The organism is Burkholderia sp. AU15512 (assembly GCF_002223325.1).
Lineage (GTDB): Bacteria > Pseudomonadota > Gammaproteobacteria > Burkholderiales > Burkholderiaceae > Burkholderia.
Window position 1 is genome coordinate 2,804,879 of the sequence record NZ_NKEX01000006.1, and the last position, 55,551, is coordinate 2,860,429.

The following is a 55,551-nucleotide window of genomic DNA, read 5'->3' on the forward strand; positions in this document are numbered from 1 at the left end:
GCTGAACCAGTAGCCGACGAACAGATGGTTGCCCACCGCGTCGATCGATTTCGCGCCGCTGTGCGGCAGCGTGATCACCGGGTCGGGCTTCGTCGTGTTGCCCGCGCTCCAGCCGTGATACACCTCGATGCGCGTGCCGATCGACGTCCAGTCGTTGCTCCCGATGGCGCCCTGCGCGAGCACCATCGTGTCGCTGTCCGCGAGATAGACGATGCGCGTGAGCGGCTGGATGCTGTCGGGCACGCGGGTCGCGACGCCCGGCCCCCACGACGGCTTGCCGCTCGCGTCGAAACCGGTCAGCGGGTAGTGGGTAATCGCGCCGGTCTTGTCGAGGCCGGCCCACACGCCGCCCTTGCTGTCGATGCTGAAGCCGCTCGTCACGCGCCGCGTCGTGTTGAACGCGGGGCCCGGGATCGAGCCGTCCGGGATCGCGATATAGCCGTTCGCCGCGTTGAAGTGGAAAAAGTAGAAGACCGGCGGGTTCTGGCCGGCCGCGACGAGAATCCGGTTCGCGCCCACCGACGTGAGCAGCCCGAAATGCTCGTCGCGCTGCGTGTCGCTCATGTTGATGCGCGGATCGGCCGGATACGTGAACGGATCGACCGTGTTCGCGACGAACGTGCCGCCCGCGCTGCCGCTGTATACATGTGTGCTGCCGTAGAACAGCGCGCCGTCCGTGACCGGGTCCGGCGCGGCGATCCCTTCGAAGTTCAGCGACTGCAGCGTCCACCGCAGGCTGCCGGTGCTGCTGTACGCGTGAATGTCGGTCGCGCCGTTGCGGCCGAGATCCCAGCTGCCGCCCCACGGATTGTTGAGCACATAGAGATTGCCGCCGGTGTCCTTGCCGAGCCCGGCGATGCGCGTGAAGCGCTGCGCGCCGACCTGCCCCTTGATGCCCGTCGTCGTGTCGAGATAGCCGCCGCGCACGCCGAACGTGCCGGCCAGCGCGGGCCGTCCCGACACCGTATAGCGCTTGATGTTCTGGTCGGGGCCTTCGTCGCCCACCAGCAACTGGCCGGCCGCCGCATCGAAAACCAGCGCCGACGGCTGCGACCCGGCCGGCATCCGGATCGTGTTCAGCAGCGCACCGACCGGGCTGAAGCCGGCGATCGCGCCCGCGCTCTTCTGCGCGACCCACACGTTGCCCGCGCCATCCACCGCGAGCGCGCCCGGCGCCGATACGCTGATGTCCCGCTGCCACACGCCGTCGGTGGTGAATACACGCACGCGATTGCCGTAGAAATCGCTTGCATAGAGCAGCGAGCCGGCCGTCGCGAGCCCGGTGACGACGTCGATGCGCGGCTGGTTGGTCGCCGCGCTGACCTGGATGACAAGGTCGCGATACTTCGTCGCGCGGTTGTAGCGCCCCACCGCGCCGCTGCCGTATGTCTTGCCGGGCTGCAGCGCGACGAACAGCGACGTCGCGTTACCGGTGATCGCGCTGCCCTGGAACTCCGAGTGCGTGCCGATCGAGCCGATGCTCTTGCCGTTCTGGTAGATCGCGACACCGCCCTCGTCCTCGTCCCACATCGACGCCGTATAGATCACGCCTTCGGGCGCGACCCACATCGCGCGCGCGACGTTGCCGACGTGGGCCGCGAGCGTGCCGTACGTATTCGCCAGCCAGTCGGTGGTGTTGCCTGCGTGAACGGCGGGGGTCATCGCGGCGATCGCTGCGCCGAGAAGCGCAGCCTTAAAGCGTCGTCTGGCGACCATGACGGATGCTCTCCTGAATGGTGCGAACATTCACATGAAGGGCCGGCCGGATGGCTCGAAAACCGTAACGCGTAAATACTTCCCCTGAATCATCCGGCGCAGTCGGTATTACGTGCAGCATGCGTTCGATAATGCGCAGCGCGAGAATAGCGTTATATAAATCGAAAAAAATTGCGAATCGCTCGCGTCGCGCGCTTTTCAAGGAATCGGCTTTGACGGCATTGCCGCTGTCACCCAAGCGCGCTGAAGGCGCGCACGACAGCGCGACAGTGAATGATCACTTACACGTCGAATCGGGGATCGGGAAAATCAGGCTTGCGCGTGCCTGCGGGAATATCGCCGTGTGTTCAACGACGACGGATTGAAACGTCGAGCGCCAGGTATCAATCGGGTAATCCGGGAATCAGGGAAAACGACCGCATTCAAGACGGAATCATCTCCCCAAAAACAAATCGCCGGCCTGGATCCATTTCGAATCCAGGCCGGCGATTATCCACTACCGGAAAGCAGGCAGCGCACCCCTATCGCTGCGCTGCCGCACTGCTGCACATCATGCCGATGCCGAGGTCTCCGGCACCTTCACCTTCATCGCACGGCCGTTGCCCGGATCGTTGTCGTCGCGCGGGTCGTCGAGCTGCCCTTCCCACTTCGCGACCACGGCCGCCGCGATCGAGTTGCCGACCGCGTTGGTGGCCGAGCGCCCCATGTCGAGGAACATGTCGACGCCCATGATCAGCAGCAACCCGGCTTCGGGCATGTTGAACTGGTTGAGCGTCGCCGCGATCACGACCAGCGACGCGCGCGGCACGCCCGCCATCCCCTTCGACGTGACCATCAGCATCAGCAGCATCGTGATCTGCGTGCCCAGCGGCAGATGAATGCCGTACACCTGCGCGATGAACAACACCGCGAACGTGCAGTACATCATCGAGCCGTCGAGGTTGAACGAATAGCCGATCGGCAGCACGAAGCTCGAGATCTTGCGGTTCACGCCGAAGCGGTCGAGCGCGTCCAGCAGCTTCGGATACGCGGCTTCGGAGCTCGCCGTCGCGAACGACAGCAGGAACGGCTCGCGGATCAGCCGGATCAGCGTGAACGCACGCTTGCCGAGGAACGTCACGCCGGCGAGCGTCAGCACGCCCCACAGCAGCGCCAGGGCCAGATAGAAGCTCGCCATGAACTTCGCGAACGTGAGCAGGATGCCGAGCCCCTGGGTGGTGATCGTCGACGCCAGCGCCGCGAACACCGCGACCGGCGCGAACCACATCACCGCGCCCGTCACCTTCAGCATCACCTGCGCGAGATCGTCGATCACGCCGGTCAGGCGCTTGCCCGACTCGCCGAGCGCCGACAGCGCGGTGCCGAAGAAGATCGAGAACACGACGATCTGCAGGATTTCGTTGTTCGCCATCGCTTCCGCGATCGACTTCGGCACCAGGTGGACCACGAAGTCCTTCAGCGTGAAGGCGCCCGTCTTCAGCCCGAGGGACGCATCGGACGCCGGCAGCGGCAGGCTCAGATGGCTGCCCGGTTGCAGGATCGTTGCGGTCAGCAGGCCGAGCAGCAACGACGTGAACGACGCGATGAAAAACCAGCCGAACGCCTTGACGCCGACGCGGCCCACGGCACTGCCGTCGCCCATCTGCGCAATGCCGACGGTCAGCGTCGCGAATACCAGCGGCGCGATGATCATCTTGATCAGGCGCAGGAATATGTCGGACAGCAACGATACGTAGCCGGCGACCTCCTTCGCCATGTTCGGGTCGGGAAACGCGCTATGACAGGCGTAACCCACTGCGATTCCAAGAATCATCGCGACAACGATGTACTTGGTGATGTTGTGCTTCTTCTTCATTAGTAATCCAAATCACAAAGCGTATGTTGCTAACGGCTGGCACATCTTCCGCGCCCGGCTACGAATCGAAACCCACGTCTCTCTGGGTGCGACGAGTCCGCCTTTGGCAGTCGCCATGGCGGACAAGGGGGGGCATTCTAACGCAAATGGCCGTCCGGCTTTCGAATCTGAAAGTCGAGGGGGTTGATCTGCGTCCGGATGCCGTCGAAAAGTCGGGTTTTGTCGCGATCCAGCCCGCTTCCTGCCCCGCCAACGAGGGTAATCGGGCCGCTTCACCGGTCGCACCGGGCTCGCCACGCTCCACGCACCGGCGACAGGAACCCTATCGCCGGACTCCCCGCCTCCCCGGCGGCATCGCACCGCGTGACGACACGGTGAACGATCGCGACACATGTTCACAAAGATGCGCAGACCTTGACACTACGGTACGTAATGCTTCTGTAATATTTGGAAACGATTCGCGGTGACGCCCCGCCCGGGCGTCGATGCGCGATCCCGCATCGACCACGCGGGACCAGGTTCGAGTCATTGCTCTCAACAAGCGGACACGCTCATTTTCTCAGCAGTCCTGCCCAATGAATGATCGGGGAAAGGCGGCATCGTGATGAACATTCTGTATACCAACTTCCACGGCGACTACGGCGGCGGCCAGGACACCTACGTCCGTGATCTCGCCGCCGCGATGAGCCGGCATCATCGCGTGACCGTCGCGTCACCGGAGGGCAGCCGCCTGTCGCGACTGTTGAAGGACAGTCCCGACGTGGCCATCTTCGACATGGAATTCAAACCGCGCTGGAACCGGCTGTGCCAGGAAATCCTCCGGCTGCGCCAGCGGATCGCAGCCGAGCGCTTCGACGTCATCCATGTGAACGGCTCCGCCGATCACCGGCAGGTGATGCTCGCGCTGCTCGGCTGCCGGTATCGGCCCGCAGTCGTGCTCACCAAGCACAACACCTACCGCGCCGACAGCTTCGGCAACGTGCTGCGCGCACGCCTCGCCACCGACCACACCATCGCGGTCAGCGACTATGTCGCGGGCATGCTCGCGCTCCGGTCGCCGTACGGGAACGTCACCGTCGTCAAGCACGGCGTGCGCCGGCAGGCCGCCGAACGACTGGCCAGCGACGAAATCCGTCGCCGCAAGATCGCGCTGTTCGGGCCGTCCGCCGCGGACGCGATCGTGCTGGGCAGCAGCGCCGGCACCGCGCCGGAGAAAGGCTGGATGGACCTGATCGCGGCACTGGGCCGCCTGCCCGAACACGAGCGCGAGCGGTTTCGCGTGCTGCTGGTCGGCGCGGAGCCGACCGCCGAGCAACGCGAACAGATCGCACACCACCGCATGGCCGCGCGCACCGTTTTCACCGGCCGGCTCGACGACGTGCGGACACCGTTCTCGATCATCGACGTGTCGTTCGTGCTGTCGTACCACGAGAGCCTGTCGTATGCGTGCCGCGAAGCGATGACGCTCGGCTGCCCCGCGATCGTGACCCGCGTGGGCGGGCTGCCCGAGAACGTCGAGCCGGGCGTGGACGGCTGGGTCGTCCCGCCGCGCGAGCCCGAAGCGATCGGGGAAATCCTGCGCTCGATCGTGCGCGAGCCCGGCTGCGTGCGCGCGATGGGGCGCAGTGCGCGGCTGAAGGGCAAGCGTGAATTCTCGTTCGAACGATTCATCGACGCGACGTTGTCCGTCTATCAGAAATCGATTCGCCACAACCCGTATCGTCGGGTGACATCCATGAGGTCCGTTTAATGGCAATGAATATCTGGAAGAAGTACTGGGACCTGCGCACGCAGGAGTGCCCGTGTGACGTGCACTTCGTCGAATGGCTGGAAACCGCGCGCCTCAACGGCATCCGCATCTATCACTTCGGCACCGGCGGCCATCATCATGTCGGCGTAGAATGCGCGCGGCCGCACCTGAACAACACCGTCTTCGGCGTGACGGCGTCGCCGAAGGAATACAAGTCGTACGTCGATCTCGTCACGCGGCAACCGGAGGTGAGCAAGACCTATCTGGCCTATTTCGGCGACATCTATACGAGCAATTCGGACCTGCTGCCGGCCTTCGACGTCGTCACGCTGTTCCATCTGTGCGAATTCCGCGACGAGTCGAACAGCCGCTACGGCGCGAAGACCGACGCCGAAGTGCTCGACCTGTTCGCACGACACACCGCGCGCGACGGCCACCTGTTGTTCTACAAGGGCTCGTCGGCGTACCGGAAGGCCGAGCCGATCATCGCGCAATGGGCGGCGAATGCCGATTTCGTCGAAATCGGCGACTTCAAGACCCTGCGGATTTTCCGCAAGGCCGCGTAATTCCCCGTTCCCGCGACCCGCTCATGCTGCTGCCCGCCACGCGCTACCCGATCCTGATGTATCACCAGGTCCGCACGCCGCCGCCACCGCCCGACCGGCTGCGCAGCCTGAGCGTCGCGCCCGATGCGTTCCGCCGTCAGATGACGCTGTTCAGGCGGCTCGGCTACCGTGGCCTGAGCGTGCGCGAACTGCAGCCGTACCTGCGCGGCGAGCGCAGCGGGAAGGTATTCGGCATTACGTTCGACGACGGCTTTCTCAACGTGCGGACGCATGCGATGCCCGTGCTCGACGCGCTCGGCTTCACTGCGACCTGCTACTTCGTCGCCGGCCGGTTCGGCGGCGAGAACGACTGGGATGCGGCCGCCGATACCGCACGCTCGCCGCTGATGACGCACGCGGACATGCTCGCTTGGCGCGATCACGGCCATGAAATCGGCTCGCATACGCTCGATCACGTCGCGCTGTCGCACGTGCCGGCGCATGTGTCGGAGGTTCAGATCGTCGAATCGAAGCAGCGGCTCGAGGCGTTGAGCGGCCAGACGGTCGAGTCGTTCTGCTACCCGTACGGCGACCTGGACCCGCGCGTGCGCGATCAGGTCGCCGCCGCGGGTTACCGCAACGCGACGACGACCCGGCGCGGCTGCGCCGATGTGAACGACGATCGGTTCCTGTTGCCGCGGATGACGGTCGCGGGTGGGGTCGGCGCGATGCGGCTGTGGTTCAAGTGTGCGAAGGCGCGGGTTCAGCGGCGCGGGTAGTTCACGCTATTTCGGCCGCTGCCGGCAGAATGTCAGCAGACCCATCAGCGCGATTCCCATAAACAGGAACCATCCCGGCGCGAGCGTCTTCCAGCCTGCGGCGACGCTGCCGATGAAGTTGCCGAGCATCCCGCCGATCGCCCACGAAATCGCCGACGCGCCGAAATAGCTGCCGGCATTGCCGTGCGTCGTCAGGTTGGCGAGTGCGATGTTCGACGCGGGAAGAATCAGGCTTTCGCCGAACGTGAAGACGATCGCGATCACGACCAGGATCACGAGCGACGAATCCGCGCCCCGATCGCGGACGAACAGCAGCGCCGCCATCGCAAAACAGCCGCACAACGCGACATGCCCGATCACCATCATCGATCGCCAGTGCGTGCGCTGAAACCAGCCCATGCCGAGCCACGCAGTGGCGATTCCGATCAGCGCGTTCGTGATGTAGAACGGTCGCACGCCGTTGTAGCCGTGCGCGCCATGCGAAAAGGTCAACGGGATGAATACGTAGATCTGCGTGTACACGATCCAGAACGGAACAAGCGCCCAGCAGAGCCGGCGAAACCGCCGGTCGCCGAACGCGACCAGCACGCCGCGCAGCGGGTGCGCAGCGCCTGCGTCGTGCGTGCTTCGCCCCGCGATCCACGGCGCAATCAGCGCGAGCGCCGCGAACACCGCGCCACTCACCAGAAACGGCAGCGCCCCGTTCGTGTTCGGCACGACGAACAGCAGCGCCGGACCCATCAACGCGCCGAGATTGAGCGCCAGATTGTTCAACGCGAACACCTTGGGACGCACGGCGCCGTCGAGCGAGCCGAAGATCGAATATGCGGTCGTTTCGTAAAGCGCGGCGCCCAGCCCTGACACGCACGCCCACGTCAACAGGCCCGGCAGCGACCGCGCATACGCAAACCCGACGAACCCCGCCGCACGGCAAAGCAGGCCGAGTGTCGTCAGCACGCGACTGCTGAAGCGATCCGTCGACGCCCCGAGCACCAGCGGCAGCAGCCGGCTCGCCAGCAGGTTCATCGTCAGCACGCTGGCGACGCTGCTCGCATCCAGATGGCGCTCCATGTCGAGGAACGCGGCAAGCAGCGGCAGCGATCCGAACACCGACAGGTTCACCAGGAACTGGAAGATCAGCAGCAGCCGCGTCGACGTCGGCACGCCCTCCGCGATTCCGGTGAGCCAGGCGGCCGGTTTGTTGTGCTTCTGGCGAAACGGGTCGACTCTGTCGCCGGGCACCCGGCGATCGCAATCATCCATCACGTTCTCCGCTGACGTTTAATGCCGGCCAGACGGAGCATGAAAAAAGCCCCGTCCGTTTCCGGCGGGGCTTGGGGTAGGGTCGACGCCCTGACCTACGACGCGCAACCGCCTCCCGGCCCGCCATTGGCGGTCGTGGTGGTAGTCGTGGTCGTGACGAAAAGTGCGTTCATGTGAGGAATCTAGTCAACCTGCTGTCGGGCGTCAATACGTCGACTGCGTGGCAGGCCCGACGGGAAGTCGGCCGACATCACGGAAAATGCGCCCGCTCACGCGAGCCGGTCAGCCGTTGCTGGCTGTGCGCGATCGCCGGGAACGGCCGCGTCTCGAGCCCTCGTCGCACGACTTTCGGGTCGCAGGTTCGAGGCAACCGTTGTTGAGGTTGCTGTTTCGGGAGCCGATGGACAACACGACAAGTCGCATACCGGCATAAAAAATGGTCGTCCAATTTTCGGTTGTGACGTGGTCGACGGGAAACCCATACTCTCGCCACACCCAACCGAGAAACGCACCATGAAATTTTTCCACCTCCATCAACAGGCCGAACCACTGTTGCTCGCCAACGTCTGGGATGCCGCCAGCGCCCGTGCGGCGGAAGCAGCCGGCTACGCGGCGATCGGAACGTCCAGCGCCGCCATTGCCGACTCACTGGGCTACACCGATGGCGAGGGGGTCGGCTTTGGCGAACTGACGGATTTGGTTGCCCGCGTGCGGTCTGTGTCCGGCCTGCCGCTGACCGTCGACATCGAAGCCGGCTATGGTGCGACGTCCGACGCTATCGTCGCCAACCTGCGTGATCTGGCTGCCCTGGGCGTCGTCGGCGTCAACCTGGAGGACAGCGTGGTGCGCGGGGGCCAGCGTATGCTGGTGGACGTCGAACCCTTCGCGCAGCGCCTGCGCGATATTCGTGCGGGCTTGCAGGCTGCCGGCATCGAACTGTTCCTCAACGTGCGCACCGACACTTTCCTCCTGGGTGTCGACCATGCGCGGGGGGAAACCATTGCCCGCGGCCAACGCTATGCCGACAGTGGGGCAGACGGCCTCTTCGTGCCCTGCTTGATTGACGAAGAGGATATCGCCGCAATCGTGGCCGGCGTCCCACTCCCGCTGAATGTCATGTGCATGCCGACTCTGCCGTCGTTCGGGCGCCTGGCCACACTGGGCGTCAAGCGCATCAGCATGGGCAATTTCCTGCACCAGCGCGCGCACCAGGTGTTGCAGCAGCTTTTCGGCGATGTGCGCGCCGAGCAATCCTTTGCTCCGGTGTTCCGCCATGCTGGTCACTGATGTCCGCCAAATCGACGCTTACTATCGCGCGTTGGTCGAGCGCGCGGCGGATCATGTCGGCATCTTCTATGTCGGAGTGAAAACGACGGGCGTGTTCTGCATCGCGACCTGCCGGGCGCGCAAACCCAAACGCGAGAACGTCGTGTTCTACACCGACCTCTGGGAGACGCTCAACGCGGGCTTTCGTCCCTGCAAAGTCTGCCGGCCGACCGAGAACGCGCATGCGGCGCCATCGGAAGTGGCCGAGGCCATCGACTGGGTGCGTGCCCATCCGAAGGAACGCCTGAGCGACGCGCGCCTGAGGCAGCGCGGGCTCAGCCCGGAGCGCATCCGCCGGTGGTTCCAGCAACACTACGGGATAAGCTTTCAGGCGTTCCAGCGTTCATTGCGGATCAATACAGCGTTAGAAGAGCTGAAGGCTGGCCGTCGCGCCACCGACGTCGCACTCGACAGCGGCTACGATTCGCTCAGCGGCTTCGGCTACACCTGCAGGAAACTGACGGGGCGTGCGCCGACCGAGACTGCGAACGTCATCCTCATCCATCGCTTCACCACGCCCCTGGGGCCGATGTTCGTGTGTGCCACCGAACAAGGCATATGTCTGCTCGAATTCGTCGATCGTCGGATGCTGGAAACCGAATTCGAGGATCTTCAACGACTTTTGCGGGCACGCATCCTGACGGGAGAAAACGCACACACACGCCAGACCGAGCACGAGATCGGCGAGTACTTCGCCGGCACTCGCAAGCAGTTCGATCTGACGCTGGACACGCCCGGCAGCCCATTCCAGCAGTCGGTATGGCAGGCATTGCAGGGCGTTCCGTACGGCAGCACGGCCAGTTATGGCGAGCAGGCGGAGAGGCTGGGTCATCCCCAGTCGGTCCGTGCAGTGGCCCGCGCTAATGGCGCCAATCGAGTGGCGATCGTCGTCCCTTGCCATCGCGTGATGGGGAAGGACGGGGCACTCACCGGTTATGGCGGCGGGCTGGCGCGGAAGCAGTGGCTTCTGGAGCACGAGAAGCGTCATGCATAGCGGACACCGCTGAATGTCCTCTCGATCAACGGCACGTCTCACGGTCTATCGATACCGCTGGAATTGCGCACGGCATAGCGAAGCAACGATTCCCGTGAGTGGACGGCCGGCGACAGACGGCTCAAGTCCTGAAACGCGAGAGGATTCTAATGACACGCAAGCCCCCACAAGCCCGCAACCCCATTCACCCCCTCCCCCGTACCGGCATTCGTCAACCCAACTGTACCGGTACTGTACAGAAAACCGTCGCTAAACTGACCTCTATCCCAGTCCAGAACGAACGGAGAATCCGCGATGGAATTCCTCACCCTCAGCGCGTTGCCCGCCGGCATGCTGTTCGCGCTCGTCACTTCGATCACGCCCGGCCCGAACAACACGATGCTGCTCGCATCCGGCGTCAATTTCGGTTTCCGCCGCACCATGCCGCACCTGTTCGGCATCAGCATCGGCGTCGCGATCCTGATGCTCTGCGTCGGCTTCGGCCTCGGCGAAGCGTTCAAGCGCCTGCCGCTGCTGTACACGATCCTCGAAGTCGCGAGCGTCACGTACCTGCTCTACCTCGCGTGGCGCATCGGCACGTCGGGCGAAGTGAAGGCGCACGGCGGCAAGCCGCGTCCGATGACGTTCATCGAAGCCGCCGCGTTCCAGTGGATCAACCCGAAGGCCTGGATGATGGTGCTGACCGCCGCGACGACGGTCCGCCTGTCCGCCGACTACGGGATGAACGCCGCCTGGATGGCCGTCGTGTTCATCCTGATCGGCTTCCCTTGCATCTGCCTGTGGGCCGCTTTCGGCCTCGGCCTGCGCCGCTTCCTGTCGAACCCCCGCGCGCTGCGCATGTTCAACATGACGATGGCCGTGCTGCTGATCCTGTCGCTGTATCCGCTGGTCGCGCACCTGCTGGCGTAGTGAGTGCTCACCGCGCACCCGTTGAGATTCGCCCGATGCAGGCGTACCCTTTTGTTACGGGCGCGCGCAGCCGTTTCGCCGGTTGCGCCGCTGCTGCCGGGAGAGTGCCGATGAAGCCATTGCTGAGGGCGGGCGAACACATCGAGGGGATGCACTGGATCGCCGAGTATCACCCGCTCACGCACGAGATTCGCGTGCTGCGCGAGGACATCGAGATCGGTATCTACAGCGCGCCGCCGACGATGTTCGGTGAAGAGGAAGACATGGGCGCCGCGAACCTCGCCGATCATCGCGGCCGGGAGGCCGCGCTGCGCGCATATCTGCGCAACTTCGTGAGGGAACACGACACGGAGGAATAGCCGGCGGCCCGACGGCCGCCGAAGCGGCGGGCCGGCGCATCGCACCGGCCCGCGCTTCGCTCAATGCCCGAGCGATTCGATCTTGCCTGCCGGCTGCGTCACGCCATGCGGCCGCGCCATCTGCTTGATCAGCAGCGCGACGCACGCGAGCAAGCCCGCGACGGCGATCGTCGCGAACACGCCCGCGAACGAGAAATGCCGGCGCGTCAGCTCGGCGACGAGGAACGATCCTGCAATCCCGCCGAAGCGGCCGACGCCGAGCATCCACGCGACACCCGTGCCGCGCCCCTCGGTCGGATAGAACGCGGCGGCGAGCGCCGGCATCGACGATTGCGCGGTATTCATCAGCACACCGGCCACGAACACGACCAGCACGAGCAGCCCGACGTTGCCGGCCGCCTGCCCGATCGCATAAACGCTCACCGCCGTCAGCGCGTAGCACACGGCAATCACGCGGTTCGCGTTGAAGCGGTCCATCAGCACGCCGCACAGCACCGCGCCGACGCCGCCGAGCGGGAACAGCGCGGAGATCAGCGTCGCGCTCTTCGGCGTCAGGCCGGCATCCTTCAGCAGGATCGGCATCCAGTTGATCGACGCGTAGAAGATCACGAGCCCCATGAAGTACGCGAGCCACAGCATCACCGAGCCGACGATGTACGAGCGCGACAGCACGACGCCGAGGCCCTTGCTGCCCGTCTGCGGCGCGGCTTCGGTCAGCGCGAACGAGCCGGCGTTCTGCGCATCGCGCGAGATGCGCGCGAGCGTCGCGCGAACCTTGTCGACGGCGTGGTGGTTGGCGACCATGAAGCGCACCGACTCCGGCATCTTCAGCAGCAACAGCACGCCAAGCAGCAGCGGCGTCACGCCGCCGAGGATCAGCACGCTGCGCCAGCCGAAATGCGGAATCATCCATGCGGCGAGGAAACCGCCGAACGCGGCGCCGAGCGGGAAGCCGCAGAACATCAGGTTGATCACGGTCGCACGGCGCTTGTCCGGGCAGAACTCGCCCATCATCGTGACCGCGTTCGGCATCGCCGCGCCGAGCCCGACGCCGGTGATGAAACGCAGGATCGTCAGGTGTCCGATCGTCGTCGAGAAGGCGGACATCAGGCATGCGACGCCGAACAGGAATACCGAGCCGAGCAGCAGCGAACGGCGCCCGAGCTTGTCGGACAGCGGGCCCGACACGAGCGCGCCGCACGCGAGGCCGAACAGCGCGGCGCTCAGCACCGGTGCGAGATCAGGTTTGGTGAGGTTCCATTCGCCGAGCAGCGACGGCGCGATGAAGCCGATCGCAGCCGTATCGAAGCCGTCGAGCAGCACGATCACGAAACACATGAGGAATACGAGCCACTGAAAACCGCCGAACGGCTGCTCGTTGATGAAGGTCTGGACATCGACCACGGGTGCGCGATTCATCGCGAGTCTCCTGATATATATAAGCGACGCGGCCTCGGAACCACGTCTTGCCTTTGTTCGCGCACCGGCCATCCGGTGCGCCGCGCGCCGATGCTCTGCCGGCGCGTTCATTCATCGCCGAAGCCTGCGAACCATCCGCAGGCCTCGGATCAACATCGGACTACACCCGGTACTTAACCGGCCACATCCTGCTCCTTGAAGATCTTGTCCGCGAGATGAAACGCGGAATTCGCCGCCGGCACCCCGCAATAGATCGCGGTCTGCAGCAGCACTTCCTTGATCTCGTCGCGCGTCACGCCGTTGTTGCGCGCAGCGCGCAGGTGCAGCGCCAGTTCCTCGCCGCGGTTCAGCGCCACCATCATCGCGATGGTCAGCAGGCTGCGCGTATGGCGCGGCAGGCCGTCGCGCGTCCAGATCTCGCCCCACGCATAGCGCGTGATCAGGTTCTGGAACTCGTCGGTCACCTCGGTGCGGTTCTCGAGCGAACGGTCGACGTGCGGGTCGCCAAGCACCGCGCGGCGCACCTTCATCCCTGCTTCATAACGTTCCTGGTCATCCATCGCCGGTGCCTCACGCGGTCAGGAAATCGAGCAGCGCACGGTTGAAGCCGTCGGTGCACTCGATGTTCGAAATATGCGCGGCGTCGAATTCAACGTGCTGCGCACCCGGAATCGCGGCGGCCAGCGCGCGGCCCTGGTCGGGCGGCGTCGACATGTCCTTCGCGCCGGTCACGACGAGCACCGGCAGCGCGATGCCCTTCACCTCTTCGCGCAGGTCGGCTGCGTTCAGCGCGTCGCAGTTCGCTGCATAGCCGTCCTTGTCGGTATGCACGAAGGTGTCGCGGATCGCGTCGAACAGGCGCGGCTCGCGTTCGACGAACGCGTCGGTGAACCAGCGCGGCAGCACGGCATCTGCGAGCGCGGCCATCCCTTCGGTACGCGCCTTCTGCGCCCGCGGTGCCCACACTTCCGGCGAGCCGATCTTCGCGGCGGTGTTCGACAGCACCGCGCGAACGATGCGCGACGGGAAGCGTGCGGCCAGCGCTGCCCCCGTCAGCCCGCCCATCGAGATCCCGCAGAAATGCGCGCGGGCGATGCCGACGTGGTCGAGCAGGCCGATCACGTCGCCGGCGAGCTGCTCGATCGTGTACGAACCGGCCGGCGCGTCGGAATGGCCGTGGCCGCGCGTGTCGTAGCGCAGGATGTTGAAGTGCTGCGTGAGCGGGCGGATCTGCGGCGCCCACATCTGCAGGTCGGCGCCGAGCGAGTTCGAGAAGACGAGCCACGGCGCGTCGTCGCGCGCCGCACGGTCGATCCGGTAATGCAGTTTCACGCCGTTGACAGTGGCGAAAGGCATCAATGTTCTCCTGGTGATTGCGCGCCCGCATGCAGCGCGAGCACGGCGTCGACGTAGGCCTGCGCCTCGCCGACGTAATGAGCGGGATCGAGCAGCCGCGCGAGCGCGTTGCGCGACAGGTGGGCCGACACGGTCGCATCGGCGGCGAGCACGTCGAACAGCGTCGCGCCCGTGCGCACGGCTTCCTTCGACGCGTGTTCGACGACGTGATGCGCGTCGAGCCGGCCGATCTTGTCGCCGAGCGCGAGCATCACCGCTTCGCCGAGGATCAGCCCGCGCGTCAGGTCGAGGTTCGCGGCCAGGCGTTCGGTGTTCACGTCGAGGCCCGCGACGATCTGCGCGATCTGCGCCAGCGCGCCGCCGGTCAGGCGCGCGAGATCGGGCAAGGCATCCCATTCGGCCTGCCAGCCGCCGAGCGCGCGCTCGTGCTCCTGCACCATCCCCGCGAACACCGTCGCGACGAGGTTCGGCGCACGCACGGCAGCCGTCAGCACCGCTGCGCAGCCGACCGGGTTGCGCTTGTGCGGCATCGTCGACGAACCGCCCTTGCCGGCGGCAACGGGCTCGCCGAGCTCGCCGACTTCGGTCTGCATCTGCAGCGACACGTCGCGCGCGATCTTGCCGAGCGTGCCCGTCAGCATCCCGAAGCAGGACGCGGCTTCCGCGATGCGGTCGCGCTGCGTGTGCCACGGCACGGCCGGCGCCGCGAGCTTCAGGTCGGCCGCCAGCGCGGCCGTGACGCCGGCCGCGTGCTCGCGCAGGCTCGCGAGCGTGCCGGCCGCGCCGCCGAACTGCAGCACCAGCGCACGCTCGCGCAATTCGGCGAAGCGCGCGCGATGGCGCAGCAGCGCATCGAGCCATTGCGCGAATTTCAGGCCGAGCGTGATCGGCAGCGCCTGCTGCAGCCACGTGCGGCCGATCATCGGCGTCGCGCGATGCGTGCGCGCGAGCGCCGCGAGCGATGCGCATGCGTCGTCGAGCATCGGTTCGAGCACGTCGAGCGTGTCGCGCAACTGCAGCACGGTGGCGGTATCGATGATGTCCTGGCTCGTCGCGCCCCAGTGCACGAACTTCGCGGCCTCGGGATCGTCGGCCTTCACCTGCGCGGTGAGCTGCTTGACGAGCGGAATCGCGAGATTGCCGCCGAGCGCCGCACCGTGCGCGAGCGCGTCGGCGTCGAGCCGGCTGGCCTCGCATGCGCGTTCGATCGGCGCGACCGCCGATGCGGGAATCACCTGCTGCGCGGCGAGCGCACGCGCGAGCGCGGCCTCGACGTCGAGCATCCGCTGGATCGTCGCGCGGGGCGACCAGATCCGGTTGAGCGGCTCGGTGCCGCAGATGAGGGAGGTGAGGCGGGCGCTGTCTTCGAGCATGGCATCAGATTGGGGAAACGGCGTGCGCCTATTGTCCACCCAAGCGTGGCGGCCTGCGCGCAAGCGCACGCGCCGGCACGCTCGGGGTTCAGGCAGCGGCCTTTTGCGTCGCGTCGATCAGCGGCACGCCGGTCAGCTTCTGCAGTTCGTCGAACGACAGGTCGGTGAAGATCTCGCTCACCGCGAGGCCGTCGGCCGTCACGTCGAGCACGGCGAGATCCGTATAGATGCGGCTCACGCACTGCACGCCGGTGACCGGATACGAGCATTGCGCGACGATCTTGCTCTCGCCCTGCTTCGTCAGGTGCTCCATCATTACGAACACCTGCTTCGCGCCGATCGCGAGGTCCATCGCGCCACCGACCGCCGGAATCGCATCGGGCGCGCCCGTGTGCCAGTTCGCGAGGTCGCCGGTCGCGGACACCTGGAACGCCCCGAGCACGCAGTAGTCGAGGTGGCCGCCGCGCATCATCGCGAACGAATCCGCGTGGTGGAAATACGCACCGCCGGTGAGCAGCGTCACGTGCTGCTTGCCGGCATTGATCAGTTCGTCGTCTTCCTCGCCGGCCGCGGGCGCGGGGCCCATGCCGAGCAGCCCGTTCTCGCTGTGCAGGAAGATTTCCTTGCTCGGGTCGAGGTGGTTCGCCACCAGCGTCGGCACGCCGATGCCGAGGTTCACGTACGCGCCTTCGGGGATGTCCTGGGCGACGCGCTTGGCCATTTCATCGCGGGTCAGTCGTTTCATGTCGGGTCTCCTCAGGCGGCTTGGGACGTGGCGTGTTCGGCGGCCAGCTCGGCCGCGTGCGCGGCCTGCGGCACCTCGACGATGCGCTGGACGAAAATGCCCGGCGTCACGATGTGTTCCGGGTTCAGCGCGCCGAGCGGCACGACTTCCGACACCTGCACGATCGCCACCTTCGCGGCGCTGGCCATGATCGGCCCGAAGTTGCGTGCCGTCTTGCGATACACGAGATTGCCCCAGCGATCGCCCTTGTACGCCTTCACGAGCGCGAAATCGGCGTGGATCGGCGTCTCGAACACATACGGCTTGCCGTCGATCACGCGCGTTTCCTTGCCTTCCGCGAGCTTGGTGCCGTAGCCGGTCGGCGTGAAGAAGCCGCCGATGCCGGCGCCCGCCGCGCGGATGCGCTCCGCGAGGTTGCCCTGCGGCACGAGCTCCAGCTCGATCTCGCCGGCGCGGTACAGCCCGTCGAATATCTGCGAGTCGCTCTGGCGCGGGAACGAACAGATGATCTTGCGCACCTGCTTCGCCTTCAGCAGCGCCGCGAGGCCCGTCTCGCCGTTACCCGCGTTGTTGTTGACGATCGTCAGGTCGCGCGCGCCCTGTTCGATCAGCGCGTCGATCAGCTCGGACGGCATGCCTGCCGTGCCGAAGCCGCCGATCATGATTGTCGCGCCGTCGTGGATGTCGGCCACCGCCGACTGAAGCGATTCGAAAATCTTGTTGACCATGTCTCTTCCTGATACGAACCCGCGGCTCGATGCGCGGCCTGTCGAGGGGACACGCGCGTGCCGCGTGCCGCGCCGGGGCCGATGTCGATCCCGGTTTTGTTCGCTATTCGAACCGAGATTCGATTAGCGAACGATGGGCCGATCATAGAGTCGTGCACAGCGCATTGTCAAGGCGGGTTGCCTCGGGGGTCGCTGCGTCGTCGAACGGCAAGCCGACGTAGTTTTCGGCGAGCGACTGCGCGGCGGCCCGCGAGCGCGTCACGTATTTCAGCTCGGCAAACTTCAGACGATTGACGAACGGCGAGTCTTCCGGCGACGAATGCAGCATGTTCGTCATGAAGTACGAGAAGTGCTCGGCGCGCCACACGCGCTCGAGGCAGGTCGCGGAATACGTGTCGAGCAGCGTCGCGTCGCCGTTGCGGTAGCGCGCACCGAGCGCGCGGGACAGCGCGCGGACGTCGGCCACCGCCAGGTTCATCCCCTTCGCGCCGGTCGGCGGCACGATGTGCGCGGCGTCACCGGCAAGGAACAGGCGACCGTGCTGCATCGTCTCGGACACGAAGCTGCGCATCGGCGTCACGCTCTTCTGCGTGATCCGGCCCTCGGTCGGCGTCCAGCCCGTGTCGTTCGAGAAGCGCGTGTGCAATTCGTCCCAGATCCGCGTGTCGGACCATTCGGTGAGGTCTTCGTCGGGCTTGCACTGCAGGTACAGGCGCGTGACCGTGGGCGAACGCATCGAGAACAGCGCGAAACCATTGTCGTGATGCGCGTAGACGAGCTCGTCGAGCGACGGCGCCGCGTCGGCGAGGATGCCGAGCCACGCGAACGGATAGACGCGCTCGAACGTGTTCAGCCGCTCGGCCGGAATCGTCTGGCGCGCGATGCCGTGGAAGCCGTCGCAGCCGGCGATGTAGTCGCAGTCGATGCGGTCTTCGCGGCCGTCGGCGTGCTTGAACGTGACGAACGGGTGCTCGCCCTCGACGTCGTGCAGCGCGACGTCGCTTACTTCGAAGTGCATTGCGTGGCCATGCTCGACGCCGGCCGCGATCAGGTCGCGCACCACTTCGTGCTGGCTGTAGACGGTGATCGCGCGCCCGCCGGTCAGCTCGGACAGGTCGATGCGGTGGCGCTGGCCCGAGAACAGCAGTTCGATACCGTGATGTTCGAGCCCTTCGCGGCGCATCCGGTCGCCGAGGCCGGCTTCGTTCAGCGTGTCGACCGTGCCCTGCTCCAGCACGCCGGCGCGGATGCGGTTCTCGCAGTATTCGCGCGAACGCGCTTCGACGAGGATGGAATCGACGCCTTGCAGGCGCAGCAGATGGGACAGCAGAAGGCCGGACGGGCCGGCGCCGATGATCGCGACTTGGGTGCGCATTGTTCGTCTCCTGAACATTAATTCGAATCGTTGAACACATTTGAGCGCTTTCCCGACTATGCGGCAACGCGATTCAGGAGATATGTTGTATACGTTTTGACGATACTGGCCCGGCGATGGATGCGCTCGATCTGAACCTCATTCCCTACCTCGTCGCGCTCGACGACACGCGCAACGTGAGCCGCGCGGGCGATCTGCTCGGTGTCAGCCAGCCGCGCGTGAGCACGGCGCTCGGCCGCCTGCGCGAGTACTTCGGCGATCCGCTGTTCGTGCGCACGTCGCGCGGGATGGAGCCGACGCCGCGCGCGCTAGCGCTGCTGCCGGCCGCCCGCGACGCGCTCGCGCAGATCGAGCGCGGCCTCGTCGCGCCGCACGACTTCGACCCGGCCGCGAGCACGCATACGTTCTCGATCGCGCTGTCGGACGTCGGCGAGATCGTGTTCCTGCCGAAGCTGCTGCAGGCGTTCGCGACGCGCGCGCCGCACGCGAACCTGCGCTCGGTCTCGCTCGCGCACGACGAAGTCGGGCGTGGGCTCGAAGCCGGTTCGATCGATCTGGCGGTGGGCTACTTCCCGGATCTCGACGGCAACAACTTCTTCCAGCAGCGTTTGTTCACGCACCGGTTCGTGTGCCTGATGCGGCGCGGCCATCCGTTCGAGCAGGCGCCGCCGTTCACGGTCGAGCAGTTCCTCACGTGCGGGCACGCGGTGGTGCGCGCCGAAGGCCGCAGCCAGGAAGTGCTCGAGAAATATCTCGCGAAGCAGCGCATGCAGCGCCGTGCGGTACTCGAGACGCCGCACTTCATGAGCCTGCCGTTCATCCTGAGCCGCACCGACCTGATCGCGACGGTGCCGCATGCGATCGGCTATGCGTACGCGGCCGAGCACGCGTTCATCGTGCCCGTCGAGCCGCCGCTCGCGCTGCCGCGCTTCGACCTGAAGCAGCACTGGCATCGCAAGTATCACAACGATCCGCGCACCGCGTGGCTGCGCGGCGTCGTCGCGTCGCTGTTCAACGACGAGCAGGACGAATGGCCGAAGTGAGTGCCCGGCCCCAGGCCGCACACACGCCCCGCGAAAGCATGAAACAATGCCCGGATTCCGCGCCGCCCCGGCGGCGGCATTCGATGGAGCAGATAGATGGCTAAAAAGAAGTCCGCGCGGCCCGAGCCGGCCGCATCCCGACCGAGCCGCGAAGAAGCGGAAGACGCCGTTCGCGTGCTGTTGCGCTGGGCCGGCGACGATCCCGCGCGCGAAGGCCTGATCGACACGCCCGCGCGGGTCGTGCGCGCCTATGAGGAGTTCTTCGCCGGCTATGCGCTGGAGCCGCGCGACATCCTCGCGCGCACGTTCAGCGAAGTCGACGGCTACGACGAAATGATCGTGCTGAAGGACATCCGCTTCGAGAGCTATTGCGAGCACCACATGGTGCCGATCATCGGCCGCGCGCACGTCGCGTATCTGCCGAATCATCGCGTGGTCGGCATCTCGAAGCTCGCGCGCCTCGTCGACGCGTTCGCGAAGCGCCTGCAGATCCAGGAAAAGATGACCGTGCAGATCGCCGACACGCTGTTCGACGTACTGCAGCCGAAGGGCGTCGGCGTGATCCTCGAGGCCGCGCACCAGTGCATTTCCACACGCGGCGTGCACAAGCCGGGCGTCGAGATGGTCACGTCGCGCATGCTCGGTACGTTCCGCACCGATCCGTCGACACGGCGCGAATTCCTGTCGATCGTCGCGAATCCTTCTTCCGTGAATCTGACGAATACGTAATGGAGCAGACGAAGCAAGCGGCGCACGCGCCCGTCGTGCTCGTGACCGGCGCCGCGCGCCGGGCCGGGCGCGCGTTCGCCGAGTATTTCGCCGCGCACGGCTATCGCACCGCGGTGCATTACGACCGTTCGGCCGATGCCGCGCAGGCGGCGGCCCGTGCGATCGCCGAGCGCGGACACGATTCGGTCGCGCTGCAGGCCGACCTGTCGGATGCCGCGCAGATCACCGCGCTGATCGACCAGGTGTATGCGCGCTTCGGGCGCCTCGACGTGCTCGTCAACAACGCGTCGGTGTTCTGGCAGGACCATTTCCCGAGCTTCGACCTCGCGGCGTTCGATCAGGCGTGGGCCGTCAACTGCCGCGCGCCGATCCTGCTCACGCGCGCGTTCTACGAACGGGCCCGCGCGGCCGGCGCGCAGGGTGTCGTCGTGAACGTGGTCGACCAGAAGATCAAGGAAAACTTTCACCGCGACCATTTCAGCTATACGGTCGCGAAGGCCGCGCTCGGCAACCTCACGCAGATGCTTGCGCTGTCGTCCGCGCCGGTGCTGCGCGTGAATGCGGTGTTCCCCGGGCTGATGCTGCCGAGCGACGACCAGACGCAGGCCGACTTCGAACACGCGAGCCGCGCCTCGACGCCGCTCGCGCGCATCGCGGGCCCCGACGACGTCGCGAGCGCGATCCTGATGCTGACGGGCAACGCGTACAACGGCGTGGATTTCGTCGTCGATGCGGGGCAGAACCTGATCCGCGTCGACCAGGACGTGCTGTACAAGCACCGCGCGCCCGACGGCAAGCACTGACCGGTGCGCGCGTCGACGGCCGGCGGCCGTCGGGCGCGCGCCGCGTTACGGCTTGTCGGCGCTCCCGCCTTCTCGCACCTTGCCCTGCGCGACGCTCGTGCCGGGCGGCACGCTGTGCGTGAGCCACACGTTGCCGCCGATCACCGAGCCGCGCCCGATCGTCACGCGGCCGAGAATCGTCGCGCCCGCGTAGATCACCACGTCGTCCTCGACGATCGGGTGCCGCGCATTGCCCTTGACCAGCGCACCTTCACCATCGGCGGGGAAGCTCTTCGCGCCGAGCGTGACGGCCTGGTACACGCGCACACGCTCGCCGATGATCGCCGTCTCGCCGATCACGACGCCCGTGCCGTGGTCGATGAAGAAGCTCGGGCCGATCTGCGCGCCCGGGTGGATGTCGATGCCGGTCGCCGAGTGGGCGATTTCATTGATGAACCGCGCCAGCAGCGGCACGCCCAGCTGGTGCAGCGCATGCGCGAGCCGGTGATGCATCATCGCCAGCACGCCGGGGTAGCACAGCAGGATCTCGGTGATGTGCTGCGCGGCCGGATCGCCTGCATAGGCCGCCTGGATATCGCTGACGAGCAGCGCACGGACCGCCGGCAACTGCCGGCCGAATTCGCGCGCGATTTCGAACGCGCGTTCGTCGAGCTCGGCGAACGGCGTATCGGCATGCTCGGGCAGGAACGGCAACGCACGGCGGATCTGTTCGGACAGAATGCGCAGCGTGCTCTCGAGCGTGTGGCCGACGTAGAAGTCGACGCTTTCGTCGGTCAGATCCGCTGCGCCGTAATGCGTCGGAAACATCGACGCGCGCAGGCCGGTCACAATCTTGCAGATTGCATCGCGCGACGGCAGTTCGCGAATGCCGCGCGGATGGCGCGTGCGATGGAGTTCCTCGCGCGACTCGCGCAAGCCGGCGACGATTTCTTCAAGGCCCCACTGACGGGCGGGTGATGTCGACATATGCCAATGCAGGCGGCCGCGCTCGGTCGCACGGCCGCTAATAAAGTGACGGGTTCCGCAAGATTACCGCGTTTTTTGTCCGGGAGCGGCACGCCGGGGCTCGGCCGGACGGCCGATGGCACGGGATCGCGACGGCGTCAGATCGTGATGCTGCTCGCGTCGATCCATCGCACGGCCCAGTCGCGCGCGTGCGCGATCGCGTCGCCTTCGTCGTTGAACTGGAGTTCGATCGGGAAAAATCGGTTCGCAACGAGTTCCCCGTCGCTCGATCGGGAGATCACGACGTAGGGTTTGAACGACCCGTCGCTGGCGCGCGCGGGCGCGCAGTTCAACAGATAACCGCGGTGCGTGAAGGCAGTAGTCGCTTGCATGAATCCGCCACCTCTAGTCCCTTGCTTTGTTGTTCACTACCCGTCTTTAAGGGTGCTGCGGCCCCCCGGCGCGGGCAGAGGCGGCGCGACTGAATCCCCTGTCGCCGCTTCGCAGGAAAAGAATCATACTCTGTAGAAAACGCGTCTTCTAGCTGAAATAAATCATGACAAATCAATGCGCGTCGCGCGACCGCGGCGATCGCCCGCGCGCCTTTTCCCGTCATGCCCGGAACGGGATTTGCTTCGATCCGGAACGCTTCGCCGCGAGGAGAGCCGCGATGGAATCATCCGGTCAAACCGAGCGTTCGCGTCCGCGCAGCATCGAGCTCGACAACGACGACACGCACGACAGCACGGTCGACACCGATGGCAAGAACCGCGAGGCGGCGCGCCTTGCCGGCGGCGGGCCGATCTCGCCCGACGAAATCACGCGCAGCAACGCGTCGCTCGTCAACGCGATGCCGGAAGCCGGCGACGGCTTCGCCGGTTTCGACAGCCGCCCCGGCGGCAATCATCCGGCGTTCGCGCTGCGTGCCGGCTACATGGTGATCGAGAAGGGCTTCGACGCGCCGCCGCCCCTGAGCGACGCGCTGTTCGGCCCCGTCCACCGGATGTACGGCAGCACGTACTGGCCCGGCCACCAGCGTCGGCCGGAGCGCGTCTTCGAGCTGACGCCCGTGCCGAGATAGCCGGCGCGGCGTTTGAATCGATCGTTCGTTTGCGACCCGGTATCGGCCAACTAGCCGATGGCTGGGGATCGGCGTACGCCACTGCCGTGCGCCGATCGTGCACCGGACATCGCACGATGCACGATGCACGAACGAATGATTCCGCGCAGCGGCGCGGGCGGCGCCATGCACGCCCTGAATTGCACTGACGCACATGCGTTGATCGAGGTCATGTCGAAACCGCGCGGTTGCGATTGAATGGCGATGCGGGCGATACATCCGCGTGACCGTCCTGTTGTGTCGTGTCGTGTTGTGTCGTGTCGTGTCGATGCGTGCGTGCGCCACACGCGACGCCGATGCGCGCGCATGCCTTCCCGCCGACGATGCAGACAACAGCGGCCACCCCGTCGCACGACACGCAACACGTGTCGCAGCATGCGTAGGTGCCTGGCCTGCGCCGCGGAAACGGAAGCGGCGCCGCCGCGCGGCGCGAACGGCACCTCACTGCAAAGTCACGGTCGTTGGTTTACTCTGCCTCGCAGCATTGCGCATTGCCCAGCCCGATAGGCCATCCGGCCGACTTCGTTTCAACCCGCCACTCGGAGACACTATGTACAAGCGTATTCTGGTTGCCGTCGACGGCAGCGACACGTCCCGCCACGCGTTCGATGCCGCGCTGGCGCTCGCGAAATCGCACGGTGCCGAGCTGCAACCGTTCTACGTCGTCGAGAACGCCGCGATCTACTACAACGTGCCCGGCTACGATCCGTCCGTGCTGCGCGATCAGCTCGTCGCGCAGGGCAACGCACTCGCGAAGGATTTCACCGCGCTGATGCAGGCAGCGGGCGTGAAAGGCGAGACGAAGCTGGGCGAAGCAATGTCGCTCAACGACGTGTCGTCGCTGATCCTCGACGGCGCGAAAGCGTTCGATGCCGATCTGCTCGTGCTCGGCACGCACGGCCGCCGCGGGTTCCGCCGTCTCGTGCTCGGCAGCATCGCCGAGCAGTGCGTGCGCCACGCGACGCTGCCCGTGCTGCTGATTCCGGCGGCCGCCAACGCCGACGAAACGGCCGCGTAAGCAGCGTTCGGCATGCGCGGGCAGTCGCGACGTTTTGTCACCCGACAGCGGCAAGTTGCGGTGGGACAATGATTCCGTCGATTCAACGCCGGAGTAAACGATCATGCTGACGCCCGTCGCCACACGTCCCGCCGCCACGCCTCATGCCGGTAGCTGGGCGCCTCGCCAGGCCGCGCACTGCTCGACGTGCGCCATGCGGCACCTGTGCATGCCGCAGGGCCTGGCGCCCGAAGCGCTCAGTCGCCTCGAGTCGGTCATCTGCGCGGCGCGCCCCGTCAAGCGCGGCGAAGCGCTGTTCCGCGAAGGCGACGCATTCGACAACCTGTACGCCGTGCGCTCTGGCTCGTTGAAAACCGTCGCGACGCGCCACGACGGCCGCGAGCAGGTCACCGGCCTGCATCTCGCCGGCGAAGCGCTCGGCCTCGACGGCATCTGCGACGACACGCATCCGCGCACCGCGGTCGCGCTGGAAGACAGCTCCGTCTGCGTGATTCCGTACAGCGCGCTCAAGGCGCTGTGCTCGGAAGCCGGTTCGATGCAGTTGCGCATGCACAAGCTGATGAGCGAACAGATCGTGCGCGAAACGTCGCAAACGATGCTGCTCGGTTCGCTGAATGCCGAAGAACGCGTCGCCGCGTTCCTGCTCGACGTCTCGTCGCGCTACCTGAAGCGCGGGTACTCGCCGTCGGAATTCAACCTGCGGATGACGCGCGAAGACATCGGCAGCTACCTCGGCATGACGCTCGAAACGGTCAGTCGCACGCTGTCGAAATTCCAGAAGCGCGGCCTGATCGAAATGCAGGGCCGCCACGTCCAGATCGTCGATTTCGACGGTTTGCATCACGTCTGATGTGATGCCGCACGGCGCGCACCTCGCGCGCGCCGCCTGCGTCACGCGATCGATCAATCGAGAAACAGCGCGGCGCGCGCCTTCAGCGCCGCGCTGAAATCGTCGAGCCAGCCGATCGACAAACGCCAGCTCTGCCAGTAAAGGTCGATGTCGATCGTTCGCCCGCGCGACATGTCGACCAGTTCACCCGCCGCCAGTTGGCGGTCGACCATCCGGTCCGGACACATCCCCCATCCCAATCCCGTTTCGCACGCACGCAGGTAGCCCGCGACGTGCGGTATCCAGTGCTGCGGCGGATCGAGATCCGCGCGCGTCACGCGCCGGATGAAACGCGCCTGCAGCCCGTCCTTCGGATTGAACATCACGCACGGCGCGCGGCGCAGCGCATCGCGCGTGATGCCCGCGTTGAAGTAGCGTTCGTAAAACGCCGGCGAGCACACCGCGCGGTAGCGGATGCGCCCGAGCCGCTCCGACCGGCACCCCTGGATCGGCTCCGCCTGCGCGGTCACCGCGCCCTGCACGCTGCCGTCGCGGATGCGCGACGCGGTGTAATCCTGGTCGTCGATCACGAGGTCGAGCAACGTTTCGCGCTCCGTGCAGAACGGCCCGACCGCGTCGATGAACCACGTCGCGACGCTGTCGTCGTTGACGGCCACGCGCAACGTCGGCCACGTGCTCGCGATCTGGCCCGGCAGTGCGGGCATCCGGCCGCCCAGCTCGGCCTCGAGCAGTTGCACGCGCTCGGTATGCCGGCACAGCAGCGCACCCGACGTCGTCGCGACGCATGGCTGCCCGCGCTTGACGAGCACGCTGCCGACCCGCTCCTCCAGCAGTTTCACGCGCTGCGACACGGCCGACGCCGTGACGTTCAGCTCCTTGGCCGCCCGCTCGAACGAGCCGTGCCGGATCACGGCCGCGAGGGCATCGAGCAACGCGTAGTCGAGCATTAGATTTCCTTAATCGGCATTAGGTGATTTAGCTTCTCTTATTTTCAGGCTGACCGCAGACTAGCGCTACCCGATTCATCCGTCTACTGCTTCCACTGCTGTCACCCATCATGAACTGGCTCGCTTTTTCCCACGGCGCCGCACTCTGCGGCTCGCTCATCGTCACCATCGGCGCGCAGAACGCATTCGTGCTGCGGCAGGGCATCATGCGCTCGCACGTCGGCAAGATCGTGCTGCTGTGCGCACTGTCCGACATGATCCTGATCGGCGCGGGCGTCGGCGGCGCGTCGGCGCTCGTCGAACGCTATCCGACCTTCGTCCATGCGGTGCTGTACGTCGGCCTCGCGTATCTCGCGTGGTTCGGCATCAATGCGCTGCGCCGCGCGTTCAAGCCCGGCCACGAAACGCTCGACGTGCGCGGCGACGCGATCGCGCCGCCGCCGCAGAGCGGCCTCGCGATCGTGCTGATGACGCTCGCGTTCACGTGGCTCAACCCGCACGTGTATCTCGACACGTTCCTGCTGATCGGCACGGCCGGCGCACGCGAGCCGGAAGGCGCGCGGCTCGCGTTCGCGATCGGCGCGATGTCGGTCAGCGTCGTGTGGTTCCTCGGGCTCGGCTACGGCGCGCGGCTGCTGGCGCCGTGGTTCCGCAAGGCGACGGCGTGGCGCGTGCTGGATGGCGCGATCGGCAGCATGGTGCTGTTTCTCGCGGCGGTGCAGTTGCGGTAAGGAGGGAAGGGTCGCGGCAGATCCGATCCGCCGCGACGTCGGGTTGTCCGCTCGCTGTTGCGAGCGGTGTCGCGTGCGGCGTCAGGCGGTCGACGTCGCATCGGGCAGCGTATTGCCGCCGGCCGTCGCGGGCTGGTTGCTGGCCAGCTGAGGCTCGTTGGCCGCCGTCGGCTCCTGCTGCTTGGCCGGATCGGTCCTGGCCAATTGCGCAGCGGCATGCTCGGCCTTGTCGCCGGCGTAGCGCCAGTAAAGAAACCTGTTGCCACGCTTACCCATGAAGTACTGTCGGTTGACCGTCCAGCGGCTCATCTCGGCAGGGCCAACGTATCCGTCTTCCATCTGCTTCTTGAAACCGGCAATCGAGTCGTGCACGTAGTGATCGAAGAACTTGTCGAAGATCGCGCGCGCTGCCGGATCGATCCCCCCCAGCCAGTTGCCCGTGACCCGAACAGCCGCATCGATGGCTTTTTCCTGCTCCGAAACAGATACGGTCAGATATCCACCGTTCGCATGACGCAGGCAATCCGTATCGTAATCCCACTCGCGATCGGTAATGGCCATATGATCGTCCACGCCACCCGGCGGTTTCAGACGTCCGTCCTTCAACCGTCGGCTTCTGCTGGCCCGCCACTGGTAATAGCGGTTCATGTGCCAGATGATCTGCGCCTCGAGCCTGTCGCTGTTCGGTGCCACGCCCGCGCTTTTGACACCTCCCTGGCCCATATAGACATTCCAAGCAGCCTCAAGGTCCTTGGAAATCTCGAACAGCTGCCCGGCGTCCGCCATCACCTCCTGCGGTGACCGGAACGGGACGCCGGCTTTCCAGGCCTCGATATAGAGATTGTTCAGCGCGACGTTGGCCAGCTCGTTGGTTCGACCTTCCTGGTAATTGCGCTCGTAACCGCCGCCTACGTCCGAGTGCATGCCCGGGTAGTACACTTCGCAGCAGTTCGCCGGAATCTTCTGATCTTCCCGCACCGAGTCACTGGGGAATTTTTCCCGGACCTCCTGCGAAGCCACGTAGTGAACGCACTGTCGGACATAGCCTGGTATGCGGATATCGTTCGCCCACTCAGCGTGACCTCCCTTGTCGATGTAGGCCAGGTAACCGCCGGCGTACGGTCCGAACGGTCCGAGCAAAGGCATGACGAGGATGGGTGCCGCACTCTCGAGGCGGCTGCCGCCAAAGCCCGTCGACGACACCGTATCAAGAATTCCAAGGAAGTAGACAACCAATTCGGGGCGATGCCCCTTCATGTTCTTCTTGTTCCACCAGAGCCGCCCGCCGATATTCTCGGCGAGTTGTTCGGTCAGCATGCGAACGAAGGCGCGTGCTTCCGTCGCGCCGCGAGAGAAGCCGAATACCGCCAGGTTGATCTGACTCACCGCCGGCATGTGGTTGGTCACGTGCTTGTCGAGCTCGTCGAGCATCCATCGGATACGCAACTCGCCTTTTCTCGCGGCAGCCATACCGAGCGCATTGTCGAGACCTTTTCCGCTATCCCCCACTTTGCTGCACGGCGTGCCGACACCTTCGACATAACGCGCGACAGTCCGGGGAAACGCGTTGTCTTTGGCGTGTGCAAACTGCCAGAGCTTCGCGATATTGCTGTATTTGGTCAGTCTGACGTCCTTCAATCCACGGCCGTCCAGGTCGAAGTTGTTGCCCGTTCCGTCGAAGAAGGCCGTGAACCACACGGGTTTCGGGCACTCCTTGCATTGCTCGATCAGCAGCGGATCGAGAATCTCGCGCTGGGCACTTCGGATAGCATCCTCGGCCGGCGTGAGATCCGAGATGCGTCTGATGATGGGGGGATTGCTCATGGCGGTTTCGCTCCTGTTCCGGCAATGCGTCCGACATCAATTCCATTGGGTCGGCTTCTTGCGCCCATAGAACGGATTGGAAATTTCCTTCAGGCAGGCACGGCCGGCCAGCTTGCGCTGCTCGTCGCGCATTGAAAGCGCCACCTTCGGATCCGGGCCATCGACCTGGAAATTCATGTCGCCTTCCACATGGCCATCGGGGAAGAAGTGCAACACGATACCGCCGCTTTTGCCCTTGACAGGAGGACGTGTGATCGTGATCTCGCCTTCACACCATGCCATCCCGGGTCGGGTTTCGCGATGCGTATATTCGTCGTAATCCGGAGACGACGCTTCCAGTGCGCGCTTGTCGACTACCCGCTCCCACCACACCTTGAACTTGCGGGGGGTTGTCCAGCGAAGATCCCATGCGAGGCTCGGTCTTTGCCCGCCGCCGCCTGTCCAGCGTGTCGCGTTCCGTGGCGTGGCACTCGCCCCATCTGCGCTTGCCGCATCGTCGAGGCTGTTCTTGTCGGGCGGCAGGAGGTAGACGCCGTAAATATCGTAGTCCGTATAGTTGAAAGACCCCGCCGTAATGACGTCGTAGTTCGGGTCATTCCACTTGTTCGCGTCGCCGGGTGCCAGGCTTTCCTTTTCGGCATCGCCCGTGGTCTTGCTGCATGCGGCCGTGGAAAAAACCATCACGGACAGCACGGTGATCCAGCAGCGGTTCATGTTGAACATCCTTCTTTCCCAATCGATTTCATTCCGGGGCCGATTACGTCCATCCAACCAACCCGATAAAAGCAACGCACCGCGCCTGCGCCGCTAACCCGCCGCTTCCCGCATCTGCTGCCAGCCCTCGGCCGGAACAAGCCCCAGCGCCTGCGGAAAATCCTGCCCTTGCGCCAACGCGTCGAACACGGCAGCCATCGCCGGATGCTCGTCAAAGCGCGGGCCGTACCGTAGCGCCAGTTCGCAGTAGATCAGCAGCGACACCGCGCTTTCCGTGCCATGCGCCCGGCACCGCGCAAGCTGATCGCGCACGAAACCGTAGTGCTGCGCAGCCGGCAACGACGCCAGCAGCGCGGGCTTCTCGGCGCGCAGCCGCTCGATCATCGTGTACGGATAACAGGCAGCCAGCAAGTCGTCCTCCTGTGCCTGGGACAACTGCAGCGGAAACTCGGCAGCCTGCCTGACGTTGGCAGGAGCGGCGATTTCCGCCGTCCGGATCTGCAGTTCGGTATCCAGATGAATCCAGTGCCGCACGCCTTGCGCCAGATGCGCGCGATGCGCCGCGGGCAGAATCTCGAGCCAGAACGGGAGCACGCGCGGATCGAAGAAGCGCATCAGCATCGCGCTCTCCATCTGCTCGAGCTGAACATCCACCATCGGTGCGAGATGCGCAGCCAGTTGCGCGAGCGTCAGTGGCGAAACCAGCACGCTCGCCGCCTGCCACGGAATGTGACGCGGACCGGTCTCGCCCACCGCATCGGCCCTGTCATCGGCGGGCTGCCATTCGAACAGCAGCGGCCCGACGATCCTCGCTTCGTCGTCGGCATTGTCGAGCAGCGATGCCCCGACAAACGCCGGCCACGACGCCTTTTCTTCATCCGGCAATGCATTCAGCAATGCACCGTCGACCAGGACGTAAGCTCGCAGCCCGTCCTGCGAGGACAATGCGGCCTGAAGCACCTCGACCGCCTGCGCGGCCTTCAACTCGTTCGTCATGCGTTGCCCTGCCTCAAGCCTTGGCCGCGAATGGCGACGCCATCGACGCCGCATTGACCATGCACGGTGCGCATGCCGTTCCCGGGAACGCCTGTGCGGGCACCGGCAGGCTGTCCGGCCCGATGAACGTATGCGACGCGGCATGCGCCGTCCATTCGCCCTTGGTCCCATGGACGATGCCGCTGCCGTTCCAGCGCGTATAGCTGGTCCCGCCATTGATCAGGACTTCTTCCTTTGCGGTGATGGTGATGCGGTTCGCATCCACCTTCACGTCCAGCTTGGCCAGCACGTTGACGCTGTCCTTCAGCGCCTGGATGTCGATGTCCGCGGCGGCGGCCACGAGCCGGATGCCTTTCTCGAATGCGGCGACGCGCACTGCCTCCTGCGCACTGACCAGCATGCTCTTGCCCGCGGCGACGCTCGTATGGGCGCCGCTCGTCAGCGCGACGTGCAGGTCGCTCGCGACATGGGTCGACCCCGTCGTCGTGGCCAGGATGCCGGCCGGGCTGGCAAGCGCCAGGAACGGCTGCGCGAACTCCGGAAACTCGCCCTGCTGCGGATTCCCGCCGCTACCTCTGAGGCCGTCGTTCTGCGTCCTGAGCGCCTGGTGGACGGCATCCTGGTCGCCGGACGCCTGCGCCTTCACGTCATGCGCGGCACCCGACAGCGATTCGTGCAGATCGTGTGCCTTCTCGAGGCGCGCGGCAGTCTCGTCGAGGTCGGTCGCATGGGCCCGCGCGTCGTAACGCGCCTCGCTGGTCACCAGCAGGCCCTTGGCGGCCCGCACCGCGCCATGCGCGTCGGTCCGCAATTCGAAACCACGCGCGCGCTGATCGGTGCGCCCCTGCGTCTTGTCGATGCGGACGTTGTGCCCCAGCGTCAGTTCGCTCGCGTCGGTGTCGCTGCGCAGCTTGAGCTGGAGCTGTTGCGGCGTGTCGTCGAGCAGCACGTGATTCGAACGTCCGCCCGCAGCATTGCCGCTGTCGCCCGACAACTCGCGGCTGCGCAGCCCCGTCAGCACCTGCTGGTCTGGAAGCGCCCACGGCGGCATCCGTTCCGCGTTGTATGTAGTGCCCGCCACGATCGGCCGGTCGGGATTGCCGTCGAGGCACATCACGATCACCTCGCTGCCCACGCGGGGATGCGCGATCATGCCCTTCTCGCCGCCGGCCCAGCCGGCTGCTACGCGAATCCGGGCGCTGGTCTGCGCCGCACGATCCCAGTGGTACACGATGCAGACCCGACCGTACTCGTCGACGTCGACGCTGCCGGCGCCCTTCGCGCCCGCGATGGTCGCGGTTTGCGGTGCCAGCACGCGCACGGGTTCGCTGTTGAAGCCGCGGCCCGGGCGCCACGGCGTGTGCCGCAGGCCTGCGACGAAGCGGTTGCGATACTCCGGCTTGCCGTCGGCCTGCAGGTAATTGTTCGCCGCTTCGTGCCGGGCTTCGAGAATCAGGTAGCGGTGATCCTCCGGGCTGCCCGACGCCACGCTGAAGTGATCGGACAGCTGGAACCAGCGCCCGGGCAGGATGCCGTGATGATTGCCGGCCCCGTCGAAACGCGATGCCGCCGCCTCGATCTCTTCCATGCGCACACGCGCCAGCGCATCGCCGGAGCGCGCGTCCTTCACGAAACCATAGTGCCCGACGTATTCGTGGTGCTCGACCTGCGGCGCGACACCCGGCGGGTGAAGCGTCGGAATCTGCGCATGGGCGGCATGCGGCGCCTTGAAGTCGAACGCCGTCGCGCTGTAACTGCCCGCGGACAGCGACCGTACCGCTGACCATTGCGAAATGGCGTCCGCGGCCATCGGGCCGTCATGCGTCTGGAAGCGGATCTCCGGCGAGCGGCCGTCGATCGCCGGACACTGCAGTGTGCTGTCGTCACCGACGATCAACTTCAGCCCCTTCTCGTCGTGCTCCCACCAGTACAGGTAGCCGACGGCTTCCAGATGACGAACGATGTAGTTCCAGTCGCTTTCGCCGAGGCCGCCACCCTGAACGTTCATCGTGCGAGCCGGATCGTCGCCGCGCACGCGCCATTCCCAGGACGGCGCGAGCCCCTGGTAATCGGCGAGTAGCGCGCCGATCTGCTGCTGAAGCGACTGCCCGAGGAACAGGCGGTTGTTCACGCGCGTCCGCAGGAAGTGGCTCCACGGGCGCAGCACGGCACGATATTGCGCGACCGAATCGTCGTTGCGGACGAGCGAAAACTCCGTGCAATAGCCGGTGAAATGACGCAGGCCGCCATCGGGGCGCACCATCGACACCGCGAGCAGCTTGCCCAGCATGTCGGCAAGCGTGACGCCCGCCTCGCCGGACAACAGCGTCAGTTCGAACGTGAAGTCGATCCCGAGCCCCTCATGCGCGACGAGCCGTTCGACGACCAGCCGCGCCGGACGATGCCTGCCGTACGAGTCGGTGACCGAGGGTGCGTCGTCGTGAGGGAAAGACAGCGTGAGCAGGCGCTTGTCTTGCAGGAAAAACGGAGTTCGAATGAATGCCGCAAGGTCAGCCATGACCGCCTCAGAATGTTTTTTCGTTCGCATGGCAGCGGCCTGCTGCCTCCCATAATTTTGGGATGAAAGGATATCGTAGACACCGACCGGCGACAACGCCGACCCGCCCGGCAATTTATTCTCATCGCACCATAAAATCGGTAATAAATACAATATCTTGCCGCATACCGGGCGGCGTTCGAACGGATGATGTATCCACGATGACGTCGCTTGATCCGGCATCCCGACACACGGCCTTGGGACACGCCGTTTTGCGCACGGTGGGCGGAACCTCATGCTGCGCTCGGCCGTCTCAACGCGACCGGCTTCATCTCCCGCAGTCCAATCCCCTCACCTCGCAACACCCGGAGAGAAACATGGCACTACGCACCCTCGGCACGTCGAACATCCAGGTTTCGCCGCTCGCGTTCGGCGGCAACGTCTTCGGCTGGACCGTCGACGAGAACACGTCGTTTGCGCTGCTCGACGCGCTCGCCGACACCGGCATCAACTTCATCGACACGGCCGATGTCTATTCGGCCTGGGTACCCGGCAACCACGGCGGCGAATCGGAAACGATCATCGGCAAGTGGCTCAAGCGGTCCGGCAAGCGCGAGCAGGTCGTGATCGCGACCAAGGTCGGGCTGCTGGCCGCGCGCGCGGGGCTGACCCGCGACAACATCCTGAAAGCCGCCGACGATTCGCTGCGCCGCCTGCAGACCGACTACATCGACCTGTATTTCTCGCATCGCGACCTCGCCGATACGGCCCCGCTCGAAGAAACGCTCGGCGCCTATCAAACGCTGATCGACGCGGGCAAGGTGCGGATCATCGGCGCATCGAACTACAGCGGCGCACGGCTGCGCGAAGCGGCCGACATCAGCAAGCGCGACGCGCTGCCCGCGTACCAGGTCATCCAGCCCGAGTACAACCTGCTCGACCGCGCCGATTACGAACGCGATCTCGAACCGGTCGTGCGCGACCTGAAGCTCGGTGTCGTCAACTACTACGCGCTCGCGAGCGGGTTCCTGTCGGGGAAGTACCGCAGCGAGGCCGACCTGAAGAAGAGCGTGCGCGGCGATCGCGTCGCCGGGTATCTCAATGAGCGCGGGCTGCGTATTCTTGCGGCACTCGATGCGGTAGCCGAGAAGCACGGCACGCAGCCGGCCGCGATCGCGCTTGCATGGCAGATCGCGCGGCCGACGATCACTGCGCCGATCGCCAGCGCGACGTCGCTGGCGCAGCTGGCATCGCTCGGCGAAGCGATCCGGGTTCAGCTCGATCAGGATGACATTCGCCGGATCGACGAGGCGAGCGCGGGTTGAAGTTGGTGGCAGCGAGCCGGTCGATCGGACCGCGCAGTCTGCGCGGTTCCGCGACCGGCCGGTGCCATGCGCGCGCTCTGGTTACAGCATTCGGCGGGGCGGGTCATTCGTGAGCGGCGGGTGGATACAATGGCGCGGGGCCGGGCGGCCCGCCGCACAATCTGCGATGCGTACGTGATGCCGCGCATCGTGTCCGGCAATACGAACGCGCCGACGATCATGATCACGATCGCTGAGCGCTGTGCCCAGTTCATACTGGCGGAGTAACGCAACACGGCGCGCGGGCGCTTTCGTTCACGACAAAAAAGCGGCGCGTGAGATACGCGCCGCGGCTCCATCTGCATCACCTACCGGAATCAGCCCCGTCCGTCCGCGCCGCCTCGCGCAGCGCCATCGGCGATGCGCCATAGCGCTCGCGAATCGCACGGCTGAAATGAGCCTGGCTCGAAAAGCCCCAGCGGAACGCGATTTCGCCGACACTCGTCTTGCGCAGCAGCGCATCGGTCAGCTCGCGATACGCATGCGACAGCCGCTCCGACCAGATGTGCTGCGTGATCGACTCGCCTTCGGCCGCGAAGAGCCGGCTCAGATGCCGTAGCGACAGCCCGACCGCATCGGCGACGGCCTGCGGCCCAAGTTCCGGGTCGCCGAGATGCGTCGAGATGTACTGCTTCGCGGTCAGCAGATACGACAGCGACGCGCGTGAAGCGCCCGCACCGTTCACCTCCGCATCGATGAGTTCCGCGATCAGCGTGCGCGTGCGTTCGGCGAACTGTACGGCGTCACGCTCGACCGGATCCTTCATGAAGCGCTCGACGCTCGCGCGCAACGTCGCGCCGAGCATCGCGCCCGCGCCCGGCTTCGGCGCGATCCGCAGCGGCAGCGCCGCCAGTTCCGCATCGAGCCGGTCGTCGAACGTCGTGATCGGAATATCGATCAGCAGCTGCCGCATCGGCGTCAGGAATCCGAACAGATAGGGCACGCGCGTGTCGTAGACGACGACATCGCCGGCGTCCGCGAGCAGGCAGCGGTCCCGCTGGATGAAATACGCGCGCCCGCTCAGAATCTGGCACGCGAACAGCGACTCCTTCGGCAACTGGCGCACCAGCGCGGGACTGCGCTCGATCACGTGATCCTGGCCGCTGATGTCCGCGATGCCGAGGCCCGGCAGCGCGATGTCGGTCTTCTCGACCTCGAGCCCGGCCGGCGACAGCGACGAGCAGCGCAGCCCGACCAGCGTCGCCGCATTGAACGCATCCCAGTACGCCATCCTGTCGCGCGCCGGCACGTCGGCCGTCGAGCCTCGCGTGCGGGAAAAAACGGTCGAATTCGTCACGTCGCCTCCTGCGGGCGCCTGTCGTGCGGAGCGGCACGGATTGGGGGATGGTTCGCCTGGATTTTGGTGCGATGCAATGTCCGGCGCGGTCAAGCAATGCGTCCAGCCCAGTCAAGAGCGGCGCGCACCGGCTGGCTAAAGTCGAGCCCACGACAACCGATACCCAAGGAGACAAACCGTGGTCGACAAAGCCGTAGCCGAATTCTGGCAAAACATCCCGCCGATTGCCAATCCGTTCAAGCCCGATGCGCTGCCCGAAGCGTACATCGCGAACGCGGCCACCGACGACGAGCGCTATTACGTTCCGTTCACCGAAACGGTTTCGTCGCGGCCGCTGTGGATCTCGCCGTCGCAAAACAAATGGTGCGATATCCTGATGGCGAAGGAAGCCGGGCTCGTGAACCGGCACTATCACCCGCACGAGGTGTTCGCTTACACGCTGTCGGGAAAGTGGGGTTATCTGGAGCACGAATGGACCGCGACGCACGGCGATTTCGTGTACGAGACGCCGGGCGAGGGCCACACGCTCGTCGCGTTCGATCACCCCGAGCCGATGCGCGCGTTCTTCATCGTCAAGGGGCCGCTGATCTGGCTCGACGAAGCAGGCAACCCCGACGGCTACTTCGACGTGCATTCGTACATCGCGATGTGCAAGGCGCATTACGAGCAGGTCGGCCTCGGCGCGCAAGCGATCGAGAAGCTGTTCCGCTGACGCGCGGCGAGGCTCACCATGACATCCCCGTCCGCCTCCCGATCCGCCTGGACGTACGAGAACCGGTTGCTGCTGATCCTGTTCATGACGTTCGGCTTCGTGTTCTTCGACCGCCTCGCGCTGTCGTTCCTGTTCCCGTTCATGTCGGCCGAGCTGCACCTGACGAACACGCAGCTCGGCATGGTGTCGTCCGCGCTCGCGCTCACGTGGGCATTGTCCGGCGCCGCGACGGGCGCGTGGTCCGACGCGCGCGGCACGCGCAAGCCGCTGCTGGTCGCGGCCGTGCTCGGCTTTTCCGTGTGCTCGGCGCTGTCGGGGCTCGTCGGCGGCTTCGCGAGCCTGATCGCGTTCCGCGCGCTGATGGGCATCGCCGAAGGCCCCGTGCTGCCGCTGTCGCAATCGCTGATGGTCGAAAGCTCGACGCCGAGCCGCCGCGGGCTGAACATGGGCCTGCTGCAAGGCTCCGCCGCCGGCCTGCTCGGCGCGATGATCGGCCCGCCGGTGGTCATCGGCATCGCGACCACGTACGGCTGGCGCGAGGCGTTCTACGTGTCGTGCATTCCGGGCTTCCTGATCGCGTTCTGTATCTGGCGCTGGGTGCGCGAAGCGCCCCCCGGCGGCGTGCGGCACGCGCAGGCCGAACCCGCCGGCGCACCGGTCGCGAGCGGCGCGGCAGTCAGCCGATGGGCGCTGCTGAAGGAGCGCAACATCCTGCTCTGCGTGCTGATCAGCGGCTTCTTTCTCACGTGGTTCGTCGTGATCATCTCGTTCGCGCCGGTGTTCCTCGTGGAAAGCCGCCATCTGTCGCCGTCCGACATGGGCGTCGTGATGACCTGCCTCGGCGCCGCGTGGGTGTTCTGGGGCTTCGCGGTGCCGGCGATCTCCGACCGGATCGGCCGCAAGCCGACGATGATCGCGTTCGCGCTGATCGCGGCCGCGTGCCCGGTCGTGATGATCCATGCCGGCTCGCTCTGGGCGCTCGGCGTGCTCGTGTTCGCCACGTACACCGGCCTCGGCTGCTTCACGCTGTTCATGGCGACGATCCCGGCCGAAACGGTGCCGCCGCGCGCGATCGCCAGCGCGCTCGGCCTGATCATGGGCGCGGGCGAGCTGATCGGCGGCTTCCTTGCACCGACCGTCGCCGGCTTCGCGGCGGACCAGTACGGCCTGCAGTTCGCGATGTGGACCTCGGCTGCCGGCGCGATCCTCGCGTGCGTGCTGTCGTTTGGCCTCGTCGAGACCGCGCCCGCCGTGCTGCGCAAGCGCGCACTCGCCGGCTCGGCCGCGAGCCATCTCGATCCACAAAACCTCGGAGGTCGCTGACATGCGGGCACTTCAATGGCATGGCCCGCGCGACGTCCGTCTCGTGGAAATCGACACGCCGCGCGTCGGCCCCGGTGACGTGCGCATCGCGGTCGCGTACTGCGGGATCTGCGGCAGCGACCTGCACGAATATGCGGACGGCCCGCACGCGATTCCGGTCGACACGCCGCATCCGCTGTCGCGCCGCACCGCGCCGTTGACGCTCGGCCACGAGTTCTGCGGCACCGTCGTCGAGGTCGGCGACGGCGTGACGGCGCTGCGCGCGGGCGATCGCGTCGCGGTCGAGCCCGAGTATCGCTGCAGCCAGTGCGCGTATTGCCGCGCGGGGTCGTACAACCTGTGCGTGTCGATGGGCTTCGCCGGGTTGATGGGCGACGGCGGCATGGCCGACTTCGCGGTCGTGCCGGCATACATGCTGCATCGCCTGCCTGACGGCGTGAGTCTCGAACAGGCCGCGGTGATGGAGCCGGCGGCCGTCGCGCTGCACGCATTGCGGCGTGGCGAACTGCGGCTCGGCGAGACCTGTGCGGTGTTCGGCCTCGGCCCGATCGGCCTGCTGCTGATCATGCTCGCGAAACTGCAGGGGGCGACCACGATCGTGGCCGTCGACGTCTCGCCCGAACGGCTCGCGGCGGCCGCGCGCTTCGGCGCGACGCATACGTTCGACGCACGCGCACTCGGTGCATCCGCGCTGCAGGAGGCGATCCGCGCGACCACGGGCGGGCTCGGCGTCGATGCGAGTTTCGAAGCGGCCGGGCTGCCGGCCACGTTCGAATCGGCGATGCAGGCACTGCGCAAGGGCGGCCGCGTCGTGATGGTCGGCCTGATGCCGCATGCGGGCTTCGACGCGTTTCGCGCGGTCAACGACGAGCTGACCTTCACGGCGAGCGTCGGCTACCGGCATGCGTACGAAGACCTGCTGCGCATCGTCGCGTCGGGCTCGCTCGACCTCACGTCGATCGTCACGCGCACCGTGTCGCTCGAAGACGCCGTCGTCGACGGCTTCGATGCGTTGCTCGCCGACCGCGCGCAAATCAAGATCCTCGTTTCACCCGCGCAACGGCCGGCCGGCCGCGCACACGCCATCGGGAGCGTCGAGCATGAGTCGTCAGTGGGCGTTTGAGGGCCGGTCCGTCGTCGTGACGGGCGGCACGTCGGGCATCGGTGCGCGCACGGCGATGCGGTTCGCGGAGGCCGGCGCGTCGGTCGTCGCGCTCGGGCTCGATGCGGCCGGCCCGCACGCGCCCATGCATGCGGGTGTTCGCTGCTTGGAACTCGACGTGACCGACAGCGATGCGCTGACGCGCACGATCGCGGCGCTGCCGCGGCTCGACGTGCTCGTCAACGGGGTCGGTATCAGCCGGCACGCGGACGAATACCGGATGGACCAGTTCGAGCTCGTGCTGAACGTGAACCTGACGTCGGTGATGCGTGCCTCCGACGCCGCACGGCCGGCGCTGTCGGCACACGGCGGCAGCATCGTCAATGTGGCGTCGATGTACACGTACTTCGGCAGCAAGGACCGGCCCGCGTACAGCGCAAGCAAGGGCGGCATCGCGCAGCTCACGCGCTCGCTCGCGCAGGCGTGGGCCGATCGCGGCATTCGCGTGAACGCGGTCGCACCCGGCTGGATCGATACGCCGCTCAGCAGCGGCCTGATGGCCGACATGCAGGCGTCGCGGCGCATCCTCGAACGCACGCCGCTCGGGCGCTGGGGCACGGCCGACGAAGTCGCGAGCGTGATCCTGTTCCTGTGCTCGCCCAGCGCGTCGTTCGTGACCGGCGCGGTCGTGCCGGTCGACGGCGGGTATTCGACGGTCTAGCGCGCTACCGAGCGGGCATCGGCACGCCCGCGATTGCCGCCGATGCCCGTCACACGCCGATTTCCTTTAGTTGGTACTGAGCCGGGATTCGTCCGGCTCAACTTTGTTCATATCAATCAGTAATCCCATCAAAAAAATATCCGACTCGATCGGAATATGTGAGGAGCACATTGGAGATGACGAAAAAGACCGTTCTGGCGCTCGCGGCATGCGCCATTCCCACCGTGTCGTTCGCGCAAAGCAGCGTGACGATGTTCGGGCTGATGGATGCCGGCATCAGCTACGTCAGCAATCAAGGCGGCCGCGGCGCCGCGAAGTTCGACGACAACATCTTTTTCCCGAACCTGCTCGGTTTCGAAGGCAAGGAGGATCTCGGCGCGGGCACGCGCGCGATCTTCCGGCTCGTCAACCAGTATTCGCTCGGCAACGGCTCGATCATCGGCGGCGGGCTGTTCGCACGCACGTCCTATGTCGGGCTGCAGAACGACCGGTACGGCACGCTGACGCTCGGCAACCAGTACGAGTTCATGGTCGACGCGCTGGCCGCGAGCGGCAACGAGATCGCGCAGGATCTCGTCGGCCTGTACGGCTTTCGCAACGGCCCGTTCGACAAGCTCGCGTTGCCGAACAACCCGACCGGCGCCTTCGACTGGGATCGCGTCGCGGGCAGCAATCGCGTCGCGAATTCGGTCAAGTACACGAGCCCGTCGTTGTCGGGCCTCACCGTCGGCGCGCTGTACGGCTTCGGGAACGTCGCGGGGTCGGTCGGCGCGAACAACACGGTCAGCGTCGGCGCGAGCTACGACAACGGCCCGTTCGGCGCGGGCGCGGCCTATACGAACCAGAAGTACGGCGCGACGGACGGGCTGCCGCCGACCAGCGTGCGCAACTGGGGCGCGGGCGTGCACTACACGCTCGGCACGATCACGGGGAAAGCGCTCTTCACGACCGTACGCAACGCGCGGAACGGCGCGGGCGCATGGTCGGCGGAAGCCGGCGCCGCGTGGCGGCCGTCGCCGGCATGGGTGATCGGCGCGAGCTACACATACATGAAGGGCAACGACACGCTCGACAACGCGCACGCGCACCAGTTCCTGGCCGCCGTCCAGTACTGGCTGTCGAAACGCACGATGGTGTACGTGGCGGGCGTGCATCAGCGCGCGAACTACGGCAGCAGCGCGCAGATCAACGGCGTGATGGATGCAAACGGCGCGTCGAGCGGCGCGCTGCAGTCGATCGCGAGGATCGGGTTCAGCACGCGGTTCTAGGCTGCAGCCTCGGCGGATTCTGGCGGCGGACCCACGTACGGATCGCCTGACGACGCAGGCGCGGTGCCGGCCCGCGCGGCCGCGTTCGTCGTCACACGCTGCCGGTCATCCTCCGATCGAGTCGGTACGAATCGCAACGAATGCACGCCGCGACTAACCCGACGATCCCGCACCGCCCCCGTCCCGCATCGCCGCATCCCGACACTGCGACGGCGTGACCCCGAAGCGCCGGCGAAACAGGCGCGCGAAATACGCCGGATCGGAAAACCCCGACTGCAGCGCGAGGCGCGTAATGCTCGCCCCGTCGGCACCGGTTTGCGACAGCACTTCGTGGCACTTCTCGAGCCGCAGGCGCTGGATCATCGCCTGCGGCCGCTCGCCGATCGATTCGAATGCCTGGTAAAGCGTGCGGCGGCACACCTTCAATGCCGCGGCAATGCGATCGGGCGACAGTTCGCCGTCGTCCAGATGCCGATGGATGTATTGCTGCGCATCGCGCAGCAACGTCTCGCGGATCTTGCGTCGCGAAGCGGGCGCCGTGCCGTCCATGAAATCGATGGTCTCGGCGAGCAACGTCGCCACCAGTTCCAGCACGCCGAAGCGGCTGCGCGGATTCATGCGCCGGCCCTCGGCGATCATCGCCTGCAGGCTCGCGAGCGCCACGGCCGCGCCGCCCGTCGTCGGCATCGCGCGGCCGATCGCGTGCCGGGCCAACGCCAGCAGCGCGTCGTGGTCGGCCACTTCGCACAGCATCGTGACGAATTCGCCGTGTGCGTCGTTTTGAATCCTGTACGGGCTGCTCGCCTCGTACAGCGTGAAATGCCCGGGCGGCACGATCACTTCGCTGGCACCCTGCTCGAGTCTCGCCACGCCGCTCAGTTGCCAGATCACCTTGACGTAGCGGTGCTTCAGCGTCTTGCAGGCGGTGCGACCGATGGAGGCGCTATGCGCGCTGGCCGCAATGCGCGCCACGCGGCAGCGCGCATGATCGAACACGTCGACGCTCGCGTCGAATTCGCCGGACGCGCCGGCGTTCAGCTCCAGCGGAAAGAACCGATGCCGGATCTGCTCCGACCAGCACGACACGCCGCCCGCCTGCAGCGGCGGATGCGCTTCCGAATCGATCATGACGTTCGCCTCCAGAAAAATCCGGCTTTCAAGTACGTCCGTTGCGTGGCTGCCTGCGTGCGCGTGCAGCGGGCGCGACGATCAACTCGCCCGACTTCCGGTCATGTGCGACGACACACGCCCGGCCAGCATCGATGAGAGGGGATCGGCTCGTAGCGTACGGCGCATCGATGCGAAAGAACATTCGCATAACTCCCATGCGTGGCCGGAGCGCTACCTGACGCTGTAAAGATTTCCCCTAGATGCACCGCACTCCTGACGGCTCTGCACGCAAACACATGCGAGCGAAAAACTGGCGCGGCACTCTGCTGACGGGCGGAAAGACGGCTTCCGGCCGGGCTTCACGTGCGTGGCCCATGCCGTCACGCAAGCCGCCCGAAGACAAACGGCGGCCGCTCGCGCGCCGCAGGAGGAGACAACCGATGAAACGACGATCCCTTTCCGTGATGCTGTCCGCGCTCGTCGTCGCGCACGGCGCTCACGCAACCGAAGGCGGCGGCTCCGTCTACCCGACCGGGGCGGAAGGCTACCTGTGCTGCGCACTGCCGCCGCCGGGGCTCTATGCCCTGATCTACGCGGAGCGCTACCACGCCGGGGAGCTGCACGACAACGACGGCCGCAACGTCGCGCCGCCGGATTTCAGCATCACCGCGTATTCGGTGACGCCGCGGATCGTATGGGTCACGCCTTACACATTTGCAGGCGCATCGTTGGCCGTGCACGCGCTGCTTCCGCTCGTCACGCTCGACGTGCACGCCGGCGGGCAATCGCAGCGGCGGACCGGCACCGGCGACATGACGTTCGGGCCGGCGCTCGGCTGGCACGTCACGCCGACGCTTCACACGCTGCTCGCCGTCGATGTCTTCGCGCCGACTGGCCGGTACGACAAAAGCGACCTGGCCAACATCGGCCGGAACGTCTGGGCGATCCAGCCGATCGCCGGCGTGTCGTACGGCGGCCGCACCGGGCCGGTGTTCGATGCCAAGCTGATGTGGACCTTCAATCAGCGCAACCACGCGACGGACTACCAGTCCGGCCAGGAATTCATCGTCGACTATTCGGCGGGCTGGGGTTTCGGCAACGGCCTGACGATCGGCGCGGGCGGCTACGTCTACCGGCAGATGACGGACGATTCACAGGCCGGGCAAACCATCGTCGGCAATCGCGGCCGTGCGTTCGCGATCGGCCCGTCGATCAAGTACGACAGCGGGAAGGGCTGGTTCGTGACCGCCAAATACCAGATGGAAACCGATGTGCGAAACCGCCCGGAAGGCGCGGCGTTCTGGCTCAAGGCCGTGTTTCCGCTCTGATGCGAACGAAACCGCGTCGGCATCGCCCGACGCGAAGTCAGCGCAGGTCAGCCCTGCGCCGCCTCTTTCACCGACCAAGCAGCAGATCAGCGCCGCGTTCGCCGATCATGATTGCCGGCGCGTTGGTGTTGCCGCTCGGCACCTGCGGGCAGATCGAGCAATCGATCACGCGCAGATTGGCGAAGCCGTGCACGCGCAACGTCTTCTGGTCGACCACCGACGTCCGCGGGTCCGTACCCATCCTGCAGGTGCCGGCCGGGTGATAGACGGTCTTGATGTCCTGCCGCACGAATCGCTCGATCGCCGTCAGATCGTCCGGATCGATCCGGGCCGGCGCGACGATTTCCTTCACGTGCGCCTGCAGCGCCTTCGCGGACAGGATCCTGAGCCCGGCCTGAACGGCCCGGATCTGGCCGTCGAGGTCGGCCGGGTCGCTCAGGAAGTTCGCATCGATCCTCGGCAGGTCCGACGGATCCTTGCTGCGCAACGCCACCCGCCCGCGCGATTTCGGTTGCAGATGGCCGACCTTGACCGACATGCCGTGCTCGCTCGCCGGCGGCTTCTCTCCCGGCGTGTTGTCGAAGTTGTCGAGCAGCGGCAGGAAATGGAACTGAACGTCCGGCCGCCCGGTGCCCTGCGTGTCGATGAATGCGCCGCCTTCGAGGATGTTGCTGGTCAGCAGCCCGCTCCTGAAGCACTTCCATTGCAGGAAATGGCGCATCGCCCGGAGTCCCGTGTTCTCGCCGTAGAGGCTCGCCGGTGTGCGAATCGACGCCTGCACCGACATGTGCAGATGATCGTGAAAATTCCGGCCGACCGGCAATGCGGCAACCGTATCGATCCCGAGCGCGGCAAGATGCTCCGCCGGCCCGATGCCGGACAGCATCAGCACCTTCGGACTCCCGATTGCCCCTGCGCTCACGACGACCTCGTTGCGCACGCGCACCGACACGGGCGCATGGCCGCCTTCGCTGAATTCGACCGCGACCGCACGCCCCGCATCGGTCCGGATCCGGTGCACGAGCGCACCCGTCACCACCTTCAGCTTCGCGTCGTTGCGCACCGACGCCAGATAGGTCTGCGCGGTGCTCGCGCGTTCGCCGTTGCGCGTCGTCGTCTGGTAATAGCCGATACCCTGCTGCACTTCGCCGTTGAAATCGTTGACGTAGCGCAGCCCCATCTCCTGCCCGGCCCGGATGAACGCAGCCGTCAACGGATGGCGATAACGGTTCTCGCTGACCGGCAACGGGCCCGTCTGGCCGTGATACGCCGGCCCCAGGCTTTCGTTCGCTTCCGCCTTCATGAAATACGGCAGCACGTCGTCGTAGCGCCAGTCCGAGCAGCCCCACTGCGTCGCCCAGTCGTCGTAGTCGTCACGCTGCCCGCGGATGTAAATCATCCCGTTGACCGAACTGCCGCCGCCCAACACCTTGCCCTGCGCGATGATCATGCTGCGGCCGTTCGCGTTCGGTTGGGGGTCGGTCATGTAGGGCCATGATTTCTTCTGGAACACCTGCATCACGCCGCCCGGAATCCGGTGAAACGGATTGTCGTCGCGCGTGCCGGCTTCCAGCAGCAGCACCGAACCGGCGTTCTGCTGGATCAACCGCGCGGCCACGACGCAACCGGCGGAACCCGCGCCGATGACGACGTAATCGAAGGTCAGGTCTTGAGTAGTCATGTGTCTGTCGAATGGGATAGGCGGGCGAGCAATGCCCGCGATCTTGTTGTTGTGTCTCCGAGCCGGCACGTGCACGGCTACATCGCGATCGTGACGACCTTCTCCTCCAAATACGCATCAAGCCCGCTCTGCGACAGGTCGCGCCCGACGCCGCTCTCCTTGAAGCCGCCCCACGGCAGCCGTGCGTCGAGCGGGCTCCACGCGTTCACCGCGACCGCGCCGACCCGAAGACGGGCGGCAGTACGGTGCGCGGTCGCGAGATCGCGGGTCCACAGCGTGGCGGACAACGCGTAGACAGTGTCGTTCGCCAGCGCGACGGCCTCGTCTTCCGTATCGAACGGCATGATCGTGCCGACCGGCCCGAACACTTCGTCGCGCGCGATGCGCATCGCCGGATCGACATTCGCGAACACCGTCGGCCGCACGAAGAAGCCTTGCGACGGCACCGGTTCGTCGCCCGCGACCATCGTCGCGCCGTCGTGAAGCGCCACGGCGATATGCGTCTTCACGCGGTCGGCATGGCGGGCGCTGATCAGCGCGCCCATCTGCGTCACCGGGTCGAACGGCGTGCCGACCCTGACCGACCGCGCCGCATGCGCGAGCGCGCCGACGACGTCGTCGTAGTGGCGGCGCTGCACCAGCACGCGCGTGCCGGCCGCGCACGTCTGCCCCTGGTTGACGAACAGCCCCATCGCGACGCCGGCGATCGCCTGCTCGAGATTCGCGTCGTCGAAGATGATCTGCGGCGCCTTGCCGCCGAGTTCCAGCGTCAGCCGCTTGAACTGTGCGCCGGCTTCGCACGCGATCGTGCGGCCGACCTCGGTGCTGCCGGTAAAGCTGATCTTGTCGACACCCGGGTGATTGACCAGCGCGGCCCCGACCGACGCGCCGATGCCGTGCACGAGATTCACGACACCTGGCGGAAAACCAGCCTGCGCCGCCAGGTCCGCCAGCGCCCCGACCGCGAGCGGCGCGTCCTCCGACGGCTTGATCACGACCGTGCAGCCGGCCGCGAGCGCGGGCGCCAGCTTCCAGCACGCGATCATCAGCGGCGCATTCCACGGCACGATCAGGCCGGCGACGCCGACGGGTTCGCGCACCGTGTAGTTGACGGTCGGGCGCCCCATGAAGCCGCCGGTCGGAATCTGGCGGCCTTCAAGCTTGTCCGCCCATCCGGCGAAGTAGCGCAGTGTGTCGATCGACATCGGCAGGTCCATCATGCGCACTTCCATCGCGGGGCGCCCCTGCTCGCGCGCCAGCAGCTCGACGAAGCGTTCCGCGTCATGCTCGAGCAGGTCGGCCAGCCGGTTCAGCAGCTTCGCCCGCGCCGCGCCGGGCAACCGGCTCCAGGATCCGCCGTCGAATTCCGAGCGGGCCGCCCGCACGGCCCGGTCGACGTCGGCGCCGGTGCCGGCCGCCACGCGCGCAAGCAGGTGACCGGTGCACGGTTCGAATTTCTCGAACCACTCGCCCTGCGCGGCGTCACACGCGTCGCCCGCGATCCGGTGTTGAAGGGTGTACTCGGCTGTCATGGGTTTGTCTCCAGATTGTCGAAAACCGATCCGGCGCTGAAAGCCGTATCGGCCTATCTGGCCCACTGTAGGACGCGGGTGGCGGCACCGCTGGGACATCCGTGCATCGAGTGCAGGATTCAAATGCACAAGCGCGTGGCGTGTTCGTCGGCGCCGAACGCGGGTGCGTCCGCGCCGCGATCGGCTCGCGCGGCCAGCGCCTGGCTGACTCGCGCATGGTTGGCGCACCGCACGGCCGGCGGCATCGACGCGTACGCCGCGTCGCGAATCAACGCGTGGCGGAACGAATAGAACACGCGATCGCGCCGATGCCGCGCGTACATGATCCGCTCTTCGAGCAGCAGCTGCAGGTGGGCATCGAGCGTCGCGCGATCGTGCGGCGAGGCCGCGGCCAGCAGGTGCGCATCCACCTCGAGCCCGATCGTCGCGGCGAGCTGCGCGGTATCGCGCGCGTCGTCGATCCGGTCGAACGCGCGACCGAGCATTCCGCCGAGACTGACCGGAAGCGGGCACGGGTCCATCGTCCGCAGCCCCGCGAGCGAGCCGTCCGCCCCGCACATCGTCAGTTCGCGCGCGACCGCCTCGATGAACAGCGGAATGCCCGCCGTACGATGGACGAGCGGGTCGAGCCAGGCCGGATCGAGCGCGCCCTGGCCCAGGTGCGCCGACATCAAGCGCCGCGCATCGTCGCGCGGCAGGCGGCGCAGCACCAGGCGCTCGGTCGCGCCACGCCAGCGCGCGAGCCTGACGGGTCGCGACGTGAGCACGATGCAAAGCGCCGCCGCGCGCGGCGAGCGCTGCAGGTACGCCAGAAAATCCTCGGTCGAGCGGTCGATCCACTGGACATCCTCGACGACGAGCAACACCGGCGCGCCATTGCCGAGCGACACGATCAATTGCTCGAGCACATCGAACAGCGCGTCCTGTTCGCGCGCGTTCGGCCGCCTCGCCGCCTTCGCATCGCAGGGCAGCCCCAGCCAGGTCGCAAGCGCGACACGGGCCGCCGCACGATCGCATTCGAGCGCCGCGAGCATCGCGTCCATCGCCGCGTGCGAGATGTCGGCCGGACTGTCGGCGTCGAGTTGCCAATGCGCTCCGATGAACCGCAGGATCGGAAACAGCGCATGATTCTCCCGCTCCGGCTGGCATCCGCAATGCGCGAACGCGTGGCCCTGTGCCCGCACGGTCTCGCACAGCCCGTGTACGAGGCGCGACTTGCCGATTCCCGCGTCGCCGACGACGAGCCGCGGCGGCACACCGTGCGTTACACGACGATGCCGTGCAAGCGTCTCCTGCCACGCGCGCAGCAGCGCATCGAGTTCGCGCGTACGGCCGATCATCGGTGCCCGCATGCCGCCGTCGAGCGAATCGAACGGCGTATCGGCCCGACGCTCGCCGAGCAGTTCATGCACCGGCTGCGGCGCGAGGCCCGCCCGCGCCAGCCGCAACCCGGTCGGCCGGAAGTCGGCATGCCGTTCGAGCGCGAGCCGCGCATCGTCGCTGATCAGGATCTGCCCGGGCCCGGCCAGCCGCAACAGCCGCGATGCGGCGGCCGGCGTCGATCCGCCCGCCCCCTGCGCCGCATGCGCGAGAACCCGCCCGACGTGAATCGCAGCAGCCACTTCGACGTGCCAGCCTTCGCCGTCGACGGCATCGCGGGCGTCGGCCGGTACCGGCAACCGCGCGCGCCCGGCCACCCGCACCATGTCCAGCGCCGCACGCGCCGCGCGGCGCGCGGGCCGGTCGAGATCGCCTTGCAAGCCGAAATGGAACAGGAGCGTGTCGCCGAGCCGCTCGTCGACCTGCCCGCCATAGCCGACGGCGATATCCGCGCACTTCGTCAGCCACTGCGCCTCGTAGCGGTCGAGCAGGGCGCCGTGATCGGTTCCCGCATGGCGTTGCCGGCCGTCTCCGGCGATCGTCACGCAACAGCACAGCGTGGTGACCTGCCGGTATTCGCCCGCCGTTGCAACCGCTTCACCGCGCGGCATGAACGGGGGCGGGCGCATAGGCCGGCTTGCACGGCCGGCATCGAACGGGCCGACGAGCGCGGCGAAATTGAGCGCACGAAACTGCGCCGCGAGTTCGTCGGCCGAGGCGGCACGCTGCGCCGGATGCTTGCTCAACGCATGCCGCAGCACCGAGCCGAGCGGATGCGACGCGATCGACGGCGGAAGCGCGACATCCACCGGACTGAGTTGTTGATAAAGAATGTCGGCGACGCTTGCGCCCTGCATCACGACTTCGCCCGTCAGGCATTCGATCACGACGAGGCCCCACGCATACAGGTCGCTTCCGGGCGTCGGCGGTTCGTTGCGCAGTTGCTCGGGCGCGCAGTATGACGGCGAGCCGAGCACCCCGCCCGCGAGCGTCGCGGCCTGGGGCGCGATCTCGGTCGCGCCGGGCAACAGCGCGCCGATCCCGAAATCGAGGAGCTTCGCGTGCGGCCCGTCGTCGGCCATCTCGATCACGATGTTTTGCGGCTTCAGATCCCGGTGCACGATGCCGCGGCGATGTGCAGCCGCGAGCGCATCGAGCACCTCCGTCATCAGCCGTCCGGTGTCGACGGCAGACAGCGGCCCCTGCATTGCAAGCCAGTCATGCAGCGTCCGGCCCTGCACGCGCTCGAATACGGCGAACAGCCGCCCGTCGGGCGCTTCCCCCTGGTCCAGCAGCGCCACGATGTTCGGGTGCCGCAGCGCCTCGCACAGGCTCGTCTCGCGCCGGAAGCGCATGCGCTGGCGCGCGCGCTCGGCTTCGGTCCATGCGACATCGTCGCGCATCAGCTTGATCGCGACGTCTTGCCCCGTCTCGCCGCAAGTCGCGCGAAACACCACGCCGCTGCCGCCTTCGCCGAGCAACGCACCGAGCTGGTAATCCCGCTTGCCGGCCAGCACCGCGAAAGGCGCGGCGGCCTGCCGCGATTCATGCGCGTGCGGCACGACGCGAGCGCGTGCCGCGGTCGGCAACCCGGATTGTCGTTCCGCGTTCACGAGCAATGGACGACCGGGTCCGGCGCCGGACGATGCATGCCGATGCGCGGCTCGCCGCCCGGCACCGACTGGCATTCGAGGCGCTCGCCGCGCATGACGCGGAACGGGAAATCGCCGAAGCGGACGCTGCCGCGCCGCCGCTCGACCAGCTGACTCGCGTCCAGCCCCGGCAGCGCCGCGAACTGGCTCCGGGCGCGATGAATCTGCACGTTGAGATGGGACGTATCGATACCGAGCATGCGCGCCAGCCGGTCGAGTTCGATCCAGCCTTGCGTAGCCGCGTCGTAGCCGGCCTGCATGTCGGCCGAACGTGCGCGGGCGAGCGTGACGAGGCTGTAGTGATGCGCGCGCTCGCCGAGATCGACCACGCCGCCGCGAACATGCAGCAGCGCACGCGCATGCTCTTCGTCGCGGCTGACGAAGAATTCGAGCAATCGGGCCGGCACGGCCGGATCGGCCGGCGCGCGCAGCGTCATCGTCGAGCCGTGGCGCACGAGCGCCACGCGCCATGTGACGTCGCCCGTCGACACTTCGTCGCCGTCATGGAGCGCGCGCGGCGGCAACGTGTCGTCGCACAGCCAATCGCCGGCCGGCGAGCGGACGATCGTGACCGGCTGCGCGGCGTGGGCAGCCAGGATCTGGCGCGGCGTGAGCACGATCGGGGGCACGGCGCCCCGTACCGGCCACAGCGTATCGGCCGGATCGTCGAGCGACGCGACGCGCCACGGCGCGACACCCGCCCTGCCGAACCGGATCACGTCGCCTCGCTGCAGCACCGCGTGCTCGCCGTCGCGCAATGGCACGCCCGATACCGACGTGCCGTTGCTGCTGTGATCGTGGAGCTCCCATCGCCCGCCGACCCAGCGGATATGGGCATGGACCCGGGACACCGACGCGTCGCGGATGACCGTATCGCAGCGCGCGGCATCGCGGCCGAACACGTGATATGCGCGGAGCAGGCACGCTTGCCCGGAAGAATCGTTCTTGAGTATCGCCATGGCCGCCCCGTATCGGATTCGCCCGGATCGCTCGAGTGACGCGTCGACGCCCGGGAAAGCGATTGATTCAATGATCGCGAACGGTGTCGACCATTCGCCGCCTCGTTACCAGTTTCTTCGTCAACTTCCTTTCGGATCGTTGCTCGTCCGGCGTGTATTATTGCGACCGATTGAATGGTTGGTTGTTTTGTTGTTTTAAAACCGAGCAACTTGATGAAAATCCTGCCAAACAAAATCATGCGCCGCAATCGAAATACTCAAATCCCGCTTTAATATTGCAATGCTTTACATTTTCGACGAACCCGTCACCTCAAATATAAAGGGTCGAAAATCTTCACTGCCTCGCAGCCCATGACAGGCTTGAATCCAGCGGAAACACCACATTGAATGACGGGGTGCATTTAAATACCTTTGCCGGCGCGGAATTTTTGTTTGATCAAAAGAAAATAAATTAAAACAATTCAATCTAATTAAATAATGTTTGCCGGTGTTTTAGCAGATTGCATTACATGAATTACCGCGAAGTTCAGGCGTGTCACGGCCATTTTCTCGCGATGTCATCGACACGCGGATACATGCCTGCACGCCGCTGCCTCACGATCAACGTCTGGCGCAGGCTGCAGAAGCTGGCAATGCATCGACCGTCCGATCGTCGTGGCCGGCTCGCGCTACGCATCACATGAAGCGCATCGACGGCAGTCCCCGCCGCACGCTGCCAGCTCCACCCTCGCCCACTATCCAGCCCCAATAAATCCCCTTGACGGCCTATCTTTCGATATATATCTTTAGATATGTTTTCCGACATATAGGACTCGAACATGCGACACAACCCTTCCCGCGGCCATGCCCGATGCGACGGTCATGGTGCGCATGCCCGCCCTGACGGATTCGCCGGTCTCTGGTATGCGATCGGCCGCCATCGTCGCGGCCACGATCCGTTCGGTGGCGGCCCGTTCGGTGGCCGTGGCGGGCGCGGCGGCTTTGGCGATTTCGGCGACGACGGCATGCCGCGCGGCCGCCAGTTCAGCTCCGACGATCTGCAGCTGCTGCTGCTCGCGCTGGTCGCCGAGCAGCCGAGCCACGGCTACGAGCTGATCAAGGCGCTCGACACGCGTTCGAACGGCTTCTACAGCCCGAGCCCCGGCATGGTGTATCCGGCGCTCACGTATCTCGAAGAAGTCGGCTTCGTCGCGTCGCAGGCGGAAGGCAACCGCAAGCGGTATGCGCTGACCGACGCCGGCCGCGCGCATCTCGACGCGCAACGCGAACGCGTCGACACGCTGTTCGCGCGCCTCACGCACCTCGCACGCAAGATGGAATTCATGCGCCGCGCGTTCGCCGGGGAAGCGGCGGGCAACGAGACGCCGGACGAAGCGCAAGCCGGCTGGCTGCCGGAGTTCGTCGAGGCGCGTCTCGCACTCAAGCGGGCGCTGCTGCACAAGAGCGCCGCCGACGCCGACGAACAGCGCCGTATCGCCGCCATCATGCGCCGCGCGACGGCTGAAATCGAAGGCGGCAGCGGTGCGTAATCCGCGCCGCCCCGTCAAACCCTAAGGAGAACGGATTGATGCAGAACACATCCGACCGCACCGTGACCCGCGTGCGCCACACCCTCAAGTTCCGCTTGCTGCAGGTCCTGCGCGTGCACACCGTCACGCCGCACCTGCTGCGTGTCACGCTCGGCGGCCCCGATCTCGCGGATTTCGAATCCGCGTCGTTCGACGATCACGTGAAGGTATTTTTCCCGCCGCCCGGCGCTGAACGGCCCGTGCTGCCGACGCTCGGCGCGAACGGTCCCGAGTTTCCGGAAGGCGAACCGAAGCCGGTCGCGCGCGACTTCACGCCGCGCCGTTTCGACCGCGCCGCCGGCGAACTCGATCTGGAATTCGTGCTGAACCACCCGGGCCCCGCGTCGCAGTGGGCCGCCCAGGCGCGTGTCGGCCAATGGCTCGGCATCGGCGGCCCGCGCGGTTCGTTCGTCGTCCCGACCGGTTTCGACTGGCACCTGCTGATCGGCGACGATACGGCGCTGCCGGCGGTCGCACGGCGTCTCGAGGAATTGCCGGCCGGCGCGCGCGTAGCCGTCGTGATGGAAGTCGCGGATCGCACCGCGCAGATCGCGTTCGACACGCGTGCCGACGTGCATGAAATCTGGCGCTTCCGCGCCGAAGCCGACGCGGCGGACGGCGACGTGTTGCTGAATGCCGTGCGCGACCTGCCGCTGCCGCCGTCCGGCGACGGCTATGTGTGGGCGGCGGGCGAAGCGCTGTCGATGCGCGCGGTCCGCCAGCACCTGACCGGCGAGCGCGGCGTCGACAAGTCGCGCATCCGTGCGGCGGCCTACTGGAAGCGCGGCGCGGCGGCCGTGCACGAAACGCTGGAAGACTGATGGATGCGGGTGCCCGGCAAACGGGTATCCGCTTGAGGTTGGCCGGCCGATGACACAATCGTGGCGTCGGCGCACCAGCGGGCTTGGCACCGCGATCGCGACTGGTATATATCTGTGGGTGCGACGCCGCTGTCGGGCGACAGCCGCCGCAGCCCGCCCAGGAGCGCCCGGTCATGACAAAAGAAAGCCACGCGTCGCCGTTCCTTCGCAACCTGAAGATCCTCGGCTATTGCGGCCTTGCCGCGGTGATACTCGCGCTGTTCGTCGCGATGTGCGCGATCCTGAAGGAAAGCGCACTCGACCGCGATGCCGCGCAACACCCGGCCGATACCGCTGAACTGCACGATGCGGGCGCTGGCCCGTCCGCCTCGGCCGAATCGGCCAAGACACCCGGCTGACGGCGTCCTGCCCGATCTCCTGCTACTTACGGCGCGTGCCGGCGGCCCATCACGGCGGCATGCACCGAATCGCCGAGCCGCTCGAGCAGCGCGATCACGCGTTGCCCATACAGGTGTGCGGCCAGCGCGCCGGCCGTGCCGACCAGCACGCCGCCTGCCATGTCGAACGGCCAGTGCACGCCCGCATAGATACGTCCCCATGCAATCGCCGCGGCCATCGCGACCATCACGAACCCGGTGAATCGGGTCGTGCCGCCGAGCATCAACCCGACCGCCATGCTCCACGCGAACGTCATGTGATCGCTCGGAAACGAGCTGTCCGGCGCGTGCGGAATCAGCTGCGTGCCGACGCCCGCCATGAACGGGCGCGGCGAGAACCAGAAATGTCCGATGACCTGCGCGAGCGCGAGCGCCACGCACACGCCGACGCCGGCTTCGATCGCCTGGCGCCGCGTCGGGCGCGCACCGAAGATCCAGGTCAGCAACAGCATCGCGGGCAACGCATAGACGAGCCAGTCGGCGGCGAAGATGGCGAGGCGGGCCACGCCCGGCTGGGGCGAGACCCCGGCGTTGATGGCGGAAAAGAGGGTGAGATTGAGGGTCTGCATGAATCCGGTTGCGTGGGGCGTAAAAAATCGGCCGGTTGCCCGGCCTGCTACGAACGATGCTAAGGCGCACCCGCTTAAGCGATGCTTAATAAGACGGCCGCGCGCGACGAAGCCCGCTGCCGCGAACGCGCTTAGAGCCTGCACTGCAACACAAGTTCACACATTTGTCACATTCCCGCGCGACCGTCTCCCGGAAAGGCTCACCTGGCATCCCGTAAAGACTCACCTTTTTCACATCGTGGCGTCATCGACGCGTGCAAACATCAGGACGCCGGGTGCCATCCAGACCGTTTGCGTCATTCATCTCAATATTTACGCTGCGAATGCTTCGAAATCGGCAACAATTAATTCCATATGCGGCATCGCACAACGGTAACGCACAGGCATAGGATTACGAGCTTACGAGCACTCATCCACGAAGCGATCAACAACAAGGAGTCCGCATGAAACCCAGCGATGTCCGATCGAAAGCGTTTGCGATGCCGTTGACCAGCCCCGCCTTCCCGATGGGCCCTTACCGTTTCGTCGATCGTGAGTTCCTGATCATCACGTATCGCACCGATCCGGACCGTCTCCGCGAAATCGTCCCCGAGCCGCTGCAGGTCACCGACCCGCTCGTGCATTACGAATTCATCCGTATGGCCGATTCGACCGGCTTCGGCGACTACACTGAAAGCGGTCAGGTGATTCCCGTCGAATACAACGGCCAGCCGGGCGGCTATACGCTCGCGATGTATCTCGACGATCACCCGCCGATTGCCGGCGGCCGCGAACTGTGGGGCTTCCCGAAGAAGCTCGCGTCGCCCACGCTGCACGTGAACACCGACCACCTCCTCGGCACGCTCGACTACGGCAAGGTGCGCGTCGCCACCGGCACGATGGGCTACAAGCACAAGGAGCTCGACATCGACGAGCAGACCAAGCGTCTCGCCGGCCCCAATTTCCTGCTGAAGATCATTCCGCACGTCGACGGCACCGCGCGCGTCTGCGAACTGGTGCGCTACTACATGCAGGACATCAAGATGAAGGGCGCGTGGACGGGCCCCGCATCGCTCGAGCTGGCACCGCACGCGCTCGCGCCGGTGGCCGACCTGCCCGTGCTCGAAATCGTCGAAGCCCGCCACATCGTCGCAGATTTGACACTGGGCCTCGGCGAAGTCGTCTACGATTACCTGGCTCAGTAACACGTCCGCAGTCCTTTCTCCCTGTCAATCCTTTCACCACGGGAATTCGAACATGAGCAACCTGAATGGCAAGACCGCAGTCGTCACGGGCGCCGCGAGCGGCATCGGCAAGGAAATCGCACTCGAGCTCGCGAAAGCGGGCGCGGCCGTCGCGATCGCCGACCTGAACCAGGACGGCGCGAACGCGGTCGCCGACGAGATCGTCAAGGCAGGCGGCAAGGCAATCGGCGTCGCGATGGACGTGACGAACGAGGAAGCCGTGAACAGCGGGATCGACAAGGTGGCCGAAACGTTCGGCTCGGTCGACATCCTCGTGTCGAACGCGGGCATCCAGATCGTCAACCCGATCGAGAACTATTCGTTCGCCGACTGGAAGAAGATGCAGGCGATCCACGTCGACGGCGCGTTCCTCACGACCAAGGCCGCGCTGAAGCACATGTACAAGGACGATCGCGGCGGTGTCGTGATCTACATGGGTTCGGTGCACTCGCACGAAGCGTCGCCGCTGAAGTCGGCGTACGTGACGGCCAAGCACGGCCTGCTCGGCCTGGCCCGCGTGCTGGCGAAGGAAGGTGCGAAGCACAACGTGCGCTCGCACGTCGTGTGTCCGGGCTTCGTGCGCACGCCGCTGGTCGACAAGCAGATTCCGGAGCAGGCGAAGGAGCTCGGGATCAGCGAAGAGGAAGTGGTGAAGAAGGTGATGCTCGGCAATACGGTCGACGGGGTGTTCACGACCGTTCAGGACGTCGCGCAGACGGTGTTGTTCCTGTCGGCCTTCCCGAGCGCCGCGCTCACGGGCCAGTCGTTCATCGTCAGCCACGGCTGGTTCATGCA

General features: G+C 66.2%; 51 protein-coding genes and 1 pseudogene (1 of these 52 running past the window's edge). 27 read left to right on the forward strand and 25 right to left on the reverse strand.

Going from position 1 to position 55,551, the window contains the following annotated elements:
* From CFB43_RS31940 to CFB43_RS31945, 3 genes are all read right to left on the reverse strand, one after another.
* On the reverse strand, positions 1–1,716 hold the 5' portion of the coding sequence (locus CFB43_RS31940) for an SMP-30/gluconolactonase/LRE family protein (protein ID WP_089498034.1). 219 nt of this gene lie to the left of the window's left edge; the window shows 1,716 of its 1,935 coding nt (coding positions 1–1,716); it begins with the start codon at positions 1,714–1,716; its stop codon lies off the left edge, out of view.
* Complete coding sequence (locus CFB43_RS38610; protein WP_179254867.1) at positions 1,694–1,954, reverse strand: hypothetical protein; 261 nt, start codon at positions 1,952–1,954, stop codon at positions 1,694–1,696. Before CFB43_RS38610 ends, CFB43_RS31940 begins: the two co-directional genes overlap by 23 nt.
* A 312-nt stretch (positions 1,955–2,266) precedes the next feature.
* A complete protein-coding gene (locus CFB43_RS31945) occupies positions 2,267–3,571 on the reverse strand; it encodes a dicarboxylate/amino acid:cation symporter (RefSeq protein WP_089498035.1) in 1,305 nt (434 codons plus the stop codon).
* 604 nt (positions 3,572–4,175) lie between these two features.
* On the opposite strand from CFB43_RS31945, the gene CFB43_RS31950 reads away from it, so the two are divergent.
* Genes CFB43_RS31950 through CFB43_RS31960 form a run of 3 tightly spaced genes read left to right on the forward strand, consistent with a single transcriptional unit; the run spans position 4,176 to position 6,645 of the window.
* Positions 4,176–5,321 (forward strand): glycosyltransferase, encoded by a 1,146-nt coding sequence (locus CFB43_RS31950; protein ID WP_089498036.1) that lies wholly within the window; start codon positions 4,176–4,178, stop codon positions 5,319–5,321.
* Positions 5,321–5,887: a hypothetical protein gene (locus CFB43_RS31955; RefSeq protein WP_256941075.1), complete on the forward strand. Its 567-nt coding sequence runs from the start codon at positions 5,321–5,323 to the stop codon at positions 5,885–5,887. The genes CFB43_RS31950 and CFB43_RS31955 overlap by 1 nt, the downstream gene beginning before the upstream one ends.
* A 23-nt stretch (positions 5,888–5,910) precedes the next feature.
* The gene (locus CFB43_RS31960; protein WP_089498037.1) at positions 5,911–6,645 is read left to right on the forward strand and encodes a polysaccharide deacetylase family protein; all 735 of its coding nucleotides are present in this window, start codon (positions 5,911–5,913) and stop codon (positions 6,643–6,645) included.
* Positions 6,646–6,651: 6 nt separating this feature from the next.
* Here CFB43_RS31960 and CFB43_RS31965 read toward each other — a convergent pair whose 3' ends face one another.
* Positions 6,652–7,908, reverse strand: a complete 1,257-nt coding sequence (locus CFB43_RS31965) for an MFS transporter (protein WP_089498038.1) — start codon at positions 7,906–7,908, stop codon at positions 6,652–6,654.
* Positions 7,909–8,421: 513 nt separating this feature from the next.
* Between CFB43_RS31965 and CFB43_RS31970 the strand changes: the two genes are divergently transcribed.
* The 4 genes from CFB43_RS31970 to CFB43_RS31985 all read left to right on the forward strand — a co-directional run bounded on the left by CFB43_RS31970 (position 8,422) and on the right by CFB43_RS31985 (position 11,496).
* Complete coding sequence (locus CFB43_RS31970) at positions 8,422–9,195, forward strand: isocitrate lyase/PEP mutase family protein (RefSeq protein WP_089498039.1); 774 nt, start codon at positions 8,422–8,424, stop codon at positions 9,193–9,195.
* Complete coding sequence (locus CFB43_RS31975) at positions 9,182–10,228, forward strand: bifunctional transcriptional activator/DNA repair enzyme AdaA (RefSeq protein WP_089498040.1); 1,047 nt, start codon at positions 9,182–9,184, stop codon at positions 10,226–10,228. Before CFB43_RS31970 ends, CFB43_RS31975 begins: the two co-directional genes overlap by 14 nt.
* A 294-nt stretch (positions 10,229–10,522) precedes the next feature.
* On the forward strand, positions 10,523–11,137 hold the full coding sequence (locus CFB43_RS31980; RefSeq protein ID WP_089457258.1) for a LysE family translocator: 615 nt from the start codon (positions 10,523–10,525) through the stop codon (positions 11,135–11,137).
* Between the two features lie 110 nt (positions 11,138–11,247).
* Positions 11,248–11,496: a hypothetical protein gene (locus CFB43_RS31985; RefSeq protein WP_046548863.1), complete on the forward strand. Its 249-nt coding sequence runs from the start codon at positions 11,248–11,250 to the stop codon at positions 11,494–11,496.
* Between the two features lie 60 nt (positions 11,497–11,556).
* Here CFB43_RS31985 and CFB43_RS31990 read toward each other — a convergent pair whose 3' ends face one another.
* The 7 genes from CFB43_RS31990 to pobA all read right to left on the reverse strand — a co-directional run bounded on the left by CFB43_RS31990 (position 11,557) and on the right by pobA (position 18,492).
* Entirely contained in the window at positions 11,557–12,915 is a 1,359-nt protein-coding gene (locus tag CFB43_RS31990; protein ID WP_089498041.1) for an MFS transporter, read from the reverse strand.
* Between the two features lie 173 nt (positions 12,916–13,088).
* Positions 13,089–13,475, reverse strand: a complete 387-nt coding sequence (gene pcaC, locus CFB43_RS31995; protein ID WP_089498042.1) for a 4-carboxymuconolactone decarboxylase — start codon at positions 13,473–13,475, stop codon at positions 13,089–13,091.
* Between the two features lie 10 nt (positions 13,476–13,485).
* On the reverse strand, positions 13,486–14,271 hold the full coding sequence (pcaD, locus tag CFB43_RS32000; RefSeq protein ID WP_089498043.1) for a 3-oxoadipate enol-lactonase: 786 nt from the start codon (positions 14,269–14,271) through the stop codon (positions 13,486–13,488).
* Positions 14,271–15,644, reverse strand: coding sequence for a 3-carboxy-cis,cis-muconate cycloisomerase (locus CFB43_RS32005; RefSeq protein WP_089498044.1), 1,374 nt, complete (start codon positions 15,642–15,644; stop codon positions 14,271–14,273). The genes pcaD and CFB43_RS32005 overlap by 1 nt, the downstream gene beginning before the upstream one ends.
* An 88-nt stretch (positions 15,645–15,732) precedes the next feature.
* Positions 15,733–16,389, reverse strand: a complete 657-nt coding sequence (locus tag CFB43_RS32010) for a CoA transferase subunit B (protein ID WP_085038226.1) — start codon at positions 16,387–16,389, stop codon at positions 15,733–15,735.
* An 11-nt stretch (positions 16,390–16,400) separates the two neighbouring features.
* A complete protein-coding gene (locus CFB43_RS32015; protein ID WP_039344485.1) occupies positions 16,401–17,117 on the reverse strand; it encodes a 3-oxoacid CoA-transferase subunit A in 717 nt (238 codons plus the stop codon).
* A gap of 142 nt (positions 17,118–17,259) precedes the next feature.
* Positions 17,260–18,492 (reverse strand): 4-hydroxybenzoate 3-monooxygenase, encoded by a 1,233-nt coding sequence (gene pobA, locus CFB43_RS32020; RefSeq protein ID WP_089498045.1) that lies wholly within the window; start codon positions 18,490–18,492, stop codon positions 17,260–17,262.
* A gap of 116 nt (positions 18,493–18,608) precedes the next feature.
* Here pobA and CFB43_RS32025 point away from each other — a divergent pair, with 116 nt between their 5' ends.
* From CFB43_RS32025 to CFB43_RS32035, 3 genes are all read left to right on the forward strand, one after another.
* Positions 18,609–19,535 carry a LysR family transcriptional regulator gene (locus CFB43_RS32025; protein ID WP_069250399.1) on the forward strand — a complete coding sequence of 309 codons (927 nt, stop codon included), beginning with the start codon at positions 18,609–18,611 and terminating at the stop codon, positions 19,533–19,535.
* A 96-nt stretch (positions 19,536–19,631) separates the two neighbouring features.
* Positions 19,632–20,264: a GTP cyclohydrolase I FolE gene (gene folE / locus CFB43_RS32030; RefSeq protein WP_089498046.1), complete on the forward strand. Its 633-nt coding sequence runs from the start codon at positions 19,632–19,634 to the stop codon at positions 20,262–20,264.
* Positions 20,264–21,067, forward strand: coding sequence for an SDR family oxidoreductase (locus tag CFB43_RS32035; RefSeq protein ID WP_089457253.1), 804 nt, complete (start codon positions 20,264–20,266; stop codon positions 21,065–21,067). Before folE ends, CFB43_RS32035 begins: the two co-directional genes overlap by 1 nt.
* A 45-nt stretch (positions 21,068–21,112) precedes the next feature.
* Here CFB43_RS32035 and epsC read toward each other — a convergent pair whose 3' ends face one another.
* Together epsC and CFB43_RS32045 are read right to left on the reverse strand one after the other, a co-directional pair.
* Entirely contained in the window at positions 21,113–22,033 is a 921-nt protein-coding gene (gene epsC, locus CFB43_RS32040) for a serine O-acetyltransferase EpsC (protein ID WP_089498047.1), read from the reverse strand.
* Positions 22,034–22,170: 137 nt separating this feature from the next.
* Entirely contained in the window at positions 22,171–22,404 is a 234-nt protein-coding gene (locus CFB43_RS32045; RefSeq protein ID WP_011356723.1) for a hypothetical protein, read from the reverse strand.
* Positions 22,405–22,682: 278 nt separating this feature from the next.
* Between CFB43_RS32045 and CFB43_RS32050 the strand changes: the two genes are divergently transcribed.
* The 3 genes from CFB43_RS32050 (at position 22,683) to fnr (ending at position 25,000) form a co-directional block, all read left to right on the forward strand.
* On the forward strand, positions 22,683–23,093 hold the full coding sequence (locus CFB43_RS32050) for a DUF3005 domain-containing protein (protein ID WP_089498048.1): 411 nt from the start codon (positions 22,683–22,685) through the stop codon (positions 23,091–23,093).
* 589 nt (positions 23,094–23,682) lie between these two features.
* Positions 23,683–24,150, forward strand: coding sequence for a universal stress protein (locus tag CFB43_RS32055; RefSeq protein ID WP_089498049.1), 468 nt, complete (start codon positions 23,683–23,685; stop codon positions 24,148–24,150).
* A gap of 103 nt (positions 24,151–24,253) precedes the next feature.
* Positions 24,254–25,000: a fumarate/nitrate reduction transcriptional regulator Fnr gene (fnr, locus tag CFB43_RS32060; RefSeq protein WP_059523493.1), complete on the forward strand. Its 747-nt coding sequence runs from the start codon at positions 24,254–24,256 to the stop codon at positions 24,998–25,000.
* A gap of 53 nt (positions 25,001–25,053) precedes the next feature.
* On the opposite strand, the gene CFB43_RS32065 is transcribed toward fnr, so the two are convergent.
* The gene (locus CFB43_RS32065; RefSeq protein WP_089473827.1) at positions 25,054–25,947 is read right to left on the reverse strand and encodes a LysR family transcriptional regulator ArgP; all 894 of its coding nucleotides are present in this window, start codon (positions 25,945–25,947) and stop codon (positions 25,054–25,056) included.
* A gap of 110 nt (positions 25,948–26,057) precedes the next feature.
* On the opposite strand from CFB43_RS32065, the gene CFB43_RS32070 reads away from it, so the two are divergent.
* A complete protein-coding gene (locus CFB43_RS32070) occupies positions 26,058–26,678 on the forward strand; it encodes a LysE/ArgO family amino acid transporter (protein ID WP_089498050.1) in 621 nt (206 codons plus the stop codon).
* 81 nt (positions 26,679–26,759) lie between these two features.
* Here the strand turns inward: CFB43_RS32070 and CFB43_RS32075 are convergent, their stop codons facing one another.
* From CFB43_RS32075 to CFB43_RS32090, 4 genes are all read right to left on the reverse strand, one after another.
* The gene (locus CFB43_RS32075; RefSeq protein WP_089498051.1) at positions 26,760–28,502 is read right to left on the reverse strand and encodes a T6SS phospholipase effector Tle1-like catalytic domain-containing protein; all 1,743 of its coding nucleotides are present in this window, start codon (positions 28,500–28,502) and stop codon (positions 26,760–26,762) included.
* A gap of 36 nt (positions 28,503–28,538) precedes the next feature.
* The gene (locus CFB43_RS32080; protein ID WP_226207408.1) at positions 28,539–29,225 is read right to left on the reverse strand and encodes a DUF3304 domain-containing protein; all 687 of its coding nucleotides are present in this window, start codon (positions 29,223–29,225) and stop codon (positions 28,539–28,541) included.
* Between the two features lie 84 nt (positions 29,226–29,309).
* Entirely contained in the window at positions 29,310–30,212 is a 903-nt protein-coding gene (locus CFB43_RS32085; RefSeq protein WP_089498052.1) for a DUF4123 domain-containing protein, read from the reverse strand.
* 13 nt (positions 30,213–30,225) lie between these two features.
* Positions 30,226–32,730 carry a type VI secretion system Vgr family protein gene (locus tag CFB43_RS32090; RefSeq protein ID WP_089498053.1) on the reverse strand — a complete coding sequence of 835 codons (2,505 nt, stop codon included), beginning with the start codon at positions 32,728–32,730 and terminating at the stop codon, positions 30,226–30,228.
* A gap of 356 nt (positions 32,731–33,086) precedes the next feature.
* Between CFB43_RS32090 and CFB43_RS32095 the strand changes: the two genes are divergently transcribed.
* Both CFB43_RS32095 and CFB43_RS38110 read left to right on the forward strand, forming a co-directional pair.
* A complete protein-coding gene (locus CFB43_RS32095; protein ID WP_089498054.1) occupies positions 33,087–34,034 on the forward strand; it encodes an aldo/keto reductase in 948 nt (315 codons plus the stop codon).
* 66 nt (positions 34,035–34,100) lie between these two features.
* Entirely contained in the window at positions 34,101–34,301 is a 201-nt protein-coding gene (locus tag CFB43_RS38110; protein WP_144023141.1) for a hypothetical protein, read from the forward strand.
* Positions 34,302–34,377: 76 nt separating this feature from the next.
* On the opposite strand, the gene CFB43_RS32100 is transcribed toward CFB43_RS38110, so the two are convergent.
* Positions 34,378–35,370: a helix-turn-helix domain-containing protein gene (locus CFB43_RS32100; protein ID WP_089498055.1), complete on the reverse strand. Its 993-nt coding sequence runs from the start codon at positions 35,368–35,370 to the stop codon at positions 34,378–34,380.
* Between the two features lie 178 nt (positions 35,371–35,548).
* Between CFB43_RS32100 and CFB43_RS32105 the strand changes: the two genes are divergently transcribed.
* The 5 genes from CFB43_RS32105 (at position 35,549) to CFB43_RS32125 (ending at position 40,496) form a co-directional block, all read left to right on the forward strand.
* Positions 35,549–36,082 carry a 2,4'-dihydroxyacetophenone dioxygenase family protein gene (locus tag CFB43_RS32105; protein WP_089498056.1) on the forward strand — a complete coding sequence of 178 codons (534 nt, stop codon included), beginning with the start codon at positions 35,549–35,551 and terminating at the stop codon, positions 36,080–36,082.
* An 18-nt stretch (positions 36,083–36,100) separates the two neighbouring features.
* Complete coding sequence (locus CFB43_RS32110; protein WP_089498057.1) at positions 36,101–37,405, forward strand: MFS transporter; 1,305 nt, start codon at positions 36,101–36,103, stop codon at positions 37,403–37,405.
* Between the two features lies 1 nt (position 37,406).
* The gene (locus CFB43_RS32115; protein WP_089498058.1) at positions 37,407–38,528 is read left to right on the forward strand and encodes a 2,3-butanediol dehydrogenase; all 1,122 of its coding nucleotides are present in this window, start codon (positions 37,407–37,409) and stop codon (positions 38,526–38,528) included.
* A complete protein-coding gene (locus CFB43_RS32120) occupies positions 38,506–39,228 on the forward strand; it encodes an SDR family NAD(P)-dependent oxidoreductase (RefSeq protein WP_089498059.1) in 723 nt (240 codons plus the stop codon). Before CFB43_RS32115 ends, CFB43_RS32120 begins: the two co-directional genes overlap by 23 nt.
* Before the next feature lie 176 nt (positions 39,229–39,404).
* Positions 39,405–40,496 (forward strand): porin, encoded by a 1,092-nt coding sequence (locus CFB43_RS32125; protein WP_089498060.1) that lies wholly within the window; start codon positions 39,405–39,407, stop codon positions 40,494–40,496.
* A 153-nt stretch (positions 40,497–40,649) separates the two neighbouring features.
* Here the strand turns inward: CFB43_RS32125 and CFB43_RS32130 are convergent, their stop codons facing one another.
* The gene (locus CFB43_RS32130; protein WP_089498061.1) at positions 40,650–41,624 is read right to left on the reverse strand and encodes a helix-turn-helix domain-containing protein; all 975 of its coding nucleotides are present in this window, start codon (positions 41,622–41,624) and stop codon (positions 40,650–40,652) included.
* Between the two features lie 422 nt (positions 41,625–42,046).
* Between CFB43_RS32130 and CFB43_RS32135 the strand changes: the two genes are divergently transcribed.
* Positions 42,047–42,934: a SphA family protein gene (locus CFB43_RS32135; protein ID WP_089498062.1), complete on the forward strand. Its 888-nt coding sequence runs from the start codon at positions 42,047–42,049 to the stop codon at positions 42,932–42,934.
* A 67-nt stretch (positions 42,935–43,001) separates the two neighbouring features.
* On the opposite strand, the gene CFB43_RS32140 is transcribed toward CFB43_RS32135, so the two are convergent.
* From CFB43_RS32140 to CFB43_RS32155, 4 genes and pseudogenes are all read right to left on the reverse strand, one after another.
* Positions 43,002–44,615, reverse strand: a complete 1,614-nt coding sequence (locus CFB43_RS32140) for a GMC family oxidoreductase (protein ID WP_089498063.1) — start codon at positions 44,613–44,615, stop codon at positions 43,002–43,004.
* A gap of 77 nt (positions 44,616–44,692) precedes the next feature.
* Positions 44,693–46,147 (reverse strand): aldehyde dehydrogenase family protein, encoded by a 1,455-nt coding sequence (locus CFB43_RS32145; RefSeq protein ID WP_089498064.1) that lies wholly within the window; start codon positions 46,145–46,147, stop codon positions 44,693–44,695.
* Between the two features lie 131 nt (positions 46,148–46,278).
* Positions 46,279–49,140: pseudogene (locus CFB43_RS32150) on the reverse strand (TOMM system kinase/cyclase fusion protein); the annotation flags it as partial.
* A complete protein-coding gene (locus CFB43_RS32155) occupies positions 49,137–50,138 on the reverse strand; it encodes an FHA domain-containing protein (protein ID WP_089498065.1) in 1,002 nt (333 codons plus the stop codon). The pseudogene CFB43_RS32150 and the gene CFB43_RS32155, both read right to left, overlap by 4 nt.
* A gap of 818 nt (positions 50,139–50,956) precedes the next feature.
* On the opposite strand from CFB43_RS32155, the gene CFB43_RS32160 reads away from it, so the two are divergent.
* The 3 genes from CFB43_RS32160 (at position 50,957) to CFB43_RS32170 (ending at position 52,925) form a co-directional block, all read left to right on the forward strand.
* A complete protein-coding gene (locus tag CFB43_RS32160; RefSeq protein ID WP_089498066.1) occupies positions 50,957–51,667 on the forward strand; it encodes a PadR family transcriptional regulator in 711 nt (236 codons plus the stop codon).
* Between the two features lie 38 nt (positions 51,668–51,705).
* Positions 51,706–52,527 carry a siderophore-interacting protein gene (locus CFB43_RS32165; protein ID WP_089498067.1) on the forward strand — a complete coding sequence of 274 codons (822 nt, stop codon included), beginning with the start codon at positions 51,706–51,708 and terminating at the stop codon, positions 52,525–52,527.
* Between the two features lie 173 nt (positions 52,528–52,700).
* Positions 52,701–52,925, forward strand: a complete 225-nt coding sequence (locus CFB43_RS32170) for a hypothetical protein (RefSeq protein ID WP_089498068.1) — start codon at positions 52,701–52,703, stop codon at positions 52,923–52,925.
* A gap of 26 nt (positions 52,926–52,951) precedes the next feature.
* Here the strand turns inward: CFB43_RS32170 and CFB43_RS32175 are convergent, their stop codons facing one another.
* Positions 52,952–53,533: an undecaprenyl-diphosphatase gene (locus CFB43_RS32175; RefSeq protein ID WP_089498069.1), complete on the reverse strand. Its 582-nt coding sequence runs from the start codon at positions 53,531–53,533 to the stop codon at positions 52,952–52,954.
* Between the two features lie 443 nt (positions 53,534–53,976).
* Here CFB43_RS32175 and CFB43_RS32180 point away from each other — a divergent pair, with 443 nt between their 5' ends.
* Positions 53,977–54,717 carry an acetoacetate decarboxylase gene (locus CFB43_RS32180; RefSeq protein ID WP_089498070.1) on the forward strand — a complete coding sequence of 247 codons (741 nt, stop codon included), beginning with the start codon at positions 53,977–53,979 and terminating at the stop codon, positions 54,715–54,717.
* 52 nt (positions 54,718–54,769) lie between these two features.
* Positions 54,770–55,551: 3-hydroxybutyrate dehydrogenase (locus CFB43_RS32185; RefSeq protein WP_089498071.1), on the forward strand; the 782-nt coding region annotated here is incomplete at its 3' end.

What these genes read in the sequence shown, in the direction of transcription:
- CFB43_RS31945 (WP_089498035.1), bottom strand. Translation starts at nt 3,571, where the DNA reads ATGAAGAAGAAGCACAACATCACCAAGTACATCGTTGTCGCGATGATT.
- CFB43_RS31950 (WP_089498036.1), top strand. Translation starts at nt 4,176, where the DNA reads ATGAACATTCTGTATACCAACTTCCACGGCGACTACGGCGGCGGCCAG.
- CFB43_RS31955 (WP_256941075.1), top strand. Translation starts at nt 5,321, where the DNA reads ATGGCAATGAATATCTGGAAGAAGTACTGGGACCTGCGCACGCAGGAG.
- CFB43_RS31960 (WP_089498037.1), top strand. Translation starts at nt 5,911, where the DNA reads ATGCTGCTGCCCGCCACGCGCTACCCGATCCTGATGTATCACCAGGTC.
- CFB43_RS31965 (WP_089498038.1), bottom strand. Translation starts at nt 7,908, where the DNA reads ATGGATGATTGCGATCGCCGGGTGCCCGGCGACAGAGTCGACCCGTTT.
- CFB43_RS31970 (WP_089498039.1), top strand. Translation starts at nt 8,422, where the DNA reads ATGAAATTTTTCCACCTCCATCAACAGGCCGAACCACTGTTGCTCGCC.
- CFB43_RS31975 (WP_089498040.1), top strand. Translation starts at nt 9,182, where the DNA reads ATGCTGGTCACTGATGTCCGCCAAATCGACGCTTACTATCGCGCGTTG.
- CFB43_RS31980 (WP_089457258.1), top strand. Translation starts at nt 10,523, where the DNA reads ATGGAATTCCTCACCCTCAGCGCGTTGCCCGCCGGCATGCTGTTCGCG.
- CFB43_RS31985 (WP_046548863.1), top strand. Translation starts at nt 11,248, where the DNA reads ATGAAGCCATTGCTGAGGGCGGGCGAACACATCGAGGGGATGCACTGG.
- CFB43_RS31990 (WP_089498041.1), bottom strand. Translation starts at nt 12,915, where the DNA reads ATGAATCGCGCACCCGTGGTCGATGTCCAGACCTTCATCAACGAGCAG.
- pcaC (WP_089498042.1), bottom strand. Translation starts at nt 13,475, where the DNA reads ATGGATGACCAGGAACGTTATGAAGCAGGGATGAAGGTGCGCCGCGCG.
- pcaD (WP_089498043.1), bottom strand. Translation starts at nt 14,271, where the DNA reads ATGCCTTTCGCCACTGTCAACGGCGTGAAACTGCATTACCGGATCGAC.
- CFB43_RS32005 (WP_089498044.1), bottom strand. Translation starts at nt 15,644, where the DNA reads ATGCTCGAAGACAGCGCCCGCCTCACCTCCCTCATCTGCGGCACCGAG.
- CFB43_RS32010 (WP_085038226.1), bottom strand. Translation starts at nt 16,389, where the DNA reads ATGAAACGACTGACCCGCGATGAAATGGCCAAGCGCGTCGCCCAGGAC.
- CFB43_RS32015 (WP_039344485.1), bottom strand. Translation starts at nt 17,117, where the DNA reads ATGGTCAACAAGATTTTCGAATCGCTTCAGTCGGCGGTGGCCGACATC.
- pobA (WP_089498045.1), bottom strand. Translation starts at nt 18,492, where the DNA reads ATGCGCACCCAAGTCGCGATCATCGGCGCCGGCCCGTCCGGCCTTCTG.
- CFB43_RS32025 (WP_069250399.1), top strand. Translation starts at nt 18,609, where the DNA reads ATGGATGCGCTCGATCTGAACCTCATTCCCTACCTCGTCGCGCTCGAC.
- folE (WP_089498046.1), top strand. Translation starts at nt 19,632, where the DNA reads ATGGCTAAAAAGAAGTCCGCGCGGCCCGAGCCGGCCGCATCCCGACCG.
- CFB43_RS32035 (WP_089457253.1), top strand. Translation starts at nt 20,264, where the DNA reads ATGGAGCAGACGAAGCAAGCGGCGCACGCGCCCGTCGTGCTCGTGACC.
- epsC (WP_089498047.1), bottom strand. Translation starts at nt 22,033, where the DNA reads ATGTCGACATCACCCGCCCGTCAGTGGGGCCTTGAAGAAATCGTCGCC.
- CFB43_RS32045 (WP_011356723.1), bottom strand. Translation starts at nt 22,404, where the DNA reads ATGCAAGCGACTACTGCCTTCACGCACCGCGGTTATCTGTTGAACTGC.
- CFB43_RS32050 (WP_089498048.1), top strand. Translation starts at nt 22,683, where the DNA reads ATGGAATCATCCGGTCAAACCGAGCGTTCGCGTCCGCGCAGCATCGAG.
- CFB43_RS32055 (WP_089498049.1), top strand. Translation starts at nt 23,683, where the DNA reads ATGTACAAGCGTATTCTGGTTGCCGTCGACGGCAGCGACACGTCCCGC.
- fnr (WP_059523493.1), top strand. Translation starts at nt 24,254, where the DNA reads ATGCTGACGCCCGTCGCCACACGTCCCGCCGCCACGCCTCATGCCGGT.
- CFB43_RS32065 (WP_089473827.1), bottom strand. Translation starts at nt 25,947, where the DNA reads ATGCTCGACTACGCGTTGCTCGATGCCCTCGCGGCCGTGATCCGGCAC.
- CFB43_RS32070 (WP_089498050.1), top strand. Translation starts at nt 26,058, where the DNA reads ATGAACTGGCTCGCTTTTTCCCACGGCGCCGCACTCTGCGGCTCGCTC.
- CFB43_RS32075 (WP_089498051.1), bottom strand. Translation starts at nt 28,502, where the DNA reads ATGAGCAATCCCCCCATCATCAGACGCATCTCGGATCTCACGCCGGCC.
- CFB43_RS32080 (WP_226207408.1), bottom strand. Translation starts at nt 29,225, where the DNA reads ATGTTCAACATGAACCGCTGCTGGATCACCGTGCTGTCCGTGATGGTT.
- CFB43_RS32085 (WP_089498052.1), bottom strand. Translation starts at nt 30,212, where the DNA reads ATGACGAACGAGTTGAAGGCCGCGCAGGCGGTCGAGGTGCTTCAGGCC.
- CFB43_RS32090 (WP_089498053.1), bottom strand. Translation starts at nt 32,730, where the DNA reads ATGGCTGACCTTGCGGCATTCATTCGAACTCCGTTTTTCCTGCAAGAC.
- CFB43_RS32095 (WP_089498054.1), top strand. Translation starts at nt 33,087, where the DNA reads ATGGCACTACGCACCCTCGGCACGTCGAACATCCAGGTTTCGCCGCTC.
- CFB43_RS38110 (WP_144023141.1), top strand. Translation starts at nt 34,101, where the DNA reads ATGCGCGCGCTCTGGTTACAGCATTCGGCGGGGCGGGTCATTCGTGAG.
- CFB43_RS32110 (WP_089498057.1), top strand. Translation starts at nt 36,101, where the DNA reads ATGACATCCCCGTCCGCCTCCCGATCCGCCTGGACGTACGAGAACCGG.
- CFB43_RS32115 (WP_089498058.1), top strand. Translation starts at nt 37,407, where the DNA reads ATGCGGGCACTTCAATGGCATGGCCCGCGCGACGTCCGTCTCGTGGAA.
- CFB43_RS32120 (WP_089498059.1), top strand. Translation starts at nt 38,506, where the DNA reads ATGAGTCGTCAGTGGGCGTTTGAGGGCCGGTCCGTCGTCGTGACGGGC.
- CFB43_RS32125 (WP_089498060.1), top strand. Translation starts at nt 39,405, where the DNA reads ATGACGAAAAAGACCGTTCTGGCGCTCGCGGCATGCGCCATTCCCACC.
- CFB43_RS32130 (WP_089498061.1), bottom strand. Translation starts at nt 41,624, where the DNA reads ATGATCGATTCGGAAGCGCATCCGCCGCTGCAGGCGGGCGGCGTGTCG.
- CFB43_RS32135 (WP_089498062.1), top strand. Translation starts at nt 42,047, where the DNA reads ATGAAACGACGATCCCTTTCCGTGATGCTGTCCGCGCTCGTCGTCGCG.
- CFB43_RS32140 (WP_089498063.1), bottom strand. Translation starts at nt 44,615, where the DNA reads ATGACTACTCAAGACCTGACCTTCGATTACGTCGTCATCGGCGCGGGT.
- CFB43_RS32145 (WP_089498064.1), bottom strand. Translation starts at nt 46,147, where the DNA reads ATGACAGCCGAGTACACCCTTCAACACCGGATCGCGGGCGACGCGTGT.
- CFB43_RS32155 (WP_089498065.1), bottom strand. Translation starts at nt 50,138, where the DNA reads ATGGCGATACTCAAGAACGATTCTTCCGGGCAAGCGTGCCTGCTCCGC.
- CFB43_RS32160 (WP_089498066.1), top strand. Translation starts at nt 50,957, where the DNA reads ATGCGACACAACCCTTCCCGCGGCCATGCCCGATGCGACGGTCATGGT.
- CFB43_RS32165 (WP_089498067.1), top strand. Translation starts at nt 51,706, where the DNA reads ATGCAGAACACATCCGACCGCACCGTGACCCGCGTGCGCCACACCCTC.
- CFB43_RS32170 (WP_089498068.1), top strand. Translation starts at nt 52,701, where the DNA reads ATGACAAAAGAAAGCCACGCGTCGCCGTTCCTTCGCAACCTGAAGATC.
- CFB43_RS32175 (WP_089498069.1), bottom strand. Translation starts at nt 53,533, where the DNA reads ATGCAGACCCTCAATCTCACCCTCTTTTCCGCCATCAACGCCGGGGTC.
- CFB43_RS32180 (WP_089498070.1), top strand. Translation starts at nt 53,977, where the DNA reads ATGAAACCCAGCGATGTCCGATCGAAAGCGTTTGCGATGCCGTTGACC.